General features: G+C 47.5%; 57 protein-coding genes, 1 riboswitch and 2 other annotated features (2 of these 60 running past the window's edge). Of the genes, 19 read left to right on the plus strand and 38 right to left on the minus strand.

Features of this window, described 5'->3' with window-relative positions:
• Together KNO87_RS11700 and ezrA are read right to left on the minus strand one after the other, a co-directional pair.
• Window positions 1-1,128: the 5' portion of an amidohydrolase gene (locus KNO87_RS11700; RefSeq protein ID WP_214795635.1), read on the minus strand. It extends 444 nt beyond the left edge of the window; the window shows 1,128 of its 1,572 coding nt (coding positions 1-1,128); the start codon lies at window positions 1,126-1,128; its stop codon lies off the left edge, out of view.
• Window positions 1,129-1,202: 74 nt separating this feature from the next.
• Entirely contained in the window at window positions 1,203-2,933 is a 1,731-nt protein-coding gene (ezrA, locus tag KNO87_RS11705) for a septation ring formation regulator EzrA (RefSeq protein ID WP_214795633.1), read from the minus strand.
• 235 nt (window positions 2,934-3,168) lie between these two features.
• Here ezrA and KNO87_RS11710 point away from each other — a divergent pair, with 235 nt between their 5' ends.
• Both KNO87_RS11710 and rpsD read left to right on the plus strand, forming a co-directional pair.
• Window positions 3,169-3,651, plus strand: coding sequence for a GAF domain-containing protein (locus tag KNO87_RS11710; RefSeq protein WP_214795631.1), 483 nt, complete (start codon window positions 3,169-3,171; stop codon window positions 3,649-3,651).
• A 223-nt stretch (window positions 3,652-3,874) separates the two neighbouring features.
• Window positions 3,875-4,474 carry a 30S ribosomal protein S4 gene (gene rpsD, locus KNO87_RS11715; RefSeq protein WP_074033444.1) on the plus strand — a complete coding sequence of 200 codons (600 nt, stop codon included), beginning with the start codon at window positions 3,875-3,877 and terminating at the stop codon, window positions 4,472-4,474.
• Window positions 4,475-4,508: 34 nt separating this feature from the next.
• Here the strand turns inward: rpsD and KNO87_RS11720 are convergent, their stop codons facing one another.
• Entirely contained in the window at window positions 4,509-5,135 is a 627-nt protein-coding gene (locus KNO87_RS11720; protein WP_214787269.1) for a GTP pyrophosphokinase, read from the minus strand.
• Window positions 5,136-5,232: 97 nt separating this feature from the next.
• Window positions 5,233-6,480, minus strand: a complete 1,248-nt coding sequence (gene tyrS / locus KNO87_RS11725; protein ID WP_214795629.1) for a tyrosine--tRNA ligase — start codon at window positions 6,478-6,480, stop codon at window positions 5,233-5,235.
• A 47-nt stretch (window positions 6,481-6,527) separates the two neighbouring features.
• Window positions 6,528-6,725 (minus strand) — a binding site (T-box leader).
• Window positions 6,726-6,894: 169 nt separating this feature from the next.
• Here tyrS and KNO87_RS11730 point away from each other — a divergent pair.
• The gene (locus KNO87_RS11730) at window positions 6,895-9,363 is read left to right on the plus strand and encodes a transglycosylase domain-containing protein (RefSeq protein ID WP_214795627.1); all 2,469 of its coding nucleotides are present in this window, start codon (window positions 6,895-6,897) and stop codon (window positions 9,361-9,363) included.
• 40 nt (window positions 9,364-9,403) lie between these two features.
• Here the strand turns inward: KNO87_RS11730 and acsA are convergent, their stop codons facing one another.
• A complete protein-coding gene (acsA, locus tag KNO87_RS11735) occupies window positions 9,404-11,110 on the minus strand; it encodes an acetate--CoA ligase (RefSeq protein ID WP_214795625.1) in 1,707 nt (568 codons plus the stop codon).
• Between the two features lie 155 nt (window positions 11,111-11,265).
• Between acsA and KNO87_RS11740 the strand changes: the two genes are divergently transcribed.
• Genes KNO87_RS11740 through KNO87_RS11750 form a run of 3 tightly spaced genes read left to right on the plus strand, consistent with a single transcriptional unit; the run spans window position 11,266 to window position 13,706 of the window.
• Window positions 11,266-11,895: a GNAT family N-acetyltransferase gene (locus KNO87_RS11740; protein ID WP_078147204.1), complete on the plus strand. Its 630-nt coding sequence runs from the start codon at window positions 11,266-11,268 to the stop codon at window positions 11,893-11,895.
• A 12-nt stretch (window positions 11,896-11,907) separates the two neighbouring features.
• The gene (locus KNO87_RS11745) at window positions 11,908-12,540 is read left to right on the plus strand and encodes an acetoin utilization AcuB family protein (RefSeq protein ID WP_012726747.1); all 633 of its coding nucleotides are present in this window, start codon (window positions 11,908-11,910) and stop codon (window positions 12,538-12,540) included.
• Window positions 12,537-13,706 (plus strand): acetoin utilization protein AcuC, encoded by a 1,170-nt coding sequence (locus KNO87_RS11750; RefSeq protein WP_214795623.1) that lies wholly within the window; start codon window positions 12,537-12,539, stop codon window positions 13,704-13,706. Before KNO87_RS11745 ends, KNO87_RS11750 begins: the two co-directional genes overlap by 4 nt.
• Window positions 13,707-13,756: 50 nt before the next feature.
• Here KNO87_RS11750 and ccpA read toward each other — a convergent pair whose 3' ends face one another.
• From ccpA to KNO87_RS11770, 4 genes are all read right to left on the minus strand, one after another.
• Window positions 13,757-14,770 (minus strand): catabolite control protein A, encoded by a 1,014-nt coding sequence (gene ccpA / locus KNO87_RS11755; RefSeq protein ID WP_074033452.1) that lies wholly within the window; start codon window positions 14,768-14,770, stop codon window positions 13,757-13,759.
• 127 nt (window positions 14,771-14,897) lie between these two features.
• Complete coding sequence (locus KNO87_RS11760; RefSeq protein WP_214795621.1) at window positions 14,898-15,989, minus strand: bifunctional 3-deoxy-7-phosphoheptulonate synthase/chorismate mutase; 1,092 nt, start codon at window positions 15,987-15,989, stop codon at window positions 14,898-14,900.
• Window positions 15,990-16,122: 133 nt separating this feature from the next.
• Window positions 16,123-16,671: a YtxH domain-containing protein gene (locus KNO87_RS11765; protein WP_214787257.1), complete on the minus strand. Its 549-nt coding sequence runs from the start codon at window positions 16,669-16,671 to the stop codon at window positions 16,123-16,125.
• Between the two features lie 25 nt (window positions 16,672-16,696).
• A complete protein-coding gene (locus KNO87_RS11770; RefSeq protein WP_074033455.1) occupies window positions 16,697-17,209 on the minus strand; it encodes a DUF948 domain-containing protein in 513 nt (170 codons plus the stop codon).
• A gap of 169 nt (window positions 17,210-17,378) precedes the next feature.
• On the opposite strand from KNO87_RS11770, the gene KNO87_RS11775 reads away from it, so the two are divergent.
• On the plus strand, window positions 17,379-18,491 hold the full coding sequence (locus KNO87_RS11775) for an aminopeptidase (RefSeq protein WP_214795620.1): 1,113 nt from the start codon (window positions 17,379-17,381) through the stop codon (window positions 18,489-18,491).
• A 42-nt stretch (window positions 18,492-18,533) separates the two neighbouring features.
• Here KNO87_RS11775 and KNO87_RS11780 read toward each other — a convergent pair whose 3' ends face one another.
• From KNO87_RS11780 to KNO87_RS11805, 6 genes are all read right to left on the minus strand, one after another.
• Window positions 18,534-18,986 (minus strand): Dps family protein, encoded by a 453-nt coding sequence (locus KNO87_RS11780; protein WP_214787254.1) that lies wholly within the window; start codon window positions 18,984-18,986, stop codon window positions 18,534-18,536.
• 97 nt (window positions 18,987-19,083) lie between these two features.
• Window positions 19,084-20,391 (minus strand): UDP-N-acetylmuramate--L-alanine ligase, encoded by a 1,308-nt coding sequence (gene murC / locus KNO87_RS11785; RefSeq protein WP_214746404.1) that lies wholly within the window; start codon window positions 20,389-20,391, stop codon window positions 19,084-19,086.
• Between the two features lie 85 nt (window positions 20,392-20,476).
• Complete coding sequence (locus KNO87_RS11790; RefSeq protein ID WP_214795618.1) at window positions 20,477-21,184, minus strand: hypothetical protein; 708 nt, start codon at window positions 21,182-21,184, stop codon at window positions 20,477-20,479.
• A gap of 54 nt (window positions 21,185-21,238) precedes the next feature.
• The gene (ytpR, locus tag KNO87_RS11795; RefSeq protein WP_214795616.1) at window positions 21,239-21,853 is read right to left on the minus strand and encodes a YtpR family tRNA-binding protein; all 615 of its coding nucleotides are present in this window, start codon (window positions 21,851-21,853) and stop codon (window positions 21,239-21,241) included.
• Between the two features lie 54 nt (window positions 21,854-21,907).
• Complete coding sequence (locus tag KNO87_RS11800) at window positions 21,908-22,702, minus strand: DUF1444 family protein (protein WP_214787249.1); 795 nt, start codon at window positions 22,700-22,702, stop codon at window positions 21,908-21,910.
• Between the two features lie 5 nt (window positions 22,703-22,707).
• Window positions 22,708-23,019, minus strand: coding sequence for a thioredoxin family protein (locus KNO87_RS11805; protein ID WP_214795614.1), 312 nt, complete (start codon window positions 23,017-23,019; stop codon window positions 22,708-22,710).
• A 116-nt stretch (window positions 23,020-23,135) separates the two neighbouring features.
• Here KNO87_RS11805 and KNO87_RS11810 point away from each other — a divergent pair, with 116 nt between their 5' ends.
• Complete coding sequence (locus KNO87_RS11810; protein WP_214795612.1) at window positions 23,136-23,468, plus strand: hypothetical protein; 333 nt, start codon at window positions 23,136-23,138, stop codon at window positions 23,466-23,468.
• 38 nt (window positions 23,469-23,506) lie between these two features.
• Here the strand turns inward: KNO87_RS11810 and KNO87_RS11815 are convergent, their stop codons facing one another.
• Complete coding sequence (locus KNO87_RS11815) at window positions 23,507-24,523, minus strand: PTS sugar transporter subunit IIC (RefSeq protein WP_214795610.1); 1,017 nt, start codon at window positions 24,521-24,523, stop codon at window positions 23,507-23,509.
• A 153-nt stretch (window positions 24,524-24,676) separates the two neighbouring features.
• A complete protein-coding gene (locus tag KNO87_RS11820; protein WP_214795608.1) occupies window positions 24,677-25,750 on the minus strand; it encodes a M42 family metallopeptidase in 1,074 nt (357 codons plus the stop codon).
• A gap of 138 nt (window positions 25,751-25,888) precedes the next feature.
• On the opposite strand from KNO87_RS11820, the gene KNO87_RS11825 reads away from it, so the two are divergent.
• The 4 genes from KNO87_RS11825 (at window position 25,889) to dhaM (ending at window position 28,242) form a co-directional block, all read left to right on the plus strand.
• Window positions 25,889-26,191 carry a PepSY domain-containing protein gene (locus KNO87_RS11825; protein ID WP_012726763.1) on the plus strand — a complete coding sequence of 101 codons (303 nt, stop codon included), beginning with the start codon at window positions 25,889-25,891 and terminating at the stop codon, window positions 26,189-26,191.
• A gap of 102 nt (window positions 26,192-26,293) precedes the next feature.
• Window positions 26,294-27,271 (plus strand): dihydroxyacetone kinase subunit DhaK, encoded by a 978-nt coding sequence (gene dhaK, locus KNO87_RS11830; RefSeq protein WP_214787238.1) that lies wholly within the window; start codon window positions 26,294-26,296, stop codon window positions 27,269-27,271.
• A gap of 19 nt (window positions 27,272-27,290) precedes the next feature.
• The gene (gene dhaL, locus KNO87_RS11835) at window positions 27,291-27,881 is read left to right on the plus strand and encodes a dihydroxyacetone kinase subunit DhaL (RefSeq protein ID WP_214795606.1); all 591 of its coding nucleotides are present in this window, start codon (window positions 27,291-27,293) and stop codon (window positions 27,879-27,881) included.
• Between the two features lie 10 nt (window positions 27,882-27,891).
• Entirely contained in the window at window positions 27,892-28,242 is a 351-nt protein-coding gene (gene dhaM, locus KNO87_RS11840; RefSeq protein ID WP_256441814.1) for a dihydroxyacetone kinase phosphoryl donor subunit DhaM, read from the plus strand.
• 39 nt (window positions 28,243-28,281) lie between these two features.
• Here the strand turns inward: dhaM and KNO87_RS11845 are convergent, their stop codons facing one another.
• Both KNO87_RS11845 and trmB read right to left on the minus strand, forming a co-directional pair.
• Window positions 28,282-28,791 carry a hypothetical protein gene (locus tag KNO87_RS11845; protein ID WP_251126055.1) on the minus strand — a complete coding sequence of 170 codons (510 nt, stop codon included), beginning with the start codon at window positions 28,789-28,791 and terminating at the stop codon, window positions 28,282-28,284.
• 105 nt (window positions 28,792-28,896) lie between these two features.
• The gene (trmB, locus tag KNO87_RS11850) at window positions 28,897-29,544 is read right to left on the minus strand and encodes a tRNA (guanosine(46)-N7)-methyltransferase TrmB (protein WP_214787236.1); all 648 of its coding nucleotides are present in this window, start codon (window positions 29,542-29,544) and stop codon (window positions 28,897-28,899) included.
• 138 nt (window positions 29,545-29,682) lie between these two features.
• Between trmB and KNO87_RS15615 the strand changes: the two genes are divergently transcribed.
• Complete coding sequence (locus KNO87_RS15615) at window positions 29,683-29,793, plus strand: hypothetical protein (protein ID WP_012726769.1); 111 nt, start codon at window positions 29,683-29,685, stop codon at window positions 29,791-29,793.
• 36 nt (window positions 29,794-29,829) lie between these two features.
• On the opposite strand, the gene KNO87_RS11855 is transcribed toward KNO87_RS15615, so the two are convergent.
• Genes KNO87_RS11855 through pepV form a run of 6 tightly spaced genes read right to left on the minus strand, consistent with a single transcriptional unit; the run spans window position 29,830 to window position 36,849 of the window.
• Complete coding sequence (locus KNO87_RS11855; protein WP_214789798.1) at window positions 29,830-30,624, minus strand: phosphotransferase family protein; 795 nt, start codon at window positions 30,622-30,624, stop codon at window positions 29,830-29,832.
• A gap of 50 nt (window positions 30,625-30,674) precedes the next feature.
• Window positions 30,675-32,840 carry a type I pullulanase gene (gene pulA / locus KNO87_RS11860; protein ID WP_214795604.1) on the minus strand — a complete coding sequence of 722 codons (2,166 nt, stop codon included), beginning with the start codon at window positions 32,838-32,840 and terminating at the stop codon, window positions 30,675-30,677.
• A 19-nt stretch (window positions 32,841-32,859) separates the two neighbouring features.
• Complete coding sequence (locus KNO87_RS11865) at window positions 32,860-33,699, minus strand: NERD domain-containing protein (RefSeq protein WP_214795602.1); 840 nt, start codon at window positions 33,697-33,699, stop codon at window positions 32,860-32,862.
• A complete protein-coding gene (gene thpR, locus KNO87_RS11870; RefSeq protein WP_214795600.1) occupies window positions 33,669-34,244 on the minus strand; it encodes an RNA 2',3'-cyclic phosphodiesterase in 576 nt (191 codons plus the stop codon). Before thpR ends, KNO87_RS11865 begins: the two co-directional genes overlap by 31 nt.
• Window positions 34,245-34,249: 5 nt before the next feature.
• Complete coding sequence (locus KNO87_RS11875) at window positions 34,250-35,401, minus strand: MFS transporter (protein WP_214795598.1); 1,152 nt, start codon at window positions 35,399-35,401, stop codon at window positions 34,250-34,252.
• Window positions 35,402-35,460: 59 nt separating this feature from the next.
• Window positions 35,461-36,849, minus strand: coding sequence for a dipeptidase PepV (gene pepV, locus KNO87_RS11880; protein WP_371816646.1), 1,389 nt, complete (start codon window positions 36,847-36,849; stop codon window positions 35,461-35,463).
• Window positions 36,850-37,157: 308 nt separating this feature from the next.
• On the opposite strand from pepV, the gene KNO87_RS11885 reads away from it, so the two are divergent.
• Window positions 37,158-37,379 carry a DeoR family transcriptional regulator gene (locus KNO87_RS11885; RefSeq protein ID WP_074033475.1) on the plus strand — a complete coding sequence of 74 codons (222 nt, stop codon included), beginning with the start codon at window positions 37,158-37,160 and terminating at the stop codon, window positions 37,377-37,379.
• 97 nt (window positions 37,380-37,476) lie between these two features.
• On the opposite strand, the gene KNO87_RS11890 is transcribed toward KNO87_RS11885, so the two are convergent.
• A complete protein-coding gene (locus tag KNO87_RS11890; protein ID WP_214795596.1) occupies window positions 37,477-38,190 on the minus strand; it encodes a pseudouridine synthase in 714 nt (237 codons plus the stop codon).
• The gene (locus tag KNO87_RS11895; RefSeq protein WP_214787222.1) at window positions 38,190-39,887 is read right to left on the minus strand and encodes a putative polysaccharide biosynthesis protein; all 1,698 of its coding nucleotides are present in this window, start codon (window positions 39,885-39,887) and stop codon (window positions 38,190-38,192) included. The genes KNO87_RS11890 and KNO87_RS11895 overlap by 1 nt, the downstream gene beginning before the upstream one ends.
• A 143-nt stretch (window positions 39,888-40,030) precedes the next feature.
• On the opposite strand from KNO87_RS11895, the gene KNO87_RS11900 reads away from it, so the two are divergent.
• A complete protein-coding gene (locus tag KNO87_RS11900) occupies window positions 40,031-41,296 on the plus strand; it encodes a BaiN/RdsA family NAD(P)/FAD-dependent oxidoreductase (protein ID WP_214795594.1) in 1,266 nt (421 codons plus the stop codon).
• Window positions 41,297-41,330: 34 nt separating this feature from the next.
• Here the strand turns inward: KNO87_RS11900 and KNO87_RS11905 are convergent, their stop codons facing one another.
• The 4 genes from KNO87_RS11905 to KNO87_RS11920 all read right to left on the minus strand — a co-directional run bounded on the left by KNO87_RS11905 (window position 41,331) and on the right by KNO87_RS11920 (window position 46,993).
• The gene (locus tag KNO87_RS11905) at window positions 41,331-41,840 is read right to left on the minus strand and encodes a pyrophosphohydrolase domain-containing protein (RefSeq protein WP_214787218.1); all 510 of its coding nucleotides are present in this window, start codon (window positions 41,838-41,840) and stop codon (window positions 41,331-41,333) included.
• A gap of 17 nt (window positions 41,841-41,857) precedes the next feature.
• Window positions 41,858-42,985 carry a hypothetical protein gene (locus KNO87_RS11910; protein ID WP_251126815.1) on the minus strand — a complete coding sequence of 376 codons (1,128 nt, stop codon included), beginning with the start codon at window positions 42,983-42,985 and terminating at the stop codon, window positions 41,858-41,860.
• Between the two features lie 117 nt (window positions 42,986-43,102).
• Window positions 43,103-45,508 carry a leucine--tRNA ligase gene (leuS, locus tag KNO87_RS11915; RefSeq protein ID WP_214795590.1) on the minus strand — a complete coding sequence of 802 codons (2,406 nt, stop codon included), beginning with the start codon at window positions 45,506-45,508 and terminating at the stop codon, window positions 43,103-43,105.
• 39 nt (window positions 45,509-45,547) lie between these two features.
• Window positions 45,548-45,763: a binding site (T-box leader), on the minus strand.
• Window positions 45,764-45,802: 39 nt separating this feature from the next.
• Window positions 45,803-46,993 (minus strand): MDR family MFS transporter, encoded by a 1,191-nt coding sequence (locus tag KNO87_RS11920; protein WP_260569828.1) that lies wholly within the window; start codon window positions 46,991-46,993, stop codon window positions 45,803-45,805.
• A gap of 179 nt (window positions 46,994-47,172) precedes the next feature.
• On the opposite strand from KNO87_RS11920, the gene mnmL reads away from it, so the two are divergent.
• Together mnmL and mnmM are read left to right on the plus strand one after the other, a co-directional pair.
• On the plus strand, window positions 47,173-48,147 hold the full coding sequence (mnmL, locus tag KNO87_RS11925; RefSeq protein ID WP_214795588.1) for a tRNA modification radical SAM protein MnmL/YtqA: 975 nt from the start codon (window positions 47,173-47,175) through the stop codon (window positions 48,145-48,147).
• Entirely contained in the window at window positions 48,101-48,673 is a 573-nt protein-coding gene (mnmM, locus tag KNO87_RS11930; protein WP_214795586.1) for a tRNA 5-(aminomethyl)-2-thiouridylate-methyltransferase MnmM, read from the plus strand. The genes mnmL and mnmM overlap by 47 nt, the downstream gene beginning before the upstream one ends.
• A gap of 34 nt (window positions 48,674-48,707) precedes the next feature.
• Here mnmM and KNO87_RS11935 read toward each other — a convergent pair whose 3' ends face one another.
• Window positions 48,708-49,421, minus strand: a complete 714-nt coding sequence (locus KNO87_RS11935) for an alpha/beta fold hydrolase (RefSeq protein ID WP_214787207.1) — start codon at window positions 49,419-49,421, stop codon at window positions 48,708-48,710.
• A 497-nt stretch (window positions 49,422-49,918) separates the two neighbouring features.
• Window positions 49,919-50,389 (minus strand): GNAT family N-acetyltransferase, encoded by a 471-nt coding sequence (locus tag KNO87_RS11940; RefSeq protein ID WP_214795584.1) that lies wholly within the window; start codon window positions 50,387-50,389, stop codon window positions 49,919-49,921.
• Window positions 50,390-50,554: 165 nt separating this feature from the next.
• Here KNO87_RS11940 and KNO87_RS11945 point away from each other — a divergent pair, with 165 nt between their 5' ends.
• Window positions 50,555-51,076 (plus strand): hypothetical protein, encoded by a 522-nt coding sequence (locus KNO87_RS11945; RefSeq protein ID WP_214795582.1) that lies wholly within the window; start codon window positions 50,555-50,557, stop codon window positions 51,074-51,076.
• Between the two features lie 43 nt (window positions 51,077-51,119).
• On the opposite strand, the gene metK is transcribed toward KNO87_RS11945, so the two are convergent.
• Entirely contained in the window at window positions 51,120-52,328 is a 1,209-nt protein-coding gene (metK, locus tag KNO87_RS11950; protein WP_214787204.1) for a methionine adenosyltransferase, read from the minus strand.
• Between the two features lie 132 nt (window positions 52,329-52,460).
• Window positions 52,461-52,580: riboswitch (SAM riboswitch) on the minus strand.
• 322 nt (window positions 52,581-52,902) lie between these two features.
• Between metK and pckA the strand changes: the two genes are divergently transcribed.
• On the plus strand, window positions 52,903-54,474 hold the full coding sequence (pckA, locus tag KNO87_RS11955) for a phosphoenolpyruvate carboxykinase (ATP) (protein ID WP_214795580.1): 1,572 nt from the start codon (window positions 52,903-52,905) through the stop codon (window positions 54,472-54,474).
• Window positions 54,475-54,497: 23 nt separating this feature from the next.
• Here pckA and KNO87_RS11960 read toward each other — a convergent pair whose 3' ends face one another.
• The 4 genes from KNO87_RS11960 to KNO87_RS11975 form a co-directional block, all read right to left on the minus strand.
• Entirely contained in the window at window positions 54,498-55,262 is a 765-nt protein-coding gene (locus KNO87_RS11960) for an alpha/beta hydrolase family protein (RefSeq protein ID WP_214787201.1), read from the minus strand.
• Window positions 55,243-55,716: an RNA deprotection pyrophosphohydrolase gene (gene ytkD, locus KNO87_RS11965; RefSeq protein WP_214795578.1), complete on the minus strand. Its 474-nt coding sequence runs from the start codon at window positions 55,714-55,716 to the stop codon at window positions 55,243-55,245. Before ytkD ends, KNO87_RS11960 begins: the two co-directional genes overlap by 20 nt.
• 99 nt (window positions 55,717-55,815) lie before the next feature.
• Window positions 55,816-57,168 (minus strand): glucose-6-phosphate isomerase, encoded by a 1,353-nt coding sequence (locus KNO87_RS11970; protein ID WP_074033493.1) that lies wholly within the window; start codon window positions 57,166-57,168, stop codon window positions 55,816-55,818.
• Between the two features lie 106 nt (window positions 57,169-57,274).
• A protein-coding gene (locus KNO87_RS11975) for an iron-containing alcohol dehydrogenase (protein WP_214787197.1) crosses the window boundary here: on the minus strand, window positions 57,275-57,671 show its 3' end. It continues 767 nt past the right edge of the window; only the last 397 of its 1,164 coding nucleotides appear in the window; its start codon lies beyond the right edge, outside the window — the gene reads right to left on this strand; the stop codon is at window positions 57,275-57,277.

The following is a 57,671-nucleotide window of genomic DNA, read 5'->3' on the forward strand; positions in this document are numbered from 1 at the left end:
CGCGTCAATCAGGACAGGCAATGATTTGATGCGTTTGATCAACGAATCGTTCAACAAGGAAGCGTGAATAATTCGGTCACGCGTCCCTTTTTTAGCAGGATACTTCTCAAGTAGGCTGACAAACTGTTCGACGGCTGCATCCCCAATGACGTGGGCCGCGACATTCATCCCGTATGTTCGCGCCTTTTTCACGAGAGCCTCTAGATGATCCGGTCGGTGGACTTCGATTCCACGCTGTCCCCGGTCGTCTGCGTATGGAGCGGACAAGAGGGCAGTGCGACCACCAAATGAACCATCCACGAACAACTTCATCGCCCCAAAATCAAATCGCTTTCGCTTTGTCATCGCGTCATGTTGAATCACACGGTCCACGACTTGCTCATGAACGAGAAGGTGCGCTTGGAATGGCGTTTCACCCAGTACATCCTCATACGCTTGAATCGTTTCAAGTGGGTCTCCATGATAGAACAAGTCTTCGGTATGGGCTCCGACGATACCGTGCGCGAACAACGAGTCGATCGCCCGTCGCAGCGACGCCGCATTTTTCTTTCGGTTTCCACTCAACTCTTTATATAAGAGGTCGAGCGCAGCATCATATAAGACACCATTCAACTTCCCTTCGTCGTCCCGACCAAGTTTTCCACCTTCGATGACCGTGTGATGGATCAAACCAAGTCGCTCAAGTCCTTTCGAGTTCACGACGGCCACATGTCGGCACACACGCTTCAAAACGACAGGACGATCCGAAATGACTTCGTCAATCATGTCACGCGTCGGCATTTCACCAAGTAACCGATCATCAAATCCTTCAGCCACCACCCAGTCGTCATCCGACCCTTGTTGTTTCATCGTCTCAAGTAATTCTCGAAGGTTGGTCGCCTCGCTTGCATCGACACGATCTAGCGCTTCTCCGTAGCCGACGAGGTGAATGTGTGAGTCTGTGAAGGCAGGATAGACACTCTTTCCTTCTAAGTTCACAATCTCCTCAATTCGACCGGCGTATGTACGACGGAGATGTCCTTCTTCCCCCATTTTTAATATACGACCATGTTCTACAAACATGGCACGCATCATCTCACCCGGTTTATTCAACGTATAGATGTTTCCATTAACCCATAACGTACCCATCTGACGATTCCTCCTCGATTGAAAAAAGATTGACGTCTACGTTTTTCCCGTTTCCGTCAATCTTCATGCATTGTTTATTTTTTTAGCAACTCTTGCTGTTCCAATCCTTGATCGACACGGCGACGAATCTCGTGCGCGCCTTCCTCTTCGAATCGACCAAGCACACGCTCACCGATTTCAACGGCAGTTCCGTACTCACCATGCAAAAACTTGTTTTCTGCAAGTGTCAAAGCGATGTGTACTTCGTTGTCACGACGACGGAATCGGTTGGCGTATTGTAACAACTGTTCAGCATACGTCACTTGACGAATGAGCGCATGAACACGGTCGCGGAAATGATCCATCATTTCTTCCACATCATGACTGAGTCCTACGATATACGTCATATTGAATGGCGCTTTATCGAACTGTTCATCTAACGACTGGACACCTTTTTGCAGTTGGCGTAAGTCGTTGGATAAGTCATTCGGGACGACAGGCATCGCACTTTTCGCCAAGAGGCGTCGATGCGCTGACAATTCTTTCTTCCATGTTTCGAGCTTATGTCGTACTTCGAGTTCTTCTTTTCGTAACGAATTCGTATCCTCGATGAATCGTTCATGCATGGCATTGAATTGATCGAGCGAACGTTTCGCTTCTTGGACTTTCGATTTAATCATGCTGAACGGTAACATTTGGGCGACAAGCGCTTGTTCGATATCAAGTACGTTCGCAGTGAGTGTCGTCCGCTCGCGCTCGAGCTGTTCAAACTCTTCACCGACGCGAGCGTTAATCTCATAGTTACTGACGAGTCGAGACATTTCCGATTGCAGGTTGTTCATGACTTCAGCAGACTGACGCTCACGCTCCTGAATCGTTGCAAATTCTTTTTTCACGTATTGGCGTGCATCGACTTCCGTTCGGAACGCTTCAAACAGCTGGTCGATATCGGAACTCAACTGTTGCATATCCTCTTCAAAGTGATCGAACTCTAATCGTTCGATTCGAGCCATCAGTTCTTCACGACGCTCTTCCGCTTGATCGATTTCATCCATCAACCCGAGCGGTTCGAGCGCGTACCCGTCCATTTGCATTTCCTTATGTCCAGACCGTAACTGTTGAAGCTGTTGCTTTAACTCCACTTGTACCGTACGTACGAATTGTGGAATGATTCGAATCAATTCACGAATGTGACCGACTTGATCTGACAAGGATTGTCCAGTCTCAAACGCTTCAGATACTTGACCGATTTGTTTCAAGTTGATCATTTCACTGCGTTTCGCCTCGGCGGCGGCAATTTCTTGTTCAACAAGTGTATATGTCGGTCCGAACGCATGATTTTGTGAATTCAATGTTTTGCGGAATTGATACAATTCCTTTTCGTCTTGCTTCACAATGTCCATAAGCGAAGTGTGGTGTGTCGTGAATTCATCCATCTCATCGAGCATGGCGTGTACCATCGTCTCGAGTTCTTCGATGAGTTGCTCTGTCGCATTCAAGTCCGCCTTCACTTTCATAAAGCGATATTTATCCAAGTCTTCCTCGGCCCGGTATAACGCTTCATCGATTTGACCTGCATGCACACTGACCAACTCATCCCAAGATTGATGCCAACGATCAAACTTTTCTTTCGTTTCCCCTTCCATTGGCCACTGCTTGAACTTTTGAAGTTCAACCGGTATGCTCGCGCTGAGCACACTTTGTTTCCTCATATCCAAGTCATCGATTTTTTGGTAAAAATTCCTTCGAATGAGCATACTCCCCAACATACCGCCTAATACGACGACGATGATTCCAATGATTAATCCATAAATTCCGTAATCCATCTTTGTCACAACCTCCAAGCCGCTTTCGTGGACTTATGTACCTTATATAAAAAAGAAGTATTTTATAAGAATAGATATACCTAATCATATTATAGAACCAATGATTTGCATAGGTTTTCCAATGGTTTCAGTGGAGATTGTTCATTTTTTCGGAACTTTCAGGCAAGACAAATCCGAAATTTGCGTGTACCATAATGCTAAATTCTAAAAACAAGAAAGATGGAGGGGATTCAACATGTTCCAAACGACATCCTATTCTGGCGATTTAGCGGCCGGTTATGAACTCTTAAATAAACAACTCGCTGCTTTATTAGAAGGCGAAACAAATACGGTTGCCAACCTTGCCAACGCTAGTGCTTTATTGAATCAATTTTTAGACCGAATCAACTGGGTCGGCTTTTACGTAACAAACTCTGAGGATAGCTTGATTCTCGGTCCTTTCCAAGGTCTTCCAGCTTGTGTGCATATCGCATTCGGAAAAGGCGTGTGCGGAACAGCCGCGGCTACACAAGAAACGCAACTCGTCGCTGACGTCCATCAATTCCCGGGACACATCGCTTGTGATGCGGCTTCGAACTCTGAAATTGTAGTCCCGCTTGTACGCGATGGGAAAACAATCGGCGTCCTCGATATCGACAGTCCAGAATTTGACCGCTTCTCTGAAGTCGACCGTGAAGGCCTCGAGCGTTTTTGTGAGACGTTACTTCGCTTTATTTGATTGACAAGCGATTACTTTCATCGTATACTCATCTTTGTGCATGAAATGACGATAGCAGTCATTGACAAACGTATCCACCTTTCGGGCCTCGACTTTTGTCGGAGGGGCATCTCGTAGCTTCGCTATCAAGTGAAGGTGCTTGCACCTTGAAAGGGGCGTTACTCGTCTTTGACACCGTTGTTCTTTTGTGCAAAATACATGAACAACAAGGAGGAATCCAATCATGGCTCGTTACACAGGTCCAGCTTGGAAACTCTCGCGTCGCTTAGGCATCTCGCTTAGCGAAACGGGTAAAGAATTAGTAAAACGTCCTTACGCACCAGGTCAACACGGAAATGGTCGTAAGAAAATCTCAGAATACGGTCTTCAGCTTCAAGCGAAGCAAGCACTTCGTCACATGTACGGAGTGAACGAGAAGCAATTCCGCCGCATCTTCAACGATGCTGGTAAAATGCCAGGCATCCACGGTGAGAACTTCATGTTCTTGCTCGAATCACGCCTTGACAACCTCGTTTACCGTTTCGGTCTCGCTCGCACACGTCGTGGAGCACGCCAACTCGTCAACCACGGTCACATCACAGTTGACGGATCACGCGTAGACATCGCGTCTTACCGCGTAAAACCAGGTCAAGTTATCGCAGTTCGCGAAAAGTCGAAAAACGTTAAAGCAATCGCTGAAGCTCTTGAAGTAGCACCAGCTACAAAAGACTTCGTATCGTTTGACGCTGAGAAACTCGAAGGTACATTCGTACGTCTCCCAGAACGCGCTGAACTTAACGACCAAATCAAAGAGCAATTGATCGTCGAGTACTACTCACGTTAATGCTTTTAATCCCCTTCTTCCGAAGGGGATTTTTTTATTTCTTTAATATCTCATGTCGAATGCGTCCCATCTGTGTATCGAGGGCATCCGCCATAAGTGCTGCCTCTATTAACTCTTCTTTAGATGATTCCGGTACATCATGCTGGTATTTATATTGAAGCTTATGTTCCGTCGCTGCCCAAAAATCCATGGCGAGCGTACGAATTTGAATCTCAGCCGGTACCCAGATGATTCGTTCCGCCAAATAGACTTTCGTCTTCACAATCAGATGTAAACTCCGATATCCGCTCGGCTTCGGATGTTCGATATAATCTTTGACTTCGATGATGTCTAAATCATCTCGCGCCTCAAGATGTCTCAAAATCTCATAAATATCATCACGGAAGCTCGTGACAATTCGGATTCCTGCCACATCGTGTACATGTTCCCAAAGTGCAGAAACCTCTAACGGTAAATCTTTTCGCTTCATTTTGCGCACGATGGACGGTAACGTCTTCATTCTCGTCTTCACGTGTTCAATCGGTGAATAACCGAGCCTCGTCTGCCAATCCAAGTCGATGATTCCAAGGTCGCTCTCGAGCTCCGTGATTGCCATTTCGTAATAGCGGAAGTGCTCGCGCCATTGCTGGAATTGATCGCCGAAAAATTCTTCGATTTCCATCTTCAGCCCTCCTCTTTCTCCATTTTATCAAATTCAGCCTGCTCGTCATGCATCAAAAAACGTCCATTCCTCAACAAATGAGGAACGGACGTAGTCATCATACGTGACGAATCACAAAGTATTTCTTCTTACCGCGACGAATGATTGTAAATTCACCGAGCGTGTCTTCGCGTGTCACGACTTTATCGAGCGCTTGTTCACGTTCACCGTTCAAGTAAATCGCTCCGTTCGTCACGTCTTCACGTGCTTGACGTTTCGATGGTGAGATTTTCGCTTCGACGAGGAGGTCGACAATATTGCGCTCTCCGTCGAGTTCGAATTGTGGCATTCCTTTAAATGCGTCTTCCATGTCTTCCGGTTGGAGCGACGTCAAATCTCCGCTAAAGAACGCTTTCGTGATGCGTTCCGCTTGCTCAAGTCCCGCTTCTCCGTGGACGAGTTTCGTCATTTCTTCTGCAAGACGGCGCTGTGCCACGCGTTTCTCAGGCGCTTCTGCCACTTCAGCCGCGAGCACTTCAATCTCTTCATGCGACATGAACGTGAAGTATTTGATGAACTTGATGACATCCGCATCGTCAACGTTGATCCAAAACTGGTAGAACTCGTATGGTGACGTCTTGTCAGCGTCTAACCAAACTGCACCGCCAGCCGTCTTCCCGAACTTTTGTCCGTCCGACTTTGTGACAAGCGGAACCGTAAGACCGAACGCTTTTTCTGAATGGCCAAAACGACGAATCAATTCAAGACCTGCCGTAATGTTTCCCCATTGGTCACTTCCGCCGACTTGAAGACGGCATTTCTCTGTCTCGTATAATTTCAGGAAGTCGTAAGATTGAAGCAACATGTATGAGAATTCTGTGTAAGAAATCCCGTTCTCCATACGCGAGTCGACCGAATCTTTCGCAAGCATGTAACTGATCGGGAAGTGCTTTCCGATGTCGCGGAGGAAGTCGATGATTGACATCTCTTCTGTCCATTCGTAGTTGTTGCGAATCGTGATTGGGTTTTCCCCTTCAAGTGGAAGGAATCGGCTCAACTGGTCCTTGATGCGATCTGAGAAAAGTTTGACCGTATCCAATGTGTTCAATGAACGTTCATCCGAACGACCAGACGGGTCTCCAATCATACCTGTCGCCCCACCGACGAGCGCGATGACCTGATGGCCTGCTTGCTGGAAACGTTTTAGCGTCAAAATCGGGAGCAAGTGCCCGATATGAAGCGAGTCTGCCGTCGGGTCAAACCCCGTGTACAACGTCGTTGGTTGTTTCAATTGTTCTTTTAAACCTTCTTCATCTGTCATTTGGTTGACAAGCCCTCGAAACTCTAAATCTTTTAATAGTTCCATCTGTTCCACTCCTTCAATTGACATAAAAAAACGTCCCTTCTCATATGAGAAGGGACGGAGATTCCGCGGTACCACCCTACTTGTCGCAATTTGCGACCGCTTGAGCGAGAGATAACGGTCTCGAACCGGCCCGAAGGCACGCTCTGAAAGTGTAATTCATCGTTTGGCATTGGCTAGTTCACAGCAACCACTAGCTTTCTGGACAAGAGGCCCACCGACTACTTCGCTTTCTTCATTGCGTCATTATATCGTTGACTATGCTATTCATTTTATAAGCATCGTTTTCAACTTGTCAACTCCCATATCGAAACTTGCACGATACATCCGTTTCACGATAAGGTGTAGATTGAAATTGTGCTATAATCGAATATATTACTGTCTAAAATAGTTTTACACCATATTAAGGAGGCTGTCATGCTGCAGAAGATTCGAGACTTATGGAATAATCCGACGTCCATGAAAACACGTCGTTATGCCAATGTGATTTATGATGTGTCGTGGAACGTTTTACTCCTCACCATCATTTCTGTTGTACTAATCGGATTTTTAGGTGCCGGAATCGGTGTCGGATATTTCGCATCCCTTGTTAAAGATATGCCGACCCCTGCCTATAAAACGATGACGTCACAAATTAATACGTATACGTCGACGTCGAATATTTATTTTGGGAGCGGAGAACGAATCGGGAACTACACGACCGATGAAGTCCGAGTTCCAATCCCAATGGAAAAAGTATCACCATATGTCGTTGACGCGCTTCTCGCGACAGAGGACGTCGAGTTTTATGAACACGACGGAGTCGTGCCGAAAGCAACACTACGCGCAATCTTACAAGAAGCGACAGGGTCAGAGGATCGTACTGGTGGTTCGACCTTGACGCAACAATTGATCAAAAACCAAATGCTGACGAACGAAGTATCATTCGAACGCAAAGCAAAAGAAATTTTACTTGCCCTCCGTCTTGAAAAAGCGATGGATAAAGATGAAATTTTAAATGCCTACTTGAACGTCGTCTCATTCGGTCGTAACTCGATGGGACGCAACATTTCAGGAATCGAAGCCGCTGCGAACGGCGTCTTCAACACTTCTGCTGAGAAATTGACGCTTCCACAAGCAGCATTTTTAGCAGGTATTCCAAAAAACCCGTTCTTCTATACGCCTTACTACCAAGGTGGAGTCATTAAAGAAGATGTGTCAGGTGCGGTCAACCGAATGAAGACCGTCTTGAACCGGATGTACGTCGCAGGGAAGATTACGCAAGAAGAGTATGACGCCGCTTATAACTACGACATTACGCAAGATTTCATGAAGACGCAGTCGAAGCCGCGGGATAAATATCCGTACGTTATTGATGAAGCCGAGCTTCAAACACGAGAAATCGTCACAGACTATTTGATTAAGCAAGATGGAATCAATGTGAACGACCTTGAACCGAAAGAACTGAAAGAAATTCGATCTAGCTACGCAAAACGTGCTCACAATATGCTACGTCAGGGCGGATTTAATATTCATCTAACACTTGATAAAAAGATTCACGAAGCGATGCAACAACCCGCCAAAAATGCAGGGAACTTCGGTCCAAATCAGTACGTTGAGGAAAATGATAAAACATATCCTGAACAAACGTCTTCTATCATGATTGAAAACAAAACCGGAAAAGTCCTTGGATTTGTGGGTGGTCGTTATGTGAATGGTAAGCCGGATGATTTGAACAGAGCATTTTATGCAAACCGACAAATCGCTTCCACTGCAAAACCAATTCTAGTCTATCCGAACGCTATAGAAGCTGGTCTTATTACTCCAGCTACAGTTGTGGTAGATGAAGAATATTTTTACCAATTCACTGGTCCGGGTCAAGATAAAAAATCGGTCTCCAATGAGGGAGGAAATTTCCGAGGGCCTGTCACAGTACGCGAAGCGTTAAAACTTTCTTTAAACGTACCAGCTGTTAAGATTTATGAGGAACACAATCAAAAATACGCGGACACCAAAAAATTAATCGACATGGGCATCCCTGTTTCGGAAGTTAACCGCAATGCTTCATCGATGGCACTAGGTGTAGGCGAAGTCACACCAATTAAGTTAGCCTCTGCATATGCGATGTTAGCTAACTACGGGGAACATGTAGACCCTTATCTCGTCGAACGTATTGATTATCAAGGTGAGACGATTTATGAGGCAAATCCAAAGAAAACACGGATATACTCTGACCGAACATCATACCTTGTCGTCGATATGCTCCGAGACGTCTTCACATCAGGTACTGCCACTTATGCAAACTCATTGTTTAATGTCCCTGGGGACTGGATAGGTAAGACAGGTACAAACAATGACCAAAAAGATTCATATTTGATTGGTTCGAATCCTGAAGTGACTTTAGCAGTATGGTCTGGCTATGATACACAATTAGCCACTATGAAAGATGGTAATGGATATGGTCGTTACTATCAACGTACGCAACGGATTTGGTCAGAAACGATGAACCTCGCGTATGCAGCTAATGCTGATGCTTTCAATGTCAATGCCCGCTTCAAACAACCTTCTAGCGTAACTGCGAAAGACTTCAAAGATTCTGGTTCATTCTCTGAGAAGAAGAAAGTAGAAGAGAAAGAAAAAGAAGAGGAAGAGAAGAAGAAGAAGGAAGAAGAAGAGAAGAAACGAGAAGCGGAGGAAGCGAAGGAAGAGGCTGAAGAGAAGAAACAAGAAGCCGCTGATGATGCTGCCGCTAAGAAAAAAGCTGAGGAAGAGGCGAAGAAGAAAGCTGAAGCCGAAGCTGCCGCTAAGAAAAAGGCCGAGGAAGAAGCGAAGAAGAAAGCTGAAGAAGAAGCTCAACAAGAAGCCGATCAACCAGCTGAAGATAACGCCGATTCGGACGGTGCATAAACAAAAGGTCGACACATCGCGTGTCGACCTTTTTCATATCTCAATCTTCCATCGTCGAGAGGTCACCTGTCTCGAGGTTCAACTCCCAAGCTTTCAAGACACGACGCATGATCTTACCACTTCGTGTTTTTGGAAGCTTGTCTTTGAATTCGATTTCACGTGGTGCCGCATGGGCAGCTAATCCTTCTTTGACGAATTGCTGAATTTCTTGTTTCAATTCATCCGACGGCTCATAGCCTTTTCGAAGCGCGATGAACGCTTTGATGATTTCGCCTCGGATCGGGTCCGGTTTCCCGATGACACCCGCCTCAGCGACAGCCGGATGTTCCACGAGTCGACTCTCCACTTCAAATGGTCCGACGCGTTCTCCAGCCGTCATGATGACGTCATCCACACGTCCTTGGAACCAGAAGTATCCGTCTTCATCCATGTAAGCCGAGTCGCCAGATACGTACCAATCTCCCCAGAAATAGCTCTCATACTTCGCATCATTCTTCCAAATCTTCCGCATCATCGAAGGCCAAGGCGTTTTGAGTGCCAAGTTCCCCATTCGGTGCGGCGGAAGTGGTTGACCCCGATCGTCTAAAATGGCAGCTTCGCATCCCGGGATTGGTTTCCCCATTGAACCCGGTTTGATGTCCATCGTCGGGTAGTTACAAATCATCATCGCACCCGTTTCTGTCATCCACCACGTATCATGGATTCGGAGGTCGAACGCCTCGTGTCCCCAACGAATGACTTCAGGGTTCAACGGCTCACCGACCGATAAAATATGACGCAATGACGACAAGTCATACTTTTCAAACGCCTCATCCCCCGCACCCATGAGCATGCGGAACGCCGTCGGTGCACTATACCAGACCGTCACACTGAATCGTTCAATGACCGAATACCAAAATTCTGGATTGAATCGTCCCCCGACGATAACGTTCGTCGCCCCGTTCAAGAACGGTGCAAAAATACCATAGCTTGTCCCTGTCACCCAGCCTGGGTCAGCGGTGCACCAATAGATATCGTCTGGCTGAAGGTCGAGCACCCATTTACCTGTCATCATATGTTGAATCATGGCGTTATGAACGTGGAGAACCCCTTTTGGCTTCCCTGTCGAACCTGATGTATAGTGTAAAATCAGACCGTCTTCTCGGTCGACCCATGTCAATTCAAGATCTGTCGTCGCATCGTTCGCCAGTTTGCGAAAGTCGAGCACTTTCCCCGACTCTTCGACATCGTCACCGACGAGTAAAATCGTCTCAAGGTGTGGCAACTGGTCGACCGGTACACGTGGTAACAGTTCTTTCGTCGTCACGATCACTTTTGCTTCAGAGTCGAGCAATCGATCATGTACCGCCTGTTCCATGAACGCCTCAAATAACGGCCCTACGATTGCACCGAGTTTGATGGCACCGAGTAAAATAAAATAAAGTTCTGGCTGACGTGGCATAAAGATAAAGACGCGGTCGCCTTTCTCCACACCAATCGACTTCAGAACATTACCAGAACGATTACTCTCTTGCTTCATATCTGCATACGTGTAGCGCTCTTCCCGATCCCCATCGAAATAGAGCAATGCCACTTTTGTCGCCAATTCACTTTCTGCATGGCGATCGATTGCTTCGTACGCCAAATTGACTTTCCCCGTCAAGTTCCAAGAAAATAAAGCTTCTGCTTGTGTCCATTCAAACGACTGACAAGCCTCTTCATACGACGCTAATTGATGTTCCCCTGTTAACGCTTTCAATTTTTCCATCGTTAAAGATTCGCCTCCCCTGTAAAGATTGGTATAACCACTTTCAGTATAGTGTTAAAATTATGACAAATCAATGAATTTCCAATTTCATCAAAACAGGATGATTCCTACTTGATGAAAGCGCTATAATAAGAGGTGGAAAAGGTGGTGACCCTATGGAAAAACAATATCATTCAAAAGTGTGGCAGACCTCACAAGGTGACGTCACGATTGACGGTCCGGTGGCACCTGACGTGTTGCGGACGTATCGTCTTGATGAAGGATTGACAGCTTTTCGTGAACCGGAAGATCAGCACGAGGCACTCGTCGATATTGCTGGGTTAAAAGAAGGAAGAATCATCGTCGCCAGGCAAGACGACCTCGTGATTGGATACGTGACGTTCCTCTACCCCGACCCTTATGAGCGTTGGAGTGAAGGAAACGACCCATACATCCTTGAACTCGGGGCAATCGAGGTGAGTCCTCGCTTCCGTGGTCAACGAATCGGGAAACAATTACTCGAAGTATCGATGATGGACCCACATATGGATGACTTTTTAATTTTGACGACCGAATATTATTGGCACTGGGACTTGAAGGGTAGCGGACTCTCGATTTGGGATTATCGCAAAGTCATGGAGAAGATGATGAATCACGGTGGACTTGTTTTCTTCCCGACAGACGATCCTGAAATTGCCTCTCATCCTGCCAACTGTTTAATGGCTCGCATCGGAAAAAACGTGCGCCAAGAATCAATCGACCATTTTGATTCACTTCGTCTTCGCCGACGATTTATGTACGACTAAGGAGGGGATTTCATGTTAATCGAACAGATGATGAATCGACATGTCGTGACGATTCAACCGACCAATACGATTGCCCATGCCGCAAAATTGATGCGTGAACATCGTGTCCGACATTTGATTGTGACAAATCCTGCTCGACAAGTCGTTGGGATTGTCGGGCAATTCGAGATGAGTGGCGCGACGAGCGTCTTTCATCCAGAAAGTGAAAACGCGGACTTTCAAAATCCTGTATCGAGTATCATGCGGTCCGAGGTACCGACCGCGCATCCTTTTGATTTCTTTGAAGATGCAGCTGCGTTATTTTATGAAAACCGACTAACCTGTCTCCCAATCGTCGAACAAGGGAAACTCGTCGGTGTGTTGACGGAGACCGATTTATTGCGTTATTTCGTACAATTGACCGGCGCACTCGAACCGAGTTCGCAAATCGAGATTCTCGTCGAAAATACGACCGGCACACTCGAAAAAGTGACCCGACTCCTCGCCAAAACGAACGTCAATATCATCAACGTCTTCGTTCATCCGACGAGCGATCCGTATAAACGCATCATCTCATTCCGTGTCCAGACGATGAATCCGCTCCGAATCATCGAACGCTTGAAACGTGAAGGTTATGATGTACTCGGTCCGGAGATGTCGCGATGAGACCGATTTACATATTTGGCGAAGACGAGACGTCTTATCGCTTTCATGAGGATCATCCGTTCAATCCGTTACGACTGGAATTGACGACATCCCTTCTGATTGCAGCCGGAAAACTTTCCAAATCGGAATGCGTGCCCCCTCCACTCGCTTCGGTGGATGAGTTAGCGCTCGTTCATGACCTCGACTACATCGAAGCCGTCCAAGCTGCGGCAGCAGGAGAACTCTCTACATTGAAAGCAAATAAGTTTGGTCTTGGCACGGAAGACACACCCATTTTTCCGAGCATTCATGAGGGAGCGGCTCGTCTTGTCGGCGGAACGATTCATGCGCTCGACCTCGTGGCGAGCGGGAAAGGGGAGCGTGCCTTTCACGTCGGAGGCGGGTTACATCATGGTATGCGACGCAAGGCATCAGGGTTTTGTGTATACAACGACGCAGCCGTCGCGATTGCCCATGTCAGGAAACAATACGGGTCTCGCGTCCTTTATGTCGACACCGATGCGCATCATGGAGACGGCGTCCAGTGGCTCTTTTATGACGATGATGACGTGATGACACTATCGATTCACGAGACGGGACGTTACCTGTTCCCCGGTACCGGAATGGTGACAGAACGGGGGAACGGCAAAGGATATGGCTACAGTTGGAACGTACCGGTCGATGCGTTCACCCAAGATGATTCGTTCTTGAAATGCTATGAAACGGTTTTACGAGAGGCGTGCGAATGGTTCAAACCCGATATCATTCTGACCCAAAATGGTGCCGATGCCCATGTCTTTGATCCGCTCACCCATTTGGCGTCGTCAATTCGGACATTCGAACAAATTCCGCAGATTGCCTCACGACTAGCCGATGAATATACAGAAGGTCGCCTCGTCGCGCTCGGTGGTGGCGGCTATGATTGGTACCGTGCCGTACCGCGCGCATGGGCACAAGTATGGGCCGGTCTGACGAGAGAGGCACCCTACTCTGGAGATATTCCGCGCGAGTGGATTGAGAAGTGGTCAGGTATCGCTGGTCAACCGTTGCCTACTCGGTGGGACGACTCTCTATATTCGTTTGACCATATCCCGCGACGTCAACAAATCGAAGAAAAGAATTGGGAAGTCACGAAGCGTGCCTTCTGGCCATTCATCTCAAATGATCGAAAATCAATTTACCTATAAAAATAAGCCTCCCCTTCCACACATGTTGTGACGGATGGGGAGGCTTTCTTTTAGTCTTGGCGAAGGGAGTCACGACGTTCGATTCGGTGAGGAAGAACGACGTTTTTCTCTTCAATTTCTTCCGCGTTCAAGATTTTCGTCAAGAGACGCATCGCGACGGCTCCGATGTCGTACATCGGTTGAACGACTGTCGTCAATTTCGGACGAATCATCGTCGCGAGACGCGTATTATCGTGACCGACGACTTCAAAGTCGTTCGGAACTGAATAGCCAGCATCTTGAATCGCGTGGATGACACCGAGGGCCATCTCATCTGTCCCAGCAAAGATGGCTTTCGGGCAATCATCTCGTTGCAACATTTTTTGCATCGCTTCGAGACCTGATGCGTACGTGTAATTCCCAAGAATCATATCGTTGTCGTGGAATGGAAGACCTGCATCTTCAAGGGCACGACGATATCCCGCGAACTTCTTCTCGCCATTGATCTGTTGCTCGAGTGGTCCCGTGATAAATCCAACACGGTCATGTCCGTGGTTGATCAACATCTGTGTTGCGTCATAAGCCGCTTGTTCATAATCGATGTTGACGGCCGGGAGATCATATCCTTGGTTCAACGTCGCTGCGAGAACGATTGGAACCGGTGATTTTTTGAATTCTTCGACGAGATCCTCATGCAGACGTCCACCCATAAAGATGATACCGTCCACTTGTTTCCCTAACAGCGTATTCAATAAATGCACTTCTTTGTCACGACTTGAATCCGAGTTTCCAAGGATGATGTTGTATTTGTACATCGTCGCCACATCTTCAATCCCTCGCGCTAAGTCAGCGAAGAAAATGTTCGAGATATCCGGTACGATGACACCGACCGTCGTCGTTTTCTTGCTTGCTAGTCCACGCGCGACGGCGTTCGGACGATAGCCGAGGCGGTCAATCGCATCTTGTACTTTCTTACGTGTCGTCGGTTTGACGTTCGGGTTTCCGTTGACGACACGAGAGACGGTCGCCATAGACACCCCGGCTTCTCGTGCGACATCGTAAATCGTTACGTTATTACTATTCATAAACTACTCCTCCTACAAGTCCTGATTTTCAAAAAGTTTTCATAAAACGTCTTAAAAAAGGAAGACAGGTATCTGTCATCCATTTACCCTGTCTTCATGCGATATAAAACGTTTCCATTTGGAAAGCTTACTTTTTCACCAAATCAAGTTGGGGAAACTGGACCGTTAGTCCTTCCACAAATTGATCGAATTGATCGAAGTCCAATTGTTGTTGCGCATCCGATAATGCGATGGCAGGATTCGGGTGCACCTCGACCATGACACCGTCCGCCCCGATGGCAAGCGCTGCTTTCGCAGCCGGCAACAACAAGTCACGACGACCTGTCGAATGGGTGACGTCTACCATAACCGGTAAATGCGTCTCTTGCTTTAAAATCGGCACCGCCGTGATATCTAACGTATTGCGTGTCGCACGCTCATACGTCCGAATCCCTCGCTCGCACAAGATGACTTGGCTGTTCCCACTCGCCATGATGTACTCTGCCGCATAAATGAACTCTTCGATTGTAGCGGATAATCCACGCTTCAACAAGACCGGCTTGTCTGTCTTACCGACTTCTTTTAACAAATCAAAGTTTTGCATATTCCGGGCACCGACTTGAATGATATCGACATATGGCAATGCCGACTCGACTGCACCTGGCGTCATAATCTCCGTGATGACGCGTAAATCATGACGGTCCGCTGCTGACTTCAGCATTTTCAATCCTTCAAATCCTAGACCTTGGAAGTCATACGGTGATGTACGTGGCTTGTACGCCCCGCCTCGCATCACTTTCACACCCGACAAGGCGAGCTTTTCTGCGACTGCGTTCACTTGTTCGAACGATTCGACGGCACATGGTCCCGCAATCAATTGCGGACGCCCGTTCCCAATCGTCACGTCCTTTACATGGACCAACGTATCTTCCGGTTGACGTTTGCGTGAAACAAGTAACGTCTTATCCCGGTCTTCGCCTTGAAGTTCAGCAGACGCTTTAAATACTTCTTTAAAAATATGTTGAAGGCGTGACGTTTCGAACGGTCCTTGGTTGGAAGCTGCGATAAAATCGAGCATCTCCCGTTCTCGGACCGGGTCGTAGCGTTCGACGCCTTGAAGACGTTTGATTTTTCCAATTTCGACGGCAAGTGCACCACGTCGACTCAGCAAGTCGAGCATTTCATGGTTCAATTCATCCATTTCTCGACGTAATCGATTCAATTGATCTTGTGGACTCATTCGTTTCCCTCACATTCTTAAGCCGTTCTTTCCAGAAACCTAATTATATCGAACTTTGTGCACTTTGTCATAAGGAAACCTTCTACGTCACAAAATCACCAAAAAAGGACCGAACGTATTCGGTCCTTCTACATCATTCTTCTTTCTTAAGGTCTTTCTTCAACTCATCGAGTTCTTCTTTCGACTCATCATCGAGCATCTCATTGACAGGTGCTTCGAGTGAATCGTCTGACTCAGACTCAAGCGATGAGTCCATCGTCTCTTCTTCAGCCGCACGGTCCATCTGTTCTTTCACTTCAGATTCCGCTTCCGCGACGAGTTGATCGGCTTTCTCCATCGCCTCTTCAATCGAGAGGTCATCCTCGTCCATCTGTTGTTTCAATTCGGCCGCTTCACGCGCCTTATCTTTTACGATATTGAGGACCGGTGCCGCTTTATCGCTCGCCACTTTAATCCATTCACCGACGACTGGTTCTGCCTTCTCACGCATTTCTTTCGATTTGACAGTCAATCGTTCACGCGATGTAGATGTCTTTTCGTCGAGGTACGTTCGCACTTCACGTCCGCTTTTCGGTGATGTCAACAATGCGACAGCCGCTCCGACAATCCCTCCGAGAATGACACCCGTCAAAAATCCACTGCTTGATTGATTCTGTTCTGTTGGTTGCTTTTGGTCTGTCATGTGTGAGTTCCTCCCCGATGTATCGTTATTTGATTGTATCGTCCGTGTTAATCATGTCGGGCGATACAGGTGTTTCCTCTTTCTTTTCACGTCGTGTACGACGACGTGGACGTTCTTTCGTAGTTGATGATTCTGGTTTGTTTTTCTTGAACAATTCTACCGCGACCGATCCCCATCGAACCGCTTGAGCAATCTGTTCTTTGTTTTCATCAGCTGCCGAGTGGACAGAAGTCGAGACGGTACGGACCGATTCGGTTACCTCGTTTAGTGAAGTTCCTAGTTCATCGAGTGCATGGGCAACAGGTGCAAGCAACTCTGTCTTTTCTTCCACGTTATCGACGAGACGGTTCGTCTTATGTAAGAGCGCCGTCACTTCCATTGTGATTCCGTCGAGCTGGCGTTCTAAGTTTTCTGTCGTATTGGCGACGCTACCGAGTGTACGGTTTACATTCGATAAGACACGTGCCAAGAAGATGACGAGTACGACAAACGCGAGGGCCGCAATCAGGCCAGCGATGCCTCCTAATGTGATCTCCATTCAATCCATTCCTCCTATTCAATCGTTTCTTGTTTCATTATAGCACCATTATGACTGAAAAGATTTGCTACAACCGTTTTCGCCATTCGGTCTGATTATTCCTTTACCCGTTTTTATGTTTTCGATTACACTAAAATAGAAATTCATAAAAATAATTAGGGGTGGTCGTGTGAGAGATCCAAGAATTACACAATTAGCAGACGGTTTAATCAATTATTCCGTCAAGTTACAACCGGGGGAAAACGTCCTGATCGAGAATTTTGGTGTAGAGGAATCGCTCGTCGAGGCACTCGTTGAGAAAGCATATGAGGCAGGTGGTCATCCGTTCGTCTTACTAAAAGAAAGCCGGATTTTACGAAAATTGTACACAGGCGCAAGCCGTGAACAACTCGAACTCATGGCCGACATCGAACGGAAACAGATGCAGGCAATGGATGCGTACATCGGGTTACGTGCCGGTGATAACATCAACGAACTCTCTGACGTCCCGAGTGAGCAACAAAAACTCGTCGGCGCCACACTCGGCAAAATGCATACAGAAGACCGTGTCAAAGGGACGAAATGGGTCGTACTTCGTTACCCTTCTCCATCAATGGCACAACTCGCAGGTAAATCGACAGAAGGGTTCGAAGACTTCTACTTCAACGTATGTACACTCGACTACGGGAAAATGGACCGTGCGATGGACGCATTGGTCGAATTGATGAACAAGACGGACCGTGTCACATTGAAAGGTCCAGGAACGGACCTCTCGTTCTCAATCAAAGATATTCCGGCGATCAAGTGCTCTGGTCAAATGAACATCCCAGACGGGGAAGTGTTCACGGCACCGGTTAAAGATTCGGTCAATGGCGTGATCACGTATAACACACCATCTCCATACCAAGGGTTTACGTTCGAAAATGTGAAGTTGACGTTCAAAGACGGTAAGATCGTGGACGCGACGGCCAATGATACAGAGCGGATCAATGAAGTGTTCAACACAGATGAAGGGGCTCGATATGTCGGTGAGTTCGCGATCGGTGTGAACCCATACATCCAGCATCCGATGAAAGATATCCTCTTCGATGAGAAAATTGACGGTAGCTTCCACTTCACGCCAGGTCAAGCGTATGATGATGCTTATAATGGCAACAACTCATCTGTCCATTGGGACCTCGTCAACATCCAACGCCCGGATTACGGCGGTGGTGAGATCTGGTTTGACGATCAACTCATCCGAAAAGACGGACGTTTCGTCATCGATTCATTGCAACCACTTAATCCAGAAAACTTGAAATAACATAAAAATGGTGCGCCTTCATCAGGCGCACCATTTTTATGTTTATAATTTTGTTTTTTTGCCGAGTGCGGCAGACATCATCCAAATCTCTTTCTCGAGTCGCTCGATATGAGAGACGAACGTATCTTCAATTGCCTCATCCCCGTCTTCGAAGTTTTCCATCGCATCTTGCATTTCTTGGCGAATTTGTTTGAAGTCGTTGATGATATCTTTAATCATTTGATCCGTTTCCGCATGACGATCGCCTTCATTTAGCGTCGAGTGTTCCAAGTACTCTTTCATCGTCGCGAACGGTTCCCCGTCGTTCATGAGAAGTCTCTCTGCCACGTCATCGTAGAGTTCCGCCACTAAGTTATAGAGCTCTTCGAGTTTCTCATGATACGTAAAGAAGTGAGGACCACTAATATACCAGTGGTAATTATGAAGTTTCACAAACAATAGACCATAGTTTGCGACTTCCTTATTTAACGTATTGAGTGCACCTTGACTAGCCATTCCAAACATCTCCTTTGTCTTATTCATCGATACTACTATTACCGAGATTTTGGATCGCTAAACATAAAAAAGGAGAGACATTCGTCCCTCCCCTGTCTTATGCTTCAAGTTTTACGATTTCTTCATATTCACGTTGATACGTTTGGATATCACCCGCACCCATGAACAAAAGTACTGCCTTGTCATGGTTACGTAAGACACTTGTGCCACCACGTTTCAAAATATGTGCACCGTCGATTCGTGACTGAAGGTCCTCGATTGTGACAGTCCCTTCTTGTTCACGGGCTGAACCGAAAATATCACAAAGATAGACCGTGTCTGCTTCAGCCAATGCCGTTGCAAAGTCATCCATGAATGATTTTAGACGTGTGTACGTATGCGGTTGGAAAATCGCAACAACTTCCCGCTCTCCATACTTCTTCCGAGCCGCTTCGACCGTTGCACTAATCTCACGTGGATGGTGTGCATAATCGTCAACGAGTACTTGATTGTTAAGCGTTGATTCACTAAAACGACGCTTCACCCCGTTGAATGATGCAAGACGTTCTTTTACCAACTCTTTTGGTAAGTTCTCATAATCACACGTAGCGATTACAGCAAGAGCGTTCAACACGCTATGGTCGCCGTATCCAGGAATGCGGAATGTTCCATAGAAATCGTCACGTAAGAAGACGTCAAACGTCGTTCCGTTTTCTGTCGACGTAACGTTTTCCGCACGAAAATCGTTATGCGTTCCGAATCCATAATAGACGAGTGGAACGTTCGCTTGAATGTGCTGAAGGTTTTCATCATCGCCACAGGCAATGATACCTTTCTTCACTTGCTTCGCCATCTCCTGGAACGCATCGATGACATCGTCTAGACCAGAGAAATAGTCTGAATGGTCGAAGTCGATATTCGTCATGATGGCATAGTCTGGTCGGTAATATAAGAAGTGACGCTTATATTCGCAAGCCTCGAAGACAAAGTTCTTCGAATCAGCGACACCTTCACCTGTCCCATCACCAATCAAGAATGATGTCGGCTCGATTCCACGCATGACATGTGCAAGCAACCCAGTTGTCGATGTTTTACCGTGTGACCCCGTAATGGCGACACTTGTGTAATGGTTTGCGAGCTCACCTAAAAACTCGTAGTACTTATAAATCGTTAATCCAAGTTCACGCGCGCGTACGATTTCTGGATGATCGTCGCTAAACGCGTTTCCTTGTACGACGATTTGATCTTCAGAAATATTTTCAGGGTCGAATGGCAAAATTTCAATCCCTTTGCGTTTCAATGCTTCTTCTGTAAAAAATGCTTTTTCAACGTCCGATCCACGGACCTCATTATTCATATCAAATAAAATTTGAGCTAAAGGACTCATGCCCGTTCCTTTAATTCCGACGAAGTGATAACGGTTCATCTGTAAATAGCCCCCCTAATTCATTGCGGCTCGTCAAAATGCGACAAACCTTTGTCATTATAGCAAAACTCACTGAGTCGTGCTATTACAGATTATTGTTTTTTTGTGCAAGTCGTCGGCTACGGTACATCGCCATGCGATCTTTTGGCGTCATCATCACGTTTACGGGCGGTTGATCGGCTTTAAACGAAACGTGAACAGCCGGTGTCAAATCGGTGTCAACCGGTAATTCTTGTTGTTCAGATGGCGTTTGTAATTTTTCTGCAATCTGCTCAATCGATTCCCCGATTTGTTCTACAGATCCGTCGATGTCTAAATCTTCACCTGGCGCTGCATGTTGATGAACTTCCACGACTTCTTCTTTTTTCGATCCGGAGAGATCCGTCGATTGCATAAAGACGGACGAAAAACCGTTATCTAGAATCGAAACCTGACCGAGAATTGATTTTTCTTCTTCGATTGTTTCCTCGGAAATTTCTTCGACATGTTCGTCCTCTACTTCAGGAATAGGGCTCGATTCGTTCTCATCCTCTTGAAGTGACTCTTCTGTCAAGACCACTTCAGGCTCTGTGCTCATTTCGAACGGTTCTCTCGTTTCAGGAGAATGCTCGACCGGTAGTACAATCTTCGGTTTTGGACGAGCATATCCGTAAATCGGTGAAGGGACATCAGTCGGGATGAATTCATCTGTGATATCTACCTTCGGGGGTGGTGAGACCGTCTGTCCTTCTCTTGAAAGCTCTCGTTTGATTCGATCTGCTTGTTGTTTCAGTGAACGTTCATATGCATCCATACTTGATTCCTCGCTTTTTCACTCAATCCATATTTAACAAAAAATCGGTCGAGTTTAGCGACCGATTTCAAATGCTGTACCTACTTCATATTCGTTATCTAATACTAAAATTCCTTTTTCTTGCGGGGCATTCGGCAGATTTAATTCACGCGCCGAACAAATCATTCCATGCGAGCTCTCCCCACGAAGTGCAGACGGACGAATAATCAAACCGGTCGGCATAACCGCTCCTGGTTTTGCTACGACTACCTTTTGTCCCGTCGCCACGTTTGGTGCGCCACACACGATTTGAACCGTGCCTTGGTCGATTTGAACTTGGCAAACCGACAACTTGTCAGCATCCGGATGTTTTTCCGCACTTTCGACATACCCAACGACAAACTTCGGTGTCACATCTACCCATGAGAAGTCTTCTTCAATTCCATGTTTTTTCAAAACAGTTCGAATCTGTTCAACCAATTCTGTTGTCAAATCAACTGGTCCATTCCAACCTGTGACGTCAAAGTGCTCACTTGCTTGGAACAAGTTGTATCCGTTGACGCTTCCGTCTTCAGACTTGACGATGGCCACGTCACCTGTCCGCTCTACAGATTGATGGTGACGTTCTCCCTCTTTTAATAATACCATGAGTACATCGCCGATTCCTTCTTGGTTATAAAACACATTCATTTGCATACTTTCCTACGTCCCTTCTTTCAAACTAATCTCACTTATTTTATCAGATTATGTGTTCGATGGCGGGGTCTTTTTTCCGACAATAAAAATCGGTTCAAGTTGCCCTGCCTCATAATGAAAGGCGAGCGCAGTCACCGGGACACGACCATTCGTAAAGAAATCAAACATCAATTGTTGCATCGCATCATAGCCTTGGTCGTTTCGGATATCAGCGATAATCATGACATCCTGATGCGGAACACCGACGAGCATGTCCCCTTCGACTCGGCGCTCCATCATTCGAAGAAAGTCATCATTTAAGATACGCGACGCCTCATAGCCGTCTCGCGTCGACAAAAAGTAAAACGGGTTTCCGGCAACCTCATCTTGCTTCATCTCGGTCGGGAGTTTTTTGACATTCTCACGAGCGATGCGCTCAATCGTCTCAAGGTTCAGCTCACCTGATACATGTTTTTCCTCGATTAAACGATAACCATTTCCACGATCTAATGCATAAAAGATGGCCGTTTCCGCCGTATGAGGAGTAAAAATAAGCGGTTCACCGCTTTTCGTCGTTTTAGCAAACGAGTTCGAACGAATGACTGGATAGATCGCATCTAACTTTCCGGCGAGTGAAATATCATCATCTGCCTTCATTGCCGACTCGATGTACTCGATTACTTCATCGACAGCCACTTTGCCTCGCGTTTTCGCTTTTGCGACAATCGGCGCGAGACGAATATTCACACCGAAGCGGTCTGACTTTCGTTCGACGCGCAACACCTCATTCTCACGGTCGTAAGATGTGCGATAATCTTCTTTAAAATTCGCCTCTAAATAGCGTCTCAATTCATTCCGTTCCATAAAGGTCACCCTAATCCGTTCAAAAAGGCTTCGACCTGTTCTGGTGTTTTACGTTCACGACCAACGTACCGATCGATTTCTTTACCGTTTTCAAATGCGACAAAGCTTGGGATTCCGAAAATATCAAGTTCTTGCGCGAGTTCCATAAACTCGTCACGATCGACGTAATAAAACGTCCAGTCTTCAAATTTCTGTTCGATTTCTGGCATGAACGGGTCGAGGAAACGGCAATCCCCACACCATGTTGCCGAGAACATGAAAATACTTTTCGCTTCTTTCGCTTCCATATATTCTGTCGTTGTTGATAGTTGTTTCATGATTGACCACTCCTGTTCGTTTTTTCCTCACTTATAATAGCATAAGTCTAGTCACACATTCTGCTCTGCTGTTTGTTATAATCAAAGCCGAAACTAGTTGAAACAGGTGAAACCAAATGAAATTGACACGAGAAAAATTAAACCCTGAAATGAAACATCCGCTCGAACAGATGGTAGGCGTTTTCGGTATGCTCGCCATTTTGCGCTATGGATATTTGTTTATTGATACGGATAAGACGAGACTTGAAATTTTGATTTGGCTCGTTGTCGGCTTTGCCGTCATTTATGTTCTCGAGAAGTGGCTCAAGCAACTAGCCCGACACTTACCGATTGTACGAAAACGATATTTAATCCCAATTTACGTGATTGTTCTCTTACTGTTCCTCATTAGCTTTCGTGTGCCCCGCGAAACGATAGATTCCGTCAAAGTATTTTTCGGAATCGGATGACGATGAAAAAGCGCCGTTTTCTCCAAACGGCGCTCTTTTTAATAGTCAATTTTCATGTCATTCGGCTGAATTCGTCCAGTCCTTGTCAATACAGCATAGACCGCATAACTTAACAAAGCAGGTCCGATGATCAAGAACCCGAGGACAACCATGAGTGTATACCAACTAAAGCCCATCGTTTCAAGCATCACAATCGGACCGACAAGACCGCTCGTTCCCATCCCTGCACCAGCTGCCACACTTTCTAGGTTAAACAATAAGATGGAAATAGGTGCTAAAACCGCTCCAGCCAGCGTTGGAGGTAAAAGAATCCACGGATTTTTCACGATATTCCCGACTTGAAGCATCGATGTGCCAATACCTTGGGCAATCGCCCCACCGACTCCGTTATCACGATAACTCGTAATCGCAAATCCAATCATCTGAGCCGCACATCCGACCGTCGCGGCACCAGCCGCAATACCGTTCAATCCAAGCATTAAAGCGATGGCAGCACTTGAAATCGGTGCGGTCAATGCCAACCCCATGAGTGTCGCCACGACGACTCCCATGAACAACGGTTGTTGCTCAGTCCCCCATTCAATCCAACTGCCGAGCTGCGTCATGAACAACCCGACATATTTTCCGATATATGTGGCGGTAAAGAAACCGACTGCGATTGTCGTAAATGGCGTCACCAAGATATCAAGCTTCGTCGATTTCGATACAAGTTTTGATACCTCCACTGCTAAAAGTGTGGCAACGTAACTTCCAGCAGGTCCAAACTCATATCCAAACGTGCCGACAACGAGTGCAGAAAACAAAATAAGAGGCGGCGCCTCAAGAGCGTACGCAATCGCAATCCCGATGGCAGGACCCGTCAGGCTCATCGCGACTTCTCCAATTTGAATGAGCGTGTCGCTTACTCCTGCGAGCGCCGTCCCGTCAAGTTGTCCACCAATCGTTTTCATAATCAGACCAATAATCAACGTGCTGAACAATCCGAGCGCCATATAACTAAGAGCCGTCACGAAATAAATAGACGGGCTAAATGAGATTCCTTTTTTCTTGAACATGTCATATCCTCCCTACACTTATACAGGTGTCTTGTCATAAGTAAATAACGTGTATAAACACCTCTATCAGTATAAGGCGTTTTTTTGAAATAGCAAGAACAACTACACAAAAAAACCGTCCACTCATGACCATGAGTGAACGGCACGTTCAAATTATCGGGAAGGACGAAGCGTTTCGAGCGTCGAACGGTCAAGTCGTTTGACCAACGCTTTGAGTAACGCTTTCGCCGCATCGTAATCGTCTGTGTGAAGAATGGAAGCATGTGTATGAATGTAACGTGATGCGACACCGATGACGGCAGTCGGAACACCTTCACCGCTCATATGCACACGTCCTGCATCCGTACCACCTGGCGAGACGAAGTATTGAGTTTTAATATTTTCGTCAGAAGCCGTGTCAAGCAAGAAGTCACGCATCTCAGGCGACATCACCATGACCCGATCTAAAATTCGAATTAAGGCACCCTCACCGAGCTGTCCAAATTCCGTCTTGCTTCCTGAAGCGTCGTTCGCTGGTGAAGCATCGAGAACGAGTGCAACATCTGGTTGAATCAATTCAGATGCCGTCTGCGCTCCACGCAATCCGACTTCTTCTTGTACTGTGGCGCCCGAGAATAAAATGTTCGGATGGTCCGCTTTAGTCGTCTCTTCTAACAATTCGACAGCAAGACCGACCCCGTAACGGTTGTCCCATGCTTTCGCCATAATCTTTTTCGGGTGGTGAAGTGGTGTGAATGCGCTCGATGGTACCGCAGGAACTCCTGGACGCACTCCCCATGATTCCGCCTCTTCTTTTGAATCGGCTCCGATATCGATGAACATTTGTTTGATGTCCATCGGTTTACTCATCGCATCTGGTCCGAGTAAGTGAGGCGGTGTCGAAGCGACGACGCCTGGAACTTTCCCGTTCGATGTGATGATGTCAAAGCGTTGTGCCATGAGCACTTGGCTCCACCAGCCGCCGAGCGGTTGTATGTATAGCATTCCGTTTTCCGTGATACGTGTCACCATGAAGGCAACCTCATCCATGTGACCGGCTACCATTACTTTAGGTCCCGCTTCGTCCCCGACACGCTTCCCAAAAATTGATCCGATGCCATCCGTGACGATTTCATCTGAATGTGGTTCGATTCGTCCACGTACGAACTGACGAACTTCTGACTCGAACCCAGGAGCTCCTGGTAGTTCTGTTAACGTCTTGAATAAATCTCTCGTCTTTTGATCCATCTTTTATCATCCCTTCTTAACCGTTCTTGTCTCATTATATACAAAAGTTTTGACAGGATGCGAATGCTTTTCATTCCATTCGGGTACAGGTTTTGGTACGATGTACATGATAGCCATAGTTCAAGGGGAGGTAGTCATATGAAAAAAAGGTATTGGTTTATTGGAATCGGGGTTGCCGTCATTGCCGCACTTATGACGAAAAAGGCTTTAGATGAACGTAGCTTATCTGCAGAAAACGCGTTGGAATATACAAAACGTGCTTTCTCAGCGAAAGGTCATGTCCAAGGGGCATGGATTTCGGCATCACCTGAGATTTACACGTACGACGGTCGTGAATACGATGTCTACAAAGGTGGAATTTCAGTTCTTGAGAACGATGAAGAGAAAACGTATGAGTTCACAGTCGACTCTGAGACTGGCGCTTTACTCGAATATGCATGACACGAAACCGACGAATGATTCGTCGGTTTTTTTGTTTAGTTACCGCGAAAGAGTGGAAAATTGAAATTGGTAGTTTTCAATTTAAAAAAGGAGTGATCTCGCGTGAAAAAGCTAATCGGTGAGGCAAGTGAACTCGTATCGCAAATGGTAGAAGGAATGGTCCATGCCCATCCTGAACTGTATGGTCGTGTTGAAGGTGTCAATGTCATCTGTCGGGCAAACGGAGCGAAATCTGGTAAGGTCGGCCTCGTCTCAGGTGGCGGTAGCGGACACGAACCCGCACACGCTGGCTATGTCGGAGACGGCATGCTCGATGCAGCAGTTTGCGGAGAAGTCTTTACATCCCCTACTCCAGATATGGTGCTTGAAGGAATCAAAGCAGCTGACGGTGGCAACGGGGTCTTGTTGATCGTGAAAAATTACTCGGGGGATGTTATGAACTTCGAACTCGCCGCTGAGCTTGCTGAAGGAGATGGAATCAAAGTCGACCATGTCGTCGTCGCTGATGATGTCGCGATTTCAAATAAGGAAGACCGTCGTGGTGTTGCCGGTACCGTCTTTGTTCATAAAATCGCAGGTGCCGCCGCCGCTAGCGGTAAATCACTCGAGGAAGTTAAATCGATTGCTGAAAAAGTCGCTTCACATGTCCGCTCGATGGGGATGGCGGTAGAGCCTTGCTACATGCCAGTGAGTGGAAAGCCTGGTTTCGACTTGAATGAGGAAGAGATGGAAATCGGGATCGGGATTCATGGGGAGCGTGGTGTCGAACGTAAACCGACGAGCGATGTCGACCAAATCGTCGATGATCTTCTCAGCCATTTGAAAAAAGAAGTTGAGCCTGGTGAAGTCGCCGTCATGGTAAACGGAATGGGGGGAACCCCACTATCCGAATTATACGTGACATACCATTTCGTCGCTCAAAAACTCGAAGCTGCAGGATATACGCTGAAACGGAAATATGTCGGTAACTATATGACATCACTCGAGATGCACGGATTCTCGATTACCCTATTACCGCTTGATGATGAGATGACCAGTTACCTAGATGCGCCATCGGAAGCACTTGGATTTAAACTTTGATGAATGAGGTGTTTGGTTTATGTTGACGATTGATCGGATGAAGCAAGCATTACGTGACACACAAGTTGGGATTGAAGACCAAAAAGACACGCTGACAGATTTAGACCGGGCCATCGGGGATGGAGATCACGGAATCAACATGTCGCGTGGCTTCGACGCGGTCTCTTCCATTTTGGATGAGGACTATGACTCCCTTGGCGCCCTCAGTAAAAAAGTTGGTATGACACTTATGTCAAAAGTCGGCGGAGCGGCTGGTCCATTATATGGTTCTGCTTTCGTCAAGATGGCGACCAAGTTCGGGGATGCGACCGAAGCTGACTTTGACCTTCTCAAAGAAGCACTCCAAGAAGGTTCCAATTCGATTAAAGCGCGAGGAAAGTCAGAAGTCGGTCAAAAAACGATGGTCGATGTCTGGGACCCGTTCCTTGAACATGTAAAACAAGGGGACGACTACAAACAACAGTTAGACGAACTCGTGCAAAAAACGGAAGATATGGTGGCGACGAAAGGTCGGGCTTCTTATTTCGGTGAGAATTCGCGTGGAACGGTCGACCCGGGCGCACTCTCCAGTTCGATTCTGTTAGCCGCGATTATGAAGGAGGTCGATTGACATCGTTGAATTGATTATCGTCTCGCATAGTGCAAAAATTGCGGAAGGTATCCAAGATCTCATGAAGGAGATGGCGCCATCCGTCCCCATTCATTTAGCTGGCGGTCTTGAAGACGGTTCGATTGGAACAGACGTCACTCGCATCTTAGCGGCACTCGACCAAGTTGAAGGGGAAGCGCTTCTTCTCAGCGATATCGGTTCGGCGACGATGAATGCCGAACTCGCCATCGATATGTACGAAGGAAGTAAAGAGGTCGCATTTTTCGACGGTCCGATTGTCGAAAGTGCCTTCATCGCTTCGGTCTCCTCAGGAAATGACATGTCTCTCACAGACATCGTCGAACAGTTGAAGCAACAGTGAAAAAGCACCCCGTTCAGGAGAACGGGGTGCTTTTATGTCTTAACGTGGGTTGTCATTCTTTTCATATACAGCGTTCATATATGAGCTTGTTGAATAGAAACGTGGTACGACCAAGAACAAAATGAGTGCTGGAATCGCAATCAATAGAAGCAATACCAATACCGGCAACCAGTAGACAATTTCATGACCGAGCATATCGATGTTCGCATCTGCGAATTCGGCTGCTCCTTCAACTTCTACGAGGTCTGCTGATGAGAGGATCTTGTTGTCTGTCGCATCAAAGTAATGGTACTCGGTTTTACGTGTGATGAAGATCCCATCACGAATCGTATCGAGTTCTACGACAGCCGCGATCACTTCGTTGCCATTTGAATGGCGAAGCGTCTCTTCTTTGATGATTTCAGCTGTTCCTTCTTTATAATCGTAATGCGTCGCTTTCAAATCCTCTTCGAGTGCGTCTAAGAACGCTTCGTTCGCTGAGGTATTCATTGGTGCGATTGTTAGAATGAAGATTACTGCAAGCAGGCTTGCCCATGCTTTTTTCAACATCCCCATGTTCCCCCTTCTCTTATTCCAGTTTAGCGTCATTCCTATTGTACCAAGAAGAAAGAAAAAAGTGTGAAGAAAATACTATTAAAATAAGAAAAAAGCGTGTCAATTTTTCGGACGGAATACAGCTTCCATTCGATAGATTGGCTGACCGAGTGCGCTAAAGCGCTCTTCATACTCTGTTCGAATATTATCTTCTGGTTCATTTTTATGCAAATCAAGTGAAATTTCTGTGAAGAACATCCCGTATTGGCTCATGCTTTGAAGAGAATATTCAAAGAGTCCGCGGTTGTCCGTCTTGAAATGAATCTCCCCTGCTTTCGGAAGAATCGCCTCATATGTCGCTAAAAATGTCTTATACGTCAAGCGACGTTTCGCATGGCGTGTCTTCGGCCATGGGTCTGAGAAGTTTAAGTATACGCGGTCGACTTCTCCTGCTTCGAAATAATCGACAAGTCGTTTCGCATCAACCGTCAACACTCTCACGTTCGGCATCGGTGTTTCGACGAGCTTTTGAACGATTGAGACGGCTACGCTTTCAAATAGTTCGATTGCGATAAAGTTCACGTCCGGATGTTGTTTCGCCATTCCTAAAATGAATTGGCCTTTCCCTGAACCGACTTCGATAAAGAGTGGGTGATCATTGCCAAACTCTTCGCCCCACTTCCCTTTCAGTTGTTCAGGATGTTGAATAAATACGTGTTCTTGGGCTTCCATATATTCTTTTGCCCAAGGCTTATGTCGTAAACGCATGAAAATCCTACCTTTCGTTCATCAAATGTTCAAGTTTAATGGGAATATGCACGTTACGTACGAGCAGTCCTCTTGCGATTATACACGAAATCATAGTTTAATGAACGTGAATCATCCTTCACAAGGAGGTTATATACGATGAGTACATTAGATCAATTCCTTATTTTTTATGCGGCTCCACTTACGTTTTTCGCAGGCGTCATCGCAACGTTCGTTTGGGCTTACTTCATGAATCCAGACGACATCTAAACACATTTAAAAAGGGGTGGCGCACAGCCATCCCTTTTAATTGATTCGTTCATACGCCTCGTCGATCAATTCACGTAATACATGAAAACCTTCTGTTCGCGCTGCATCGTTCTGCTCCCCATAGATTGTTAAAATCGTCTGGGCAATCGCATACCAATGCATTCGATTATGAAGCTCACTCGAAACCTCAACTCCATAATGCGTGAACCAACGCTCCCATTCCGCCTCTTCGACATAGCTATAGACTACCATCGCCAAATCAAACGCACGGTCCGCGATGATGGCATCATCCCAATCCGTCAAATAGAGAAGACCGTTTTCATCTTCAATCCAATTGTTATGATTTAAATCAGAGTGACATACGACAAATTCCTGCTCGTCGACTTTCGGTAAATGGTGTTTTAACCATTGAATCGCTTCACCAATCGTCGGGTCCGTCTCATCTTGTTCATATGCCTCACACTGACGGAGCAATAGATGCGGCGTCATCGGTGTGTGATTTAATTGTTGTAACATGAATAATAGCTCTTTCGAATCATGAATCTTTCCGAGTTGTGCCGCGACATCTGGTCGCTTCATATCTTCTGGTGAAAGTTCGCGGCTCTCAATGAATTGTTGGGCACTTAATACGTCCCCGTTAAACATCCGCTTTGTCCAAAGAAGTTTCGGAACAATTCCTTCTGCTGAAAGAATCGCCAAGAATGGAGAAGAGTTCCGTTTCACAAAAATCTTCTGTTGGCGCGTCGTCGCTACATACGCTTCGCCCGTAATACCTCCGGCAGAAGCGACTGTCCACTCTTTACCGAGCGCACCGACTATATCTGAATACATATTCATCACGCTCAAATCTTACTTGAAATTAAAGAGATACAATCAACATCTTAACACGCGAGAATCGTCATTGACAACGACTCGACTTGAATGTGTGACGGGTTTCTTTCGAGCGGAACGAGGCTGGCCGTTTTGCCTTGCACGTAGACGTTCCATTTCGCATCGCTCTCAAAGGATAGATTTTCAAACGTTCCATTCACATATACACGTACTCGCTGCCATGCATCATACGAGTGACTTGCCGTCAGTTCGTAAATAATGACGCCAGGCGGCGACGGTAGGAATGTGAAATGGTCGATGACCTCTTGACGAGAATCGTAGCGGAAACATGTATGCAGTCGTCGCAGTTTCAAAAGCGTCTTCACATACTCGATCTCATTCATTCGCGCATCGCGTAAATCCCAATCAAAGTGATTGATATGGTCTGGTGAGTTATAGCTATTCTCAACACCATGCTTTGTTCGACCGAACTCTTGACCCGCATGGATAAACGGGATTCCTTGGGACGTGATGACGACCGCATTGGCTAGTCGCTGCATCGCGAGGCGCGTTTCTTCATCGATTCCTTCGCAAGACAACTGTAATTTATCATAAATCGTGTAATTGTCGTGGGCTTCGGCATAGTTGATGGAATAGGTCGGGCTCGGGAACCGTCCGACCGTCACGTTCGGGATATGGACGGCTCCGGTGAGGCACTCACGTAGTTCCCATTCTCGCCACTCATTTCCTGATATGAATCCGCGTTCCCGGTCATTAAAGGTCGAGCCTTTCAGGGCATCTCGAATCATATCGTTAAAGTGCCCGATTCGAGGCATTCGGGCAGCATTTTGTGAAGTCGCCTTTAACGACTGACCGAGCGGTGTCGCCAAGTCCCACCCTTCTCCGTAAACAAGGATAGAAGGGTCAACTTTATCGAGAGCGGCTCGTACTTGATTCATCGTCTCGACGTCATGGATGCCCATCAAGTCGAAACGGAACCCGTCCACTCGGTAAGTCGTCGCAAAATACGAAACGAAGTCAACAATCATCCGTCGCATCATATAACGTTCCGAAGCGGTATCGTTCCCGACACCTGTCCCGTTCGCGACCGTCCCGTCATGCTCATAACGAAAATAATAATAAGGGACGAGCGCCTCGAGCGGTGAATGTTCGCGGATATAGATGTGATTCATCACGACGTCTGTTACGACGCGAAGACCTGCCTGATGAAGATCTGCGACAAGTGACGCGTATTCGAACACTCGACTCATCGGCACATCTGGACTCGAGGCGTAACTGCCTTCAAGACTGAACCAATGAATGGGATCGTACCCCCAGTTATATGGCATTCGTGTCGCTTCATCGACACTTCCAAAATCATGGACCGGCAATAACTGGACATGCGTCACACCGAGTTCTTTCAAATAATCAAGTCCGGCACTATGACCTTCCTTCGTCTGAACGCCTTTTTCCGTCACCCCTCCGTACAGACCTTTCAGTCTACTCTTCGACGAAGGATGGCTCGTAAAGTCCCGAATGTGCAGTTCATAGATGACGGCATCGGTCGCTTTCCAGAGAGCGGGACGCGGAGCCTGTTCGACTTGTTCATTCACAAATCGTTCCACGTCCATCAACACCCCGTACTCTCCGTTCAAGCTAACCGCTCTTGCATAAGGATCAACGACTTGTCTCGTATCGACGGGCGTCTTGACTTCCAAACGATAAAGCATTCCTTCGAACGCTTTTGGTACATCCCCATTCCACTCCCCGCGAGAACCTCGATGCATATGGAATCGTTCAAGTTCACGATGGTTCGTGTCGTCATGGACGGTAATCCACATCGAGAGTGCGACTGGTGACCAGACCGTCACTTCCATCCCGTGTGGCGTAAAAGATACACCGAGTGGTCCGTCATAAGAGAACCGACGCTCGAACTCTTCGGAGCGCACAATCTCTCGTGGAACGATCACCGTCGTCTTTTGTCCTGGGTGGAACACCGTATACATCGTCTCTAGAGATATTGGTTCATATAATCGTAGAATTTGTTCGATCATCCCTGATTCAGTCACATGTTGTTGTTCGACCATGTAATCGATCGGGCGTCCATTCTGTTCGATTTGTACTGGAACGGATTCATATTCGCGCACAATCTCAAGTTGTATAGTCTCAAATGATACGAAAGACGCGCTCTCAATGGTTATATGCGAGGCGGTCTTTTGATCTGGTGTGTGATGCATATGCGTCCCTTCCTCTCAATCATTGGTCCATAAATTGACGAAACGGCATCTTGGCAGTCACTTCTAATAATGTAGCGACATCGCGGATTTGCTGCGCTTTAACAATCGGCGCACGTCCATTCACTTGTTTCATCCATTCTTTATACTCATTTCGTCCCACATAATGCGTCGTTCGAACGCTCGGGACGTTATCAAAGTAACCATCTGCTGCAATGACGACCTTTTGGAGTACACCCGCATAGTTCGGTACAATTTGACGAACGAGTTCTTCGGTTCGTGTCAACGCGATGAGCGGGTTCACTACACGAGTATTTTCCCCTTTCAGCGGTTGATGAACCCACGTCTTCTCTTTCGATATGTGATAGATGCTTCGATCCCCCTCAAGCCACTCCACGATATAGAGATGCGTCGGACCGACGAGGACATGACTTAATTCAACGGTCGCACCGTTCCACTCGATGACAGGACGATAAAAGAAGAAGTGTCGTTCATTCCATTCGGAACGCATCACGCGATATGCAAAATCGCGAGTGAACGCCAAATGCGGTAAATCTGCCTCAAGCACCCCTTCGCAAGCAAACTGAAGCTTTTGAATGTGTCGGCGCTCTCGAAGTAGCTTTTGATATTGTGATTCGGCGAGCGGTTTCGGTTCTAGTTCAATCCGTTCCGACTTCGCCCAAAATTTCCACCACGGGCGGTCGATCTCAAGCACTTCGACCGGGCTCAGTCGATTGTTTTCATGAAGACGCTGCAGACGAGCCGTATCGGATTCTACATATTCTAAATAACGATTATATTGGTCTAATACATCACGTTCATATTTTGAAATTACGTCAAAAATTTTAACCGGGATTGCCATATGTCCTCCTCTGGCCGTCTTAACGGAAATACTTCAACCGCCCGATAGGACGGTGTATGATTCGGCTGCACTTCATACAGAACGACCTCTTCTACCGATTCGGTTATGTTGAACTCAGGTGGAACGTAATCGATTGGTTCCCCTGTGTCCCACTTTTTAGCGAGTGTCACATGAGGAACAAACGCTTTTCGGTCCAGCCTTGGAATCAATTCGACGAGCTCTTGACGGAGCGCCACCGCCAATCGTTGAAGAGAATCTGACGCATCAGGTACAATCGTCAAGACACGTGGACGGTCCGCTCTTCCGAAATGATCGATTGTGCGAAAGGTCAAGGTGAACGGCGGGATGTCCTGACAGATTCTTCGTGTAATTTCTTTCACTTCATCGAGTTCTTCTCCATCGATATCTCCTAAAAATTGAAGCGTTAAATGGAACTCGTCGGGTCGATAAATCCGCCGATACGAGTAATACGGTAAGATGGCTTGTTGTACAGCGACGAGTTCGGTCGCCTCGATCGGAATCGCAATAAAATAATGCGTGCTCATCTCATTCATCCTTTCATAGCGCGACGTGACATACTAACCCAAATAAACGCCCCGATTGCGGTGACGACCGTATACATCCAAAATACACCTAAGATGTCATCAAGCTCGATGATTTTACCACTCAACATGTTGAATCCTGCTGTCGCAAGTCCTGAAGTCAATGCCATATAAACACCGATTGCCGTTGAAGAAACTTGGCGATCGACGAGTGTCCGGACGAATTGAAGCGCGACCGGGATTAAGAGTCCGACGACAAGTCCTTGTGCGATGGCGAGAAGCCAAACGACCCAAATCGGTGGTTCTAAAGCTAAGATCCCATTTCGCACGGCTGAGATGACTGCCGCCCCGACGAGTACAGGAACACTACCGAAGCGCTCTACAAGTTGTGACGCTACTTTCATAAATGGGATTTCAAACAATACCGCGACAAGAAATAATGTTCCGACCAATGTAGTCGAGCCCCCACTATTTGTCACGTACAGCCCAAAATAATAATTGTTCGCATAAATTGGTCCGAAGACGAGCATGCCCCCGAGCAGGAAGAATAAGAACGACCTGTTCCACACAGCCGTCCATGAGAGTGGGGCTAACGTGACGTCACGAATCGAGCTCTTTTCCGGAATCATTCGAACGAACACACTTCCGATGATCAGAAAAACCGCACTCAACACGAACGTACTGGCTAATCCCCACGTCGTGTCGGAAATCCGTCCCATCGCGAATACCGCAATGGCGAAACCTGCCGATCCGTATAGACGAATCGCACCGTAATCAACTTTCGAACGTGCCGTAAAGTCAAGCGTCATCATATCGACGAGAGGAATGTGTGCGCATTGGAACACAGACCAAATCACCATGAGCACCACAATCCAAATATATGAGGTTGCCACTAAAAAAGTAAACGAAATGAGAGCGGCGCTTAACATCGCTAAAATGAGCCATGCCCGAACCCGCCCGGTCCGATCAGTCAACATTCCCCAAAGCGGTTGCACCCCAATCGATAGAATCGGAAGGATGGCTACAATAACCCCCACCTGACTCGGAGTGAGTCCAAATTGATCTTGCGAAAAATATAAAGTCATATAAGGGATCAATGCCCCTTGTGCGAAGAAAATGGCGACGTACACAGATTGAAACAATCTTTTTTGCGAATCCAATGATAACTTCCTTCCTAAAGGACAGAGAGCCGACTACATCAGTCAGCTCTCCTCATTTCTTATTTAGCGAGCTCGTAAATCGCTTCAGCATAAATGGCTGCCGCGCGTAATAAATCTTCTATCTCCATATATTCATCGACCTGATGCGCCACATCTTTAGCGCCTGGGAACAATGCACCAAACGCGACACCAGCTTCGAGCGAACGAGCATATGTCCCCCCACCGATTGCCATCAAGTTCGCATGTTCCCCCGTTTGACGTTCATACACACTAGCAAGCGTCTTCACGAGCGGATGATCTTCAGCCACGTGATGTGGTGGCATATGTTGACGCGTCTTCAATTCAAATCCGAACGACAATGCGATTTCACGTAAGTTTTGCAACCGTTCTTCGAACTTCGCCGTATAAGGATAGCGAATGTTAACCGTAGCCGTGCGCTCGTCGTCATTGTAACGGAACACACCACCATTGATCGTCAAATCACCCGTCTCGTCACTCGCCTCAATCCCGAGCGAAATCCCACGAGAATCGGCAAATACGTGACGAACGAATTCAATATAGCGCTCCCCTTGAATATCAAGAGGAAGGTGCAACAAGAATCCAGCGAGGACATAGGCCGCATTGATCCCGTTGTCCGGTTCCATCGCGTGCGCCGCTTTCCCTTTCATGGTAAACGTATACGTTCCGCGGTCATATACACACGTCCCGTCCGCTTCATACTTTGCTAGATATGCCTCAAACTTCTCTTCAAGCACTTCATCTGTCTTCAGTTCAGCTTTCGCGAAGTCCGGCACCATATTCGGACGCTCCCCACTCGTGAACGAAAGGAGATGGTATGCAGACTCTGGCGCGCGTTGAATCGGTAGTTGCGTCAACACGCCGTCATATAGCCCTTTCTCCGCGTTAATGATTGGGAAGTCAGCGTCAGGTGCGAAGCCATATGTCGGCATCTGTTCTTGTTTAAAGTATTCGCGGACACAGCGCCATTCGCTCTCCTCGTCGCAACCCGCAATCAGGCGGACACGTTTCGAGAGCGGTAACCCGAGTTCTTTGACGATGCGTAAACCATAGTAAGCAGCCATCGATGGTCCTTTATCATCATTGCTTCCGCGAGCGACGATTTTTCCGTCTGTCGTAATCGTCGGATTGAACGCACCATACGTCCACCCTTCGCCTGCAGGAACGACGTCCAGGTGACATAAGATCCCGACGATTTCCTCACCATCCCCATATTCCAAGTGTCCGGCATATCCACCGACGTCTTTCGTTTTAAAGCCATCTCGCTCACCAAGTTCAAACATGTAGTCGAGCGCTTTTCGGACCTCTGGCCCGAACGGCATGTTCGGTGCGGCATTTGATTCATCGAGCACGCTAGGGATTTGTAATAATCCTTTTAAATCCTCTAAAAATGCATCTTTACGATTGTCGACTTCTTGTCTCCAATTCATGTTCATCTCCCCTTTTGCGAATGTTCTCTCCCTTACTAGTATATCCAAATGAATGAAAGACGAACATTCATTTAGAAAAGTTTTTTTCGTTCGTGTTTGACCTCGTTTTAAATACAAAAAAACAAACTTCATTCGATATTTACGTTCATAATCAAATCTTTACAAACATATTGTTCGTGCTTTTCACTTGCATTTTTGTTCAGGAGCGGTATACTAAAGGTGTAATTTTAGAAAATAACAATTTTATATTTCATTTTGTCGTCTGTAGGTATGGTTTGTCATTATTCTACGCATTGGGAGGTTATCCAATGAAAGGCTCAACAGATCGGATGTTAACGCGCATCAAGTCCATTTATTTGTTCATCAATGAAAGGGAGACAGTTACCACTTCAGAACTAGTAGAAGAGTTCGGCATCACGTCGCGTACCGTGCAACGTGATTTGAACGTACTTGAGTACAATAACCTTGTGGAGAGCCCTAGCCGTGGCACGTGGACTTCATCAAAACGTTCACTCAAGACGGCAAATTGAAACGTATATGTATATCCAAGAGACCTGGCGTTCAGGTCTCTTTTTTCTTACTAAACAAAAAAGAATCAGCCCTATCGGACAGATTCTCTCATCTTACTCATGATTGAACAAACAGTTGAACTTCTTCCTCGGTCAATTCACGATATGCACCGAGTTCAAGCGTCTCATCGAGTTCAAGTTCCCCGATTTGCACACGCTCTAATCGCTCGACGTGTTTGCCTACCGCCGCGACCATTCGCTTCACTTGGTGATATTTTCCTTCAGACAACGTCAGCCGGATGACAGACCGACGCCCGCTCCGGCTCAAAATCTCGAGTCGGGCCGGCTTCGTCCTATATCCATCCTCTAATTCGACTCCGTTCGCGAACGTTTTGATGTCCTCAGCCGTCATCTCTCCATCGACTTCGGCGATATACACCTTGTCGACATGTTTACGAGGTGACATGAGCGCATGATTGAACGCGCCGTCGTTCGTGATGAGGAGAAGTCCCGTCGTATCTTTGTCGAGACGTCCGACCGGAAAGAGGTCATAATGGGCGTACTCCGGATCAATCAATTCGATGACTGTCGTCTCGACTTGGTCTTCCGTCGCACTGACGACCCCTTCCGGCTTGTTCATCATGAAATAGATGTATGGACGATATTCAACGACTTCCCCGAACACGGTCACCCGCTCGGATTCTGGATTGACGTGACGTTTCGCATCTTTTACAGGTGCATCATCGACTCGTACCGCACCTTGTTTTAATAGGATTTTCACATCTTTTCGTGAACCATAGCCCATGTTCGATAACAATTTATCAATTCGCATTACACGTTCCTCCGATATTCAAAGCGTTTCCCTAATAATTTTCCTGCGAGATGACTCCGCCAGCCTAGATATCCGTAAACGAGCATCCCGACAATGACACCAACGATCGTCGCGAAGATGTCATTTCCCCAACTCGCTTCTTCTTGTAACGTAACGAGAAGAGAAAGGTAAACAGCCGCAAACATCGCCGCCCCCATCAAGAACATCAAGATGGTCCGACGAAGCAATTGCTTGTATGGGAAATGAAGAGACCGCTGAATCATCCATACCATGAGAACAATAGCCACGATATATCCAGCAATCGTCGCATAACCTGCTCCAATGCCACCGAGCCAATACACGAACGGCACGTTCAAGGCAAGTTTCGCCAAGAGCCCCATCGATGTGGCAAAGATGGTGAAGTACTGACGGTTAATCCCTTGGAGAATGGCAGCCGCGACCGAGTAATACGCCAAGAAGAAAGCACTCGGTGCATAGTGTAGTAAATACACCCATCCTTCACGATCGCCCGGGAACAACGTCCCAAATAGCGGCTCCGCGAGAGCGACGAGTCCTATGACGGCAGGAATCGTCACGAAGAACGAGACTTGGAAAATATGATTGACTTGATTCCGTACCTTCTGCATATCTCCCGTCGTAAATGAACGGGTCACGAGTGGGATGGTCGCCATCGAGACACTCGCTGCAATCGAAACCGGGATCAATACAATTTTATGGGCGTTTCCGGTCAAGAATCCATAAGCTGAAGTCGCTTCGGACACGGTCGCACCAGAGCTGAGTAACGTGTTGACCATCGTCAACTGATCAATCAACTGATAGAGAGGGGTCGATACCCCGACCATCACGATTGGGATCGAGTAACTGAGCAACTCAAGTAACAGCGATTTCATCGAACGGACAGGTGTGCCCGCCGGATTATCGGTCTGACGATGAATGTCTTTTCGACGTTTCCAGTACATCATAAGAACCACGAAACTACCGATTGCCCCGACGAATGCACTGAACGTCGCAATCGTGACGGCGATGACTTTCAATCCATTCAATTCAGTCGTCTCGACAGATTGTGTCCCTCCGAGAGCGTTTGCGATTGGTCGAATGAAGTCAGAGTCCGCAAAGACGAACAAGACGAGCATTGTCCCGCTGAGGAGGAATAGAATACGTACGATTTGTTCGACGACTTGTGAGATTGCCGTCGGAGCCATGTCTTGATGTCCTTGGAAATAACCACGAACCATACTCATCGCAGGGATGAGCAGTAACGCAAAACTGACACTTCTCGTCACGAGTGTGAGCGAGTCAATGTATTGCTGATTGTTCTCCGAGTTTCGAACCATCAGCTCGGATAACCATGGTGCCGCAAAAAAGAGTAATAAAAAAGCGACGACACCGGTCGCAAGCATCAGCTTCATTCCTTGTCGGAACAATCGTTGACTCGTTCCATACTCCCCTAGCGCATTATATTTGGCGATAAATTTCGAGACGGCAACAGGAATCCCTGCCGTCGATATGGAGATCATGATTGCGTAATACGTATATGCGGCTTGATACAACGTCACTCCGGCAATCCCGACCATCGCTTGGAACGGGAATGTGTACAATAGCCCTAACATTCGAGAAATCAAGTTTCCCGCCGATAAAAGAAGCGTTCCTTTGACGAAGGAGGCTCTTCCAGAATCTTGTTTGGCGCTTGATGACATGAGGCACCTCCATCTATAAATCAACTATTCAAATGAATTCGGTTTTACAAAACAACCGCTTCTCATTATACTCTTACTGTTACGGATAATAAAGTTACGATAATTTTACTAATCATATAGATGAAGAAATGAGGAGATTTTACATGAAAGATGTCATCGTCATCGGCGGAGGTCCAAGCGGACTTATGGCAACGTATGCAGCTGCAAAGAGTGGCGCATCGACCTTGTTGATCGATAAAGGATCCAAACTCGGTCGGAAATTAGCGATTTCAGGTGGTGGACGGTGTAACGTCACGAACCGAAAACCAATCGATGAATTGATTCAGTTCATCCCGGGGAACGGTCGCTTTTTATATAGCGCCCTCGCCCAGTTCGACAACCAATCCATCATCGACCTCTTTACAGGATTCGGCATCCCGCTAAAAGAAGAGGACAACGGGCGCATGTTCCCAGTGACGGATAAGGCACAGGACGTGGTCAACACGTTGCTTCGTGCAATCGAAGACCTCGGTGTCGAGATTCGAAAAAAGGCAGAAGTCAAAACGCTACATTTTAATGAAGAAAACGAGTTTCACGCGGTCGAGTTGATGGACGGTGAAATGATTGAAGCCAAAGCTTGTGTCGTCGCGGTCGGTGGACAATCTGTTCCTCATACCGGTTCGACAGGTGACGGCTATCCATGGGCACAAAAAGCGGGACACACGATCACGGAACTATTCCCGACAGAGGTACCGATCAAGTTGAATGATGGATTCATCGGAACGAAACAACTTCAAGGACTATCGTTACGTGATGTCGCATTGACGGTACACGGTAAAAAAGGGAAGGCAATCAAGACGCACCAAGGGGACATGATCTTTACCCATTTCGGGATCTCGGGTCCGATCGCACTCCGTTGCAGTCAGTACACGATCAAAGAGCGGAAGCGCAGCAAAGAACAAGTCGTCCTCCTGTCACTCGACTTCTTCCCGGACACGTCACGTGACGAACTCGTCCAAGAACTGTGGAACCAAGTTCAGAGCCAACCGAAGCGTGCCGTCAAAAACGTATGGAAAGGCTATATCCCAGAGCGACTTCTTGACTTGTTGCTCGAAGAACTCGCATTTGGCGAGGAAGACGCGAGTCAATTGAAAAGACAATCCGTCATCGATTTCGCAAGCCGTTTGAAAATGTTCGAGATGCACGCCGTCGGGACACTCGACTTTGACAAGGCGTTCGTCACGGGAGGCGGCGTTTCCGTGAAAGAAGTCGCGCCACAGACAATGATGTCAAAGAAAGCACCCGGTCTCTTCTTCGCAGGTGAAGTGCTCGACATCCATGGATATACGGGTGGCTACAACATCACGGCCGCCTTCACAACAGGACATTGTGCCGGTTCACACGCAGCCGAACTGGCTACAGAACGTTAAAAAAGCATGGTCGCAACGGCGACCATGCTTCATTTTATTTCCCTGCAATTTGACGACGCACTTCTTTTTCGAGCTCCGGTTCGGGTGGCATCCAACCCTCAGGCTTCATGACTTTATTGTCCGACTCGCGTAAGATTGGCTTCCCGTCTGGTCCGAGTTTCGCCATATTGGCGCGTTGAACGATTTCAAACAATGGGACCGGATCGAGTCCAAGTTCAACGAAACTACCCATCACGAAGTATAAAGCATCCGTCAACGCATCCCCTTGTCCGACGAGTCGCTCTACTTCATTTGTAGGTGGTGCGTCTTGTAACGATTTTTGAACGGCTTTCTGGAATCCCTGTTGGAATTGCTCGATTGCCTGTAAAAACTCGTCTTCTGATTGAGACGATTGGTGTAAAAATTCGACGACCGCTTCTTCCGCCGTCCAAACCGACCGCTTCGTCGCGCGATCAAGCGTTAACGGTTGCGGCGTTGCCGCTCCCGGATGTCCAAATGTTTCATGAAACTGTTTCACTTCTTCAAAAAAGTAACGTTTACTCATCTGTCTTTCCCCCATTGTCAGTCCACAGAAACGAACGCATCCAAATCGAATACTTCCGGGTGGACGATTGCAAAGATTTCATTGTCTTGTAAAAACATGCCGGTTGAGTCATACACGCGAGGTGTCACCATCTGACCGTTGATGGTACTTTCTTCCGGGTTCACTGTGTAGAGGACGAGTTCTTCCGAGTCGAGAACGTAAATCCGGCCTTGTCGTTCGACAAGCCCGACGCCTTCGAATCGCTCAAACTTTTGCTGGATTGAGGCGCTCATCCCGTCAGCCGATAACGCTTGACGCGAATCGAGCATCCACTCCGTTTCCGGTTCTTTTTCCTCGACTGCCTCATCTGGCGCATCCTGCTCATTCTCAGGTGCCTCTTCTTCCGCAACGGCCGTCTCACTAGAGACACCGTCACTCGTCGAAACGTTTTCTGTTGTCGTTTCTTCTGTTGATTCTTCAGTGCCTTCAACATTATCATCAGATTCTGTCGATTCTTCTGACCCGTTTTCCGCAGGCACTTCCGGCTCGATTTCACGCTCTTCAATATAGAGGAGCTCAAGGTCCGGTGTGTCTGCCAATCGGTTCATCATGAAGAGACGATTCGATTCTCGGTCATAGCCGAGACCAAAGATTCGGTCTTCCGATACGAGACCTTTGATTTGTTTACGCGGCCGTTCGACCCAGCGTCCTTCTTCTCGCTCAATCGTGATGAGGGTCCCGTTAGCTGTCACCGCATATACTAGGTTCTCTTCGACCATCCGCATCCCGATAAAGTCATCGAGGCGCGCCTGACCCGTATTTTCGAGTTGAAGCACTGAGTTGACGCGTGTACCGTTCCCACTCACTTCGAAAAACTCAGCCTGCTCGGTAAGTACGAGATAAGCCCCAATCGTATCGCTGTAGTACACTTCATCGATCTGGTTGATTTGCTCGAGCGCATCGGTCGTATCAATATCTTCGTCATCTTGTGCTGCCTCCACAGGTGGGAGGGATGCCGTTTGATGACTCGTTTGAATGTCGATTTTTTCAAATGTCGAGGCGACCTGTCGCTGAATCTCTTCATCAGAGAAGACAAAGACATAGCAAAGGATCACGCCGACCACGACAGCACATAGTGTCGTGTATAGCACATAAGAACGTTTCATGGACATGTCGTCCCCTTCTACTTCAGTATCGCCCTTTAGTGTATCAAAACCGACCGTAAAAGAAAATGACCTCACCAAAAAGAAAAGAATGTGCGACAATGTCACACATTCTTTCGATTATCCAACTACAATATTGACGAGTTTTCCAGGAACGACAATGACTTTACGAACCGTCTTGCCTTCTGTGAACTCTTGTACGCGCTCATTGCCGAGTGCTTCCGCTTCAAGTGCTTCTTTTGATGCGTCACGCGAAACGTGCATTTTCGCACGGAGTTTCCCGTTCACCTGGATGACGACTTCAATCGTGTCACTCACAAGTTTTGACTCATCGTAAGTTGGCCAAGCGGCATACGTCAACTCTTCTGTCATACCCATCTTCTCCCACAACTCTTCAGACAAGTGTGGAGCGACTGGTGAGAGCATCTTGATGAAGTCGACCATTTGCGATTTCGGCAATGTCTCTTGTTTGTTCGCTTCATTGACGAAGACCATCAATTGCGAAATCGCCGTGTTGAAGCGAAGTGCTTCATAGTCTTCCGTGACCTTTTTCACCGTCTGATGATACGTGCGTTCAAAGTCAGCAGTCGGCGCCACGTCCGCGAAGTTCGTTTGGTCGAACAAGCGCCATACGCGGTCGAGGAAACGACGAGCCCCGTCAAGTCCGTTTGTTGACCACGCGATTGCAGCATCAAGCGGTCCCATGAACATTTCGTAGAGGCGAAGTGTATCTGCCCCGTGCGACTTCACGATATCATCTGGGTTGACGACGTTTCCACGAGATTTCGACATCTTCTCATTGTTCTCGCCGAGGATCATCCCTTGGTTGTAGAGTTTTTGGAACGGCTCGTTCGTTGGGACAACGCCGATATCGAAGAGGACTTTATGCCAGAAACGTGCATAGAGCAAGTGAAGAACGGCATGCTCTGTTCCACCGATATATAAGTCGACTGGAAGCCAACGCTTAAGTTTTTCAGGGTCCGCAATCATTTCTTCGTTATCCGGATCGATGTAACGGATGTAATACCAGCAGCTACCTGCCCATTGTGGCATCGTGTTCGTCTCGCGACGACCTTTTTCACCAGTGACAGGGTCCGTGTACGTCAGCCATTCTTCTGCGTTCGCGAGCGGCGACTCACCCGTACCAGATGGTTTGATTTCATCGATGATCGGAAGTTCGAGCGGAAGCTCTTCGACCGGTACTGTCTTCATCGTTCCGTCTTCCATATGGACGACCGGAATCGGCTCTCCCCAGTAACGTTGACGACTGAACAACCAGTCACGAAGACGGTATGTCGTCTTCGCACGACCTGTGCCAGCAGCTTCAAGCTCTTCAATGATCGTCTTGATCGCATCTGCCTTATTGAGTCCGTTCAAGCTACCTGAGTTGACGTGTTCCCCGTCTTCGATGTAAGCCGCTTCTTCCACGTTTCCACCTTTGACGACTTCACGAATCGGAAGATCGAACGTCTTCGCAAACTCGTAATCGCGCTCATCGTGTCCAGGAACAGCCATGACCGCACCTGTACCGTATGTCGAGAGGACATAGTCTGCTGTCCAAATCGGAAGCTTCTCGCCGTTTACCGGGTTGATCGCATAAGCGCCTGTGAAGACACCCGTCTTCTCTTTCGCGAGGTCCGTACGCTCAAGGTCCGTCTTCTTCGACACTTCCTCGATGTAGGCTTCGACCGCTGTCGATTGCTCAGGTGTTGTGATCACTTTTGTGAACGGATGCTCCGGTGCAAGTGTCACATATGTCGCTCCGTGAAGCGTGTCCGGACGTGTCGTAAAGACCGTGACGATCTTATCGTGACCGTCGACTTTGAAATCGACCTCGGCACCGACCGATTTACCAATCCAGTTTCGTTGCATCTCTTTGACGCTCTCCGGCCAGTCAAGACCTTCCAAGTCTTCAAGCAAACGCTCTGCGTATTCTGTGATGCGGAGCACCCACTGTTTCATCGGTACACGGTATACCGGGTGGTTCCCACGCTCTGACAAGCCGTCGATTACTTCTTCGTTCGCAAGAACCGTACCGAGTGCCGGGCACCAGTTGACGGCAACTTCATCGACGTAAGCGAGTCCACGCTCGAAGAGTTGCGTGAAGATCCATTGTGTCCATTTATAATATTTCGGGTCTGTCGTGCTGATTTCACGAGCCCAGTCATACGAGAAACCAAGTTCCTTCAACTGACGGCGGAACGTCTCGATGTTACGTGCTGTGAATTCGCGCGGGTCATTTCCCGTATCGAGTGCGTACTGCTCGGCAGGAAGACCGAACGCATCCCAACCGATTGGGTGAAGCACGTTATATCCTTGCATCCGTTTCATACGGGCGATGATGTCCGTCGCCGTATATCCTTCCGGGTGACCGACGTGAAGGCCTGCACCTGATGGGTACGGGAACATATCAAGGACGTAGAAACAATCCTTCTCCGGGTCTTCTGTCGTTTTGAATGCGTCTTTCTCTTCCCAACGCTTTTGCCATTTCGGCTCGATTTCTTGATGTTTAAAATAGCTCAACATTCTTCCTCCTCTGCATAATAAAAAGCCTTCCGTCCCCGAAAATGGGACGAAAGGCTTGAAAGCTCTCCGCGGTACCACCCATGTTGCATTACTGCCACTTGAGACGCCGATAACGAGGCGTAACCCCGGTTTTCCCTACTCGATTCAGGAAAACAGCTCCAAGGCGAGTTCACGACCTCCATTTATCGATTCACACCAACCATCGACTCTCTTTGAAACGGAACGTTCGCTACTAATCCTCTTCATCGCTTGCTATTCATCGTAGTCTATTTTAGCCCATTCTGAAATTCAACGTCAACTTGATTTTTCAGCGACGCGAATGTCTTTCATGATGACAAATAGAGTAAGGGCAAACGTAGCGAGTAGAAGAAGCATGCCGAATACCGCTGTAATACCAAACATGTCATAGACAAATCCAGACAATGTCGGTCCAATCATTCGACCGACAGATGCTGCGATATTGACAAGCCCCTGATATTGTCCCGCCTTACCAGGAGGGGCAAGTTTCGCTGCAATTGTTGGGACTGCTGGCCAGACGAACATTTCCCCGATTGTCATGACGACCATGGCAACCATGAACATGCCGAATCCGCCAGCGAACGGCACAATCAAGAAGGCACCGAGGAAAATCGACGCGCCGATAATCAATTGACGTTTTAAATCGTCCTCAAACTGTCGCAAGACGCGGTTGAGGAGTGGTTGTGCAAATACGATCATCGCCCCGTTCACCGTCCATAGTAGTGAATATTGACTGATTGTGACACCGAGGTCTTTTGAATGGACCGCAATCGTCCCTTGCCACTGAACATAGACGAACCAAAGCACGGCATAACCGACTGCGACATACCACATCGACTTCATCGTCGCGCTCGAGAGCGTCGTGGCTGCTGCCTCTAGTTGCGACTGAACGACCGGACGTGCCGGATTTTTCAAATAACGAAGTCCAAACAATAGGACCACGACAAATAAGACCGACAAGAAGAAGTTCGCATAAAAGATCCACTCGATGTTCAACCGCGCGATTTGACCACTCATGGCCGTCCCGAGTGCGACACCGACGTTTTGTGCAACGTAAATCGCATTGAACGAACGACGTCCCCCTTCTGGCCAAATCAGTCCCGCAAATGCATAGACGGTCGGAAAGACGAGTCCACCTGAGAATCCGATTAGACCAAGCCACACCAAATAACCGAAGAACGTGGCGTGGAACAGTAAAAAACCGAGTGAGCTCGCAAGCAACAACCCGACAGAAATCATGAGTGTCATCTTTCCACCGATTCGGTCGAATAATGTCCCTCCGATGTAGTTTCCGACAATCGCGAGTGCAGAGTTCACAAGTAGTGCCACCCCAGCAAGTGTCATCGACTCACCTAAAAAATCATGAATATACAGTGTGTTAAATGGCCATAAAAAAGACGCCGCCGTTGTATTGAGCGCCATCGCAATGACTAGAATCCATACCGAGATTGGCATTTTATTGTTCACACCAAGTCCTCCTTTCATTCCTCTTTCACATCAAAAAAAATCGGCACGAATGGCCGAATCGACAAGATTTCCTTATCAAACCTAAACGAATGCCAAAGAAGTGTCAAGAAAAATTACTTATTATGAAGTTTTGACATTTTTCATTTGTGATAGCATGAGCAAGGAAGGAGAGATGCTGAATGAATCCATTTGGTCAAAACCGATATCATACGTTGAATGAAGCGTATCGCCGAGAATATGGAGGAAAAGTTTTCAAGGTCCCACTTGATGGCGGCTTCACCTGTCCGAATCGTGACGGCCGTGTTTCAAAAGGAGGATGTACGTTCTGTTCAGACGATGGGAGTGGTGATTTTGCGGGAAATGCTTGTGATCCGATTCCCGTCCAGTTTGCCGAAGTGAAGGCACGTCTTCACCGAAAATGGAAGAATGCGAACTACATCGCGTATTTTCAAGCATTCAGTAATACGTACGCCCCGGTCGAACGGTTACGTGAGTTGTATGAACCGGCACTTCAAGAAGATGGTGTCGTCGGTCTCTCGATTGCGACACGACCGGACTGTTTGCCAGATGACGTCGTCGCCTATTTGGCGGAGTTAAATGAACGGACTTCACTCTGGGTCGAACTTGGCCTTCAGACCATTCACGACATGACGGCGAAAAAGATCAATCGAGGGCATGATTACGAGACGTTTTTGACCGGACTTGCGAAACTCAGACGCCATAACATCCGCGTCTGTGTCCATATTATCAACGGCTTGCCAGGGGAGACATGTGAGATGATGCTCGACACAGCCCGTGAAGTTGCTAAAATGGACATACAAGGAATCAAGATTCACTTACTCCACGTCTTGAAACACACACCTCTCGCCCGTCAATATGAGAAAGGGTTACTCGAGTTGATGGAGGAAGACGCCTATGTCTCTCTCGTCTGCGATCAACTCGAAAGTATTCCTCCCGACGTTATCGTCCATCGCTTGACAGGAGACGGTCCACCCGACTTATTGATCGGCCCGTTATGGAGTCGTCACAAGATGCAGGTGTTAAACAAGATCCGTGCAGAATTGGAACGACGGGATTCTTTCCAAGGAAAAAAGAAGGATGAGATATATGGGATTAATGAGAGTTCTACCGTTTGCAAAACAATTACTACATGACCACCTCGAGGAAGGGCATGTCGCCATCGACATGACCGCCGGGAACGGTCATGATACGCTATTCTTAGCGAATGCAGTTGGAGAGACAGGTCACGTGTACGCTTTCGATATCCAATCAGAAGCGGTCGCATCGACCCGCGCACGCATCGAAGAAGCCGGTGTCGTTGAACGGGTGACCGTCATTCATGATAGTCACGATACGGTGCAAGCGGTCGTCGCAAACGAGACACGCCCTATCACCGCTGCCGTCTTCAATTTAGGTTATTTACCGGGGAGCAACAAATCCATCACGACGCATGGCAATACAACGATTGCCGCATTGTCTCAATTGTTAGAGGTCATGACCATCGGTGGCGTCATCGTCATTGTCATCTATCACGGACATGAGAGCGGAAAAGTCGAACGAGATGAGGTGCTCCATTATGTGGAGTCGCTTGATCAAAAACAGGCAGGCGTCCTCCGTTACGGTTTTATCAACCAAATCAACCATCCCCCATTCATCGTGGCGATCGAGAAACGGGCATAAGCAAAAGGCGGCTCTTTTAAGAGTCGCCTTTTTGTCACTCCTGAATCAATTCATAAAACGTCATCAACGTTTCCGCAAATTTAGTGTTTAAGCGTTCATATCCAAAATGCGGGAAACCTTCCAATCGACGGATATACACTTGGTCCCCACCAATCTTCCGACAGACGTTCAACGTCAACTTCACGTCCGCGAATTGATCGTCCGGAGCGTAGAAACAAGCGAGCGGAAGTCGTGGTAGGTGCTTCTTCTCCTCTTGATGTTCTACAATCTCTTCTTCAATCTCGCGATATTGCGCATACGTGATTTCACCGAAGCGGGACGATTCCTCGCCGCCACCGGTGAATGTCATCATCCCGAGCGGTAAGTCTGGGCGAAAACGGTCGACAGCACTCGCGACGACTTGTTTCAACCCGCCGATTTGGCGAGTGGCATGCCAATCAAATAAAGGAGAGATATACGTCAAACTCCCTAGCGGCACATCATACTCCTGTAAGAGCCGGTTCGTGAAAAGTGCTCCGAGACTAAATGCCACCACGTGGATCGGAAGTTTATACTCCCCTGCCTCTCGCAACGCTCGCTTGATGAGCTGTTTATGGTCATCTGCCGTCAATCCGACCGACTGGTCCCGAACGACAAGGACTTCATATTCCTCTTGGAGACGTCGAATAAAGTTTTCGCTAATCCGAGACGTGAACTGTAGCGGATACACGATGACGATGACCCCTTTTCGTGCTTCTTCATATGTCATGCTGCCGTCACCTCATTTATCAAAAATAATCGAGAATACTCCCACTTCTAAACGTTCAGGGCAAAGCCCTAGTGAAAGTGGGAGATGAATCGCCTTCGGGCAAGGTGTGTCTTGAGACACATCAATTGCCCGACGATCTTGGCTTGAAAATACTCGGAATCGGGAATAAAAATATGTCATGTTCTTTGAAAACTGAAGATATAGGGTTGTGACAGGAAGTTCGTCTGTCACGTAAAATCTTCAACGTTCACCTTGCGGATGACCGAAGTAGCGAAAACCAAGCAGAGTAGGCATCCGCGGAAAAGAAACTGACAAGATTGACTTTCAACCGTCGGGACGACGGGGTTAGCCTGATCAGGTTCCGAACGTTAGGTCGGATAACTCAGGAATCCTCCATCTCTAAGCAAAGCGTAGGTGGAGGTAGTTCAAAGACTATGTGTATTGTATCAAAAAAACATCAGCCGCAACTGATGTTTGAAGAAAATCCGTCTGGAGGCTTAGCTTGGGTCGTATCGTAAATGAATCAGCTCCATCGGCTGGTCGTACACCTCTTCTTGGATACGATTTACTTCTGTAAACGATTGATGCAAGAGAAAAGCGATCGCTTGGTCATTTGAATTTTCAACGTACACTTCCATCGGTTGTGGTTTTTTTGATTGGAGATAGTTCAAAAAAGCCGCTCCATACCCGTTTCGGTGATAATCGGGGTGAAGATAGAGACGAAGCATCTCCCACATGTCACCGCGATCGATGGCATGACAAAATCCGATGACATCTTCTTCGAACTCGCCCACGATAAAATATTGTTCTCGTGCTTCTTCACTTGAACTGATTGCTCGTACAATTTCTTCTTGTCGATAGGCACGCTCCATTGCTTTCAACCGATTGAAATCATCCTCTGAAATCGTTGCAAGTGCAATTGTCCGAATCAATGCTGCATCTTCTGGAACTGCTTCCCTCATGTTCATGACAGCTTCCCCCTTTTAGCCAATCTATTTGTATCATTCCCTATCACAGCGTTTTTATCCTGCTCTTTCATTTCTTTTTCATGACGATTCATAAGAAAACGTTATGTCCGGATTCGACTAGGGTATAACACTATCAATGCCAATCACATGAAGGAGTGGAACAACATGGAACCAAAATTAGAGCATGACCCGAAAGTTGAACAAACAGAGAATCCAAATCGTCAATTCGACCAAATGGATGCAGGGAGTCCAAAAATCAGCGTTGTGACCGGAATGTTACTCGGTGCGCTCGTCGGTGGTCTCCTCGCCTTACTTAGCTCCTCGAATCGGGAGCAGACGAAACAATCTCTTACAAATGCAAAATCCTCGGTCGGCGGCATCGTCAATGAAGTTAAACAAGATCCAGCCGGAAAAGCATCTCAAGTGATTGAACAGGTGAAGACCGCTTCCGGCAAGATTCAGGAAGTCTCTACAGACGTTCAAAACGTATATGAAAAAGTTGTCGGAGAAGTCGATACGGTCAAAGAAGACGTCAATAAAATCGTCGAGACGGCCCAAGAAGCAAAATCTGATTTACAAGACATCGGTGAAAAAGTCGTCGATGCGAAAGATACCGCACTTGGACAAGAAACAACTTCCACTGATTCGACTTCGAATGACAATAAACAGACGCCACCAACGACTTAACCTAAAAAAACCGACCTTTCCGTGGAAAGGTCGGCTTTTTTGATTACGCGAAACGCTTCGCGCCTTCTTCAAGAACTGCTGCTTTATCTGTTTGCTCCCATGGGAGTTCGATATCTGTACGACCGAAGTGACCGTAAGCTGCTGTTTGCTTGTAGATTGGACGGCGAAGGTCAAGCATCTTGATGATGCCTGCTGGACGGAGGTCGAAGTTCTCACGAACGAGTTCAACGAGCTCTGTTTCGCTCAATTTACCAGTGCCGAACGTATCGACAGCGATTGATACTGGATGTGCTACCCCAATCGCGTAAGCGAGTTGAACTTCTGCTTTATCCGCAAGTCCTGCTGCAACGATGTTTTTCGCTACATAACGAGCTGCGTACGCCGCTGAACGGTCAACTTTTGTAGGATCTTTACCAGAGAACGCGCCACCGCCGTGACGAGCGTAACCACCGTACGTATCGACGATGATTTTACGTCCTGTAAGACCCGCATCCCCTTGTGGTCCACCGATTACGAAGCGACCAGTCGGGTTAATGAAGTATTTCGTTTCAGCATCGATGAGTTCAGCCGGGATGACTGCTTCGATGACATGTTTTTTCAAGTCTTCTTGAATTTGCTCAAGTGTGATTTCTTCAGCGTGTTGTGTCGAGATGACGATTGTATCGATACGAACAGGGTTGTTGTCCTCATCGTACTCGACCGTCACTTGCGTCTTACCATCCGGACGGAGGTATTCAAGCGTACCGTTCTTACGAACTTCAGCAAGACGACGTGACAACTTGTGCGCCAATGAGATTGGGAGCGGCATGAGCTCAGGTGTCTCGTTTGTCGCATATCCGAACATGAGACCTTGGTCACCTGCACCGATTGCATCAAGTTCCTCTTCAGTCATCTGACCTTCACGTGCTTCAAGAGCCTGGTCAACACCTTGCGCGATGTCTACTGACTGCTCGTCAATCGACGTCAAGACCGCACATGTTTCTGCGTCGAAACCATATTTCGCACGTGTGTATCCGATTTCACGGATTGTTTCACGGACAACTTTCGGGATATCCACGTAAGTTGACGTTGTGATTTCACCAGCTACGAGTACAAGACCTGTTGTGACAGACGTTTCTGCCGCAACACGGGCATTCGGGTCTTCCGCTAAAATGGCATCCAAAATCGAGTCAGAGATCTGATCACAAATTTTATCTGGATGTCCTTCAGTAACCGACTCTGAAGTAAAAAGTCGACGGTTCAATTTTGACATTCAAAAAACCTCCTATAATAAGGGTGATATGTGGACGGTACTCGTTCCCCTTACGCGTTGCTTTGGGACGGTAATGAAAAAAACCTCCCCCGATGACATACATGGGGAAAGGTTGAATCGTTCTTCCTTACCCTCTTATCGTTCGAAGCTAATGGCTTCGCTTCAGGATAGCACCTTTTCCGCACAAGACTTCATGTCGGACGGTTGCTGGGCTTCGTAGGGCCTTGTTCCCTCCACCGCTCAGAATAAGAGTATCCGTTACGAAAACCATCATATAAATGACGCTCGATTATGTCAAGGGAATCAGACGAATTCGTAAAAGTTTTCACTGACTTGCAAAACATTTCTGTTTGTGAATTGTCAAACATTTTTTTAATTCGTTTCTGTTTTTTAACACCTTGTGATAAGAGAATGTGATAAACTGTCTTTGTAAGAAAGCGCTTACTTAGAGAGAAGAAACGCTTGTGTTTAATTAGTGTGTCACATATAATTAAAAATGTCATACTGATTAATCGTAATCGCGGAAGTATGCGGATTTCATCCACATCTATTTAGGGGAAAGGTGGGATTCAGGATGGCGACAACGCTCCTGAAAATCGAAGAATTAATTAATGGTGCCGACATGAAACGGAACTTGACAGTTCCAGAACTGGTGGAAGAAGCCATTCAAAACGGTGAAGGTGTACTGACAAAAGACGGGGCTTTATCTGTCAGCACCGGTGCTTTTACCGGACGGTCACCGAAAGACAAATTCGTCGTACAAGATGAAGTCAGCAACAACCTTGTTGATTGGGGAAAAGTGAACCAACCAATCGCAGAAGAGAAGTTTTCAGCACTTCTTGACAAAGTACTCGACCATTTAGAAAAGAAAGATAAGCTTTATTACCTCGAAGCGTCTGCAGGTGCCGATGAGCACTATACGCTACCGGTTCGTGCGATCACAGAATATGCATGGCACAGCCTGTTCGCGAAGCAATTATTCTTACGTGAATGGCCGACGAAAGGTGCGTTCGATCCGTTCACGGTCATCTATGCACCGAGTTATAAAGCAGACCCTGTAGTCGATGGTACGAATTCAGAGACGTTCATTCTCGTTTCATTCGCCAAGCGCACGATTCTGATCGGGGGAACAGAATACGGTGGCGAAATTAAAAAGTCAATTTTCTCCGTCATGAACTTCTTGTTGCCTGAGCAAAACGTATTATCGATGCACTGCTCGGCAAACGTCAATGATGCAAACGAAACGGCCCTCTTCTTTGGATTGTCGGGAACTGGAAAGACGACACTCTCGGCAGATCCGGAGCGCCATTTGATTGGAGACGACGAGCACGGATGGTCACCGGATGGGGTCTTCAACATCGAGGGTGGTTGCTACGCGAAGACGATCAACCTGTCACGTGAGAACGAACCACAAATCTATGATGCGATCCGATTCGGTTCATTGATCGAAAACGTCGTATTAAACGAAGATCGTACGCCTGACTATAAGAACATTTCCTTGACGGAAAATACACGTGCGGCGTATCCGATCGAGTTCATCGACAACGCCTTACTTCCATCACGTGCCGGTCATCCGAATACAATCGTCTTCTTGACGGCAGATGCGTACGGTGTCTTACCTCCAATCAGCAAACTAACGAAAGAACAGGCGATGTATCATTTCTTGTCTGGTTATACGTCTAAACTTGCTGGTACGGAGCGTGGGGTCACAGAACCACAAGCGACGTTCTCGACTTGCTTCGGTTCACCGTTCCTCCCGCTCGCTCCTGAGCGTTATGCGGATATGCTCGGTCAGTTAATTGAAGAACACGATGTGGATGTCTACCTTGTCAACACAGGTTGGACAGGTGGGGCATACGGCGAAGGTTCGCGTATGAAACTCGCCTATACACGTGCAATGGTCAATGCCGCGGTCAATGGTCAACTCCGCGACGTCAAGACGATGAAGCATGACATTTTCAATGTCGAGATTCCTGTAGCCATCGATGGCGTACCGAGTGACGTACTCAACCCACGAGATACGTGGAGCGACCCAGCCCGTTACGACGTAGAGGCAAAAGCACTCGCCATGAAATTTAAAGAGAACTTCAATCGATTCACGAAAGCGAGTGAGTCGATCATCGCAGCCGGACCACTCGTCATCTGACACAAAAAGCACTGACTCGATTTTTAACGAGTCAGTGCTTTTTCTTGTCGCAACATCCAATCCATCGCCTGTTCAGTCGTCTCCCATTTATCCCAAAACGGAAGCTGGTGACCGAACGGAAGCACCCAAAACTCCGCTTGCTCTCCTAATTTTTCGGCGACGGCTGTCGCATGACGCAAGCGAACTTGTTCATCGTCCGTACCGTGGATGAGAAGCGTCGGGGCCACCCACTCCTTATAGAGTGGAGAACGGTCGACATACGCAGATTCTGCCGATTCCGGGTCACCACCCGTCATGCGCCGTAACATCTTCCGCATCGAGCGTTGCTCCTCATATGTCCATTCGAGATTTGTCACGCCAGCCCAGGAAGTAACCGTTGTGACCGGTCGTTCGGAAGCGAGCGAGAGGGCCATCATACCCCCTCTCGAAAAGCCGAGCACATGGATCGGTCGTCCGCTCATGTGGACACGGTCGAATAGCGAAAGCACGTCCTCTAAGTCTTCTCCACCGAAATCTTCTTTTCCAGTCCCACCATGGTTGCCACGATAGACCGGTGCCACGACATGAAAGCCGCGCGAAGCAAACTGCATGAGACGTGGCAAACGAACATCCCCGATCCGTGCCGTCCCGCCTCGTAAGTACATCAATACTTGGCCGTTTGAACGTTTCGGTTCAATCGAATACGCCACGACCTCTTCCCCATCTGTCGTCGTGTACCATCCCCGTGTCACGCGATAACCCGCATATGGTGGGAGGACATCGATTCGATCAAACCAATTTCTGATCATATAGAACCCTTATCGTTTCTGGTAGGACACGATCTTTCATCATGAAGCTGTAGCGTGGATTGCGCAATAAATTGTCCGGCAAGGCATCGATTAAGACAGCCCCATCTGTCTCATCAATGGCAGGATGATCCTCGAATCGCTCAATCTCCGCATAGTAAATGTTTTTGATGACCGTATCGCCACGACCTAGCACACGATACTGTCCTAGATACCGTAACGTTTTGACGATTCCACCAGTCTCTTCATAGACTTCCCGAATGGCGGCATCGTCCTCGTGTTCTCCAGGTTCGACTTTCCCACCTGGAAACTCGAGCCCCCGTTGTTTATGCTTCGTCAATACCCATTTGTCTTCAAAGCGGGCGACGACCCAGACGTGGAGCGGTGTGTCTGAGAACGGATAATGGGTGAAGCTTAACTCGACTTGATTATGATAGTAGTCCTTGAATGTCTTCATAGTCCATCCCTTTCTTTCCCATGTCTACTCTCACTTTACCTTGTCTTCACCTAGTTTCAAACAAAAAAATCGGTCCGACGCGCGGACCGATTCGTTTTCTTATTGATTCAAGCGTTTTTCAAGCTCTGCTTTTTGTTCTTCATAACCCGGTTTACCGAGTAACGCGAACATGTTCGCTTTGTAAGCTTCGACGCCTGGCTGGTTGAACGGGTTCACTCCGAGAATGTATCCGCTCATCGCGCATGCTTTTTCGAAGAAGTAGAACAAGTAACCGAGGTGATACGGTGTCATCTCCGGCAATTCGACGACCAAGTTCGGTACATCGCCGTCAGTGTGTGCGAGAAGCGTTCCTTCTGTCGCCTTGTCGTTCACGAACTGAATCGTTTCACCTGCGAGGAAGTTCAAACCGTCTAAATCTTGAGCGTCTTCTGGAACGTTCATCGAATGACGGACTTCTTTCACACGGATGACCGTCTCGAACAAGTCACGACGACCTTCTTGGATATATTGTCCCATCGAGTGGAGGTCTGTCGAGAAGTCGACAGCCGCTGGGAAGATCCCTTTGTTGTCTTTCCCTTCTGATTCACCGTAAAGCTGTTTCCACCACTCTGACACATAATGAAGAGCTGGCTCGTAGTTGACGAGCATCTCGATCGATTTGCCTTTTGCGTAAAGGGCATTACGGACGACCGCATATTGATATGCTTCGTTCTCAGCCAACTCTGGTGAGCTGTAAGCATTTTGCGCGTCACGTGCACCTTCCATCAAAGCATCGATATCGATCCCTGCAGCTGCAATCGGAAGAAGTCCGACTGGAGTGAGGACAGAGAAACGTCCACCGACATCATCTGGGATAACGAATGTCTCGTATCCTTCTGCGTCCGCGAGCGTCTTGAGTGCACCACGGGCACGGTCTGTCGTCGCGTAGATACGCTCACGTGCTCCATCTTGACCGTACTTGTCTTCCATGAACTGCTTGAGGACACGGAATGCAATCGCAGGTTCAGTCGTCGTTCCTGATTTCGAGATGACGTTGATTGAGACTTCTTTTCCTTCAAGCACTTGAAGCAACTCTCTCATATACGTTGAAGAGATATTGTGGCCCGCATAGAATACTTGTGGTGCCTTACGCTCTTCTTTTGACAATACGTTGAAGAACGAATGTTGAAGCATTTCGATCGCTGCACGGGCACCGAGGTATGATCCTCCGATTCCGACGACGACGAGAACGTCTGAATTCTCGCGAATTCGTTCCGCCGCAGCTTTGATTCGTGCGAACTCATCTTGATCGTATTCGGTCGGAAGGTCGACCCACCCAAGAAAATCACTTCCGGCTCCGCTCCGCTCATGAATCACCGAGTGGAGAGTTTTTACCGTTTCTTGCATTTGGTCGATTTCGTGCTTCCCTACGAATGAGAGCGCGTTTGAATAATCGAAACGTACAGTTGACATGTCATTTCCTCCTTTAAATCGCTCGTAAAAGAGCCATACATGACCCATCATAAACGGAAACGCTAGATTCGTTCAATCATTATTGCAAAATAGGCAAGAATTCGCCTTATTTACTCAATTCAAGAATATGAGCGACATCTTCCCGTTCGAGTGTACGGAAACGACCGAACGCGCCTCGTTTCATCGCTGAATCAAGAATCGCGTCGAACGTCGATTCATCAATATCATAGTCACGGAGTGAGTTTGGTGCGCCGAGTTGGTCGAAGAATGCACGAATCGCTTCGATTGTACGCTTCCCAGTCTCCAAGTCGTTTTCGCCTGGCTCCACATCGAATACTTCTGTACCGAGTCGAGCGAAACGTGCGGCATTGTCTTCGTCCAATACGTGCTCCATCCAACGTGGGAAGAGGATTGCGAGACCTCCTGCGTGAGGGATGTCATGGACAGCAGACACTGCGTGTTCAATGTTATGCGATGCCCAGTCACCAGCAGCACCCATCTGG

Origin of the sequence: Exiguobacterium sp. s34 (genome assembly GCF_018617435.1) — a bacterium.
GTDB classification, from domain to species: Bacteria; Bacillota; Bacilli; order Exiguobacteriales; family Exiguobacteriaceae; genus Exiguobacterium; species Exiguobacterium aestuarii.

Bases quoted from the DNA above. Each gene is read 5' to 3' on its own strand.
- ezrA (WP_214795633.1), bottom strand. From the start codon at position 2,933: ATGGATTACGGAATTTATGGATTAATCATTGGAATCATCGTCGTCGTA.
- KNO87_RS11710 (WP_214795631.1), top strand. From the start codon at position 3,169: ATGTTCCAAACGACATCCTATTCTGGCGATTTAGCGGCCGGTTATGAA.
- rpsD (WP_074033444.1), top strand. From the start codon at position 3,875: ATGGCTCGTTACACAGGTCCAGCTTGGAAACTCTCGCGTCGCTTAGGC.
- KNO87_RS11720 (WP_214787269.1), bottom strand. From the start codon at position 5,135: ATGGAAATCGAAGAATTTTTCGGCGATCAATTCCAGCAATGGCGCGAG.
- tyrS (WP_214795629.1), bottom strand. From the start codon at position 6,480: ATGGAACTATTAAAAGATTTAGAGTTTCGAGGGCTTGTCAACCAAATG.
- KNO87_RS11730 (WP_214795627.1), top strand. From the start codon at position 6,895: ATGCTGCAGAAGATTCGAGACTTATGGAATAATCCGACGTCCATGAAA.
- acsA (WP_214795625.1), bottom strand. From the start codon at position 11,110: ATGGAAAAATTGAAAGCGTTAACAGGGGAACATCAATTAGCGTCGTAT.
- KNO87_RS11740 (WP_078147204.1), top strand. From the start codon at position 11,266: ATGGAAAAACAATATCATTCAAAAGTGTGGCAGACCTCACAAGGTGAC.
- KNO87_RS11745 (WP_012726747.1), top strand. From the start codon at position 11,908: ATGTTAATCGAACAGATGATGAATCGACATGTCGTGACGATTCAACCG.
- KNO87_RS11750 (WP_214795623.1), top strand. From the start codon at position 12,537: ATGAGACCGATTTACATATTTGGCGAAGACGAGACGTCTTATCGCTTT.
- ccpA (WP_074033452.1), bottom strand. From the start codon at position 14,770: ATGAATAGTAATAACGTAACGATTTACGATGTCGCACGAGAAGCCGGG.
- KNO87_RS11760 (WP_214795621.1), bottom strand. From the start codon at position 15,989: ATGAGTCCACAAGATCAATTGAATCGATTACGTCGAGAAATGGATGAA.
- KNO87_RS11765 (WP_214787257.1), bottom strand. From the start codon at position 16,671: ATGACAGACCAAAAGCAACCAACAGAACAGAATCAATCAAGCAGTGGA.
- KNO87_RS11770 (WP_074033455.1), bottom strand. From the start codon at position 17,209: ATGGAGATCACATTAGGAGGCATCGCTGGCCTGATTGCGGCCCTCGCG.
- KNO87_RS11780 (WP_214787254.1), bottom strand. From the start codon at position 18,986: ATGGCTAGTCAAGGTGCACTCAATACGTTAAATAAGGAAGTCGCAAAC.
- murC (WP_214746404.1), bottom strand. From the start codon at position 20,391: ATGAACCGTTATCACTTCGTCGGAATTAAAGGAACGGGCATGAGTCCT.
- KNO87_RS11790 (WP_214795618.1), bottom strand. From the start codon at position 21,184: ATGGATGCATATGAACGTTCACTGAAACAACAAGCAGATCGAATCAAA.
- ytpR (WP_214795616.1), bottom strand. From the start codon at position 21,853: ATGAATGTGTTTTATAACCAAGAAGGAATCGGCGATGTACTCATGGTA.
- KNO87_RS11800 (WP_214787249.1), bottom strand. From the start codon at position 22,702: ATGGAACGGAATGAATTGAGACGCTATTTAGAGGCGAATTTTAAAGAA.
- KNO87_RS11805 (WP_214795614.1), bottom strand. From the start codon at position 23,019: ATGAAACAACTATCAACAACGACAGAATATATGGAAGCGAAAGAAGCG.
- KNO87_RS11810 (WP_214795612.1), top strand. From the start codon at position 23,136: ATGAAATTGACACGAGAAAAATTAAACCCTGAAATGAAACATCCGCTC.
- KNO87_RS11815 (WP_214795610.1), bottom strand. From the start codon at position 24,523: ATGTTCAAGAAAAAAGGAATCTCATTTAGCCCGTCTATTTATTTCGTG.
- KNO87_RS11820 (WP_214795608.1), bottom strand. From the start codon at position 25,750: ATGGATCAAAAGACGAGAGATTTATTCAAGACGTTAACAGAACTACCA.
- KNO87_RS11825 (WP_012726763.1), top strand. From the start codon at position 25,889: ATGAAAAAAAGGTATTGGTTTATTGGAATCGGGGTTGCCGTCATTGCC.
- dhaL (WP_214795606.1), top strand. From the start codon at position 27,291: ATGTTGACGATTGATCGGATGAAGCAAGCATTACGTGACACACAAGTT.
- KNO87_RS11845 (WP_251126055.1), bottom strand. From the start codon at position 28,791: ATGTTGAAAAAAGCATGGGCAAGCCTGCTTGCAGTAATCTTCATTCTA.
- trmB (WP_214787236.1), bottom strand. From the start codon at position 29,544: ATGCGTTTACGACATAAGCCTTGGGCAAAAGAATATATGGAAGCCCAA.
- KNO87_RS15615 (WP_012726769.1), top strand. From the start codon at position 29,683: ATGAGTACATTAGATCAATTCCTTATTTTTTATGCGGCTCCACTTACG.
- KNO87_RS11855 (WP_214789798.1), bottom strand. From the start codon at position 30,624: ATGTATTCAGATATAGTCGGTGCGCTCGGTAAAGAGTGGACAGTCGCT.
- pulA (WP_214795604.1), bottom strand. From the start codon at position 32,840: ATGCATCACACACCAGATCAAAAGACCGCCTCGCATATAACCATTGAG.
- KNO87_RS11865 (WP_214795602.1), bottom strand. From the start codon at position 33,699: ATGGCAATCCCGGTTAAAATTTTTGACGTAATTTCAAAATATGAACGT.
- thpR (WP_214795600.1), bottom strand. From the start codon at position 34,244: ATGAGCACGCATTATTTTATTGCGATTCCGATCGAGGCGACCGAACTC.
- pepV (WP_371816646.1), bottom strand. From the start codon at position 36,849: ATGAATTGGAGACAAGAAGTCGACAATCGTAAAGATGCATTTTTAGAG.
- KNO87_RS11885 (WP_074033475.1), top strand. From the start codon at position 37,158: ATGAAAGGCTCAACAGATCGGATGTTAACGCGCATCAAGTCCATTTAT.
- KNO87_RS11890 (WP_214795596.1), bottom strand. From the start codon at position 38,190: ATGCGAATTGATAAATTGTTATCGAACATGGGCTATGGTTCACGAAAA.
- KNO87_RS11895 (WP_214787222.1), bottom strand. From the start codon at position 39,887: ATGTCATCAAGCGCCAAACAAGATTCTGGAAGAGCCTCCTTCGTCAAA.
- KNO87_RS11900 (WP_214795594.1), top strand. From the start codon at position 40,031: ATGAAAGATGTCATCGTCATCGGCGGAGGTCCAAGCGGACTTATGGCA.
- KNO87_RS11905 (WP_214787218.1), bottom strand. From the start codon at position 41,840: ATGAGTAAACGTTACTTTTTTGAAGAAGTGAAACAGTTTCATGAAACA.
- KNO87_RS11910 (WP_251126815.1), bottom strand. From the start codon at position 42,985: ATGAAACGTTCTTATGTGCTATACACGACACTATGTGCTGTCGTGGTC.
- leuS (WP_214795590.1), bottom strand. From the start codon at position 45,508: ATGTTGAGCTATTTTAAACATCAAGAAATCGAGCCGAAATGGCAAAAG.
- mnmL (WP_214795588.1), top strand. From the start codon at position 47,173: ATGAATCCATTTGGTCAAAACCGATATCATACGTTGAATGAAGCGTAT.
- mnmM (WP_214795586.1), top strand. From the start codon at position 48,101: ATGGGATTAATGAGAGTTCTACCGTTTGCAAAACAATTACTACATGAC.
- KNO87_RS11935 (WP_214787207.1), bottom strand. From the start codon at position 49,421: ATGACATATGAAGAAGCACGAAAAGGGGTCATCGTCATCGTGTATCCG.
- KNO87_RS11940 (WP_214795584.1), bottom strand. From the start codon at position 50,389: ATGAACATGAGGGAAGCAGTTCCAGAAGATGCAGCATTGATTCGGACA.
- KNO87_RS11945 (WP_214795582.1), top strand. From the start codon at position 50,555: ATGGAACCAAAATTAGAGCATGACCCGAAAGTTGAACAAACAGAGAAT.
- metK (WP_214787204.1), bottom strand. From the start codon at position 52,328: ATGTCAAAATTGAACCGTCGACTTTTTACTTCAGAGTCGGTTACTGAA.
- pckA (WP_214795580.1), top strand. From the start codon at position 52,903: ATGGCGACAACGCTCCTGAAAATCGAAGAATTAATTAATGGTGCCGAC.
- KNO87_RS11960 (WP_214787201.1), bottom strand. From the start codon at position 55,262: ATGATCAGAAATTGGTTTGATCGAATCGATGTCCTCCCACCATATGCG.
- ytkD (WP_214795578.1), bottom strand. From the start codon at position 55,716: ATGAAGACATTCAAGGACTACTATCATAATCAAGTCGAGTTAAGCTTC.
- KNO87_RS11970 (WP_074033493.1), bottom strand. From the start codon at position 57,168: ATGTCAACTGTACGTTTCGATTATTCAAACGCGCTCTCATTCGTAGGG.